This window comes from Natronomonas sp. (assembly GCF_047616845.1).
GTDB lineage: Archaea > Halobacteriota > Halobacteria > Halobacteriales > Haloarculaceae > Natronomonas.
The window spans coordinates 1-55463 of the sequence record NZ_JBLGBY010000007.1 but is presented as its reverse complement, the minus strand read 5'-3'; the positions used below and the strand labels follow the sequence as shown (position 1 = coordinate 55463).

The window sequence follows — 55463 nt, the reverse complement described above, 5'->3', positions numbered from 1 at the left end:
TGCCGTTGATGGTGCCGTGGACGAGGTCGGCGCCCGCGGCGACGCCGACGAGGGCGTTCGTGACCGCAAGCCCGAGGTCGTCGTGGGTGTGCGTCGACGTCGGCCCGATATCCGAGAGCCGTGAGTAGATGTCGAGCATCCGGTCGGGCGTCGCGTGGCCGACGGTGTCCGGACAGCAGATGCGGTCGGCGCCCGCGTCCATCGCCGCGCCCATCAGCTCCTCCAAGAAATCGAGGTCGGCACGGGAGCCGTCCTCGCCGAGCACCTCGACCCACAGCCCGTGGTCGGTGGCGTACTCGACGAGGTCGACGGTCTTCGCCACGACCTCCTCGTGGGTGCTATCGACCTTCCCTTCGACGTGGCGGTCGCTTGCGGGCACGACGAGGTTGACACCATCGACATCACAGTCGAGGGCGAGGTCGATGTCGTTTCGGACGCCGCGGGCGAAACTCGTGATGCGGGCGTCGAGGCCGAGGTCGGTGACGTGCGAGATGGTCTCTCGCTCGCCCGGCCCGGTGCAGGCGCTGCCGGCCTCGATGACCGAGACGTTCGCCTCGTCGAGCGCCATCGCGATGTCGGCTTTCTCCTCGGGCGACAGTGAGATGCCCGGCGCCTGCTCGCCGTCGCGCAGCGTCGTATCTAAGAACTGTACGTCACACTCTTCGAGCGGAGCAGTCGCTGGGTGCTCCCCGAATAAACTGGTCACGGTAGAATCCTCTGTGTTAGATGAGCGGTCGAATTTCTCGACCAGCCGCCTTGCGGCGACTTACTCTATCCTCTGCCGTATCGGAGTTCGGCATGGGTACACTGAAGGTATTGGTGTGGCCCCTGATTAACTTGCGGGTTGGCACACGTTTCGCCAGAGCCACCGGAGAACCGCTATATCCCTTCGATTCGGAGGCTATCGCCGTCCTCGACCTCCGCGGCGGCTCCGGCGGGCAGTTCGAGGACGGTGTCCGCCTTCGCTCGCCCGTGGCCCGTCCACGCCGAGAGTCGCTCGACCTGCTGTACCTCCTCGTCGACGAGCCAGACGGCGTCGATGTCGAACGGAACACCCACCATGTGCAGTCCGCGCGTCCGCACGCGGGAGAAGTGGAACACCAGCGCGTAGTCGTCGGGTACCGACCGCCGGAACATCAGCCCGAGCGCCTTCGAGAGGATACCATCGGCTACCTCGACGTTCGTGGCGAGGGGGCGCTCTTTCCCGACGGGGTCGTGGACGACGCGCACAATTCCCGTTGGTTCGGGTTCGGGCAAAAAGGCTCGCGTGGGTGACCCGAGAATTGAAACCCGACGACGCCACAACTCGGCTATGGAGAAGACGCCGCAGGGCACCTCGGTCGGCGTCGACGACCCCTACGAACCCGTCGAGCGCTGCGATTATCTGACGGACGACGGGCGGTGCCGCTACGCCGTCGAACACGGCCACAACGACCCCGAATTCGCCCGAGAACGGCAGGCCGACGACCTTCGATGCCCCGCAGCCGACCCCGAAGGCGAGTGGGAGTGGAGCGACTGCCCGCAGTTCCGTGCCCGCCAGCGCTCGCGGGAGTGCATCCGGTGTGGCCTCGAAGAACGCCGGCTCGCCCACGAGGACGAACGGCCGCTGTTGGAGGAACACCATCTCAAATACGCCGCCGACGCGAACGACTCGGAATCGGACGACGAGGAACTCTCACATGAGATAACGGTGTTTCTCTGCCGGTGGTGTCACGCAAAGATTCACGATTCGTGGGCGCGCATCGACGACGACGTCTCGCCCGACCCCGAGGCCATCGCGGAAGCGGAGGGTCGACGCTCGAAAGAACACGGCGAGTTCGGCTTCGAGTCGGCCGCCGAGCGGTACGCGGAGGACGAATAAGTGGCTCCGTCGCATAGCCCCGGTATGGCACCCCATCTCGGTCACGTCCATCTCAAGGTTCGCGACGTGGAGCGCGCGCTCGAATTTTACACTGGGCTCTTCGGGCTCGACGTCACGGAACGCGTCGGGAGCTACGCCTTCTTGACGTTCGGCGACCACCACCACGACATCGCGCTGCAGGGACTCGGCGGGGACGCACCGGCCGCCGGGCCGGGCGTCGGCCTGTATCACGCCGCTTTCGAACTCGATGATACGGATGCGCTGAAAGAACTGTACCACGACCTCGAAGAGCGCGGTGTGGCGGCTTCACCGGTCGACCACGGCATCAGCAAGGCGCTGTACTTCGATGACCCCGCAGGCAACGGCCTGGAGGCGTACGTCGACACCCGCGATACGATGGACGAGGACTGGGAGGCGATGAACCGTCCGTTCGACCCAGAGGCGCTGTAATCACTCGATTTCGAACGCTTCGGGCGGCTGGCCGGCTTCATCGAGAACCGCGTCGCTGATGAGAACGGGGCAGTCGACGCGGAGCGCGATGGCGATGGCGTCGCTCGGCCGCGCGTCGATGACGACCGATTCGCGCTCGCCGCCAGCGTAGCGTTCGGCGTCGATTTTCGCGAGGAAGGTGTGCTCCGAGAGGTCGTCAATACGCACCCGGTCGATTGCGCCGCCGAACTCCGTGAGCATCTCGACGAACAGATCGTGGGTCAGCGGCCGCTTGAACGGCCGGTCTTCCAGGGCGTGTGAGATGGACTTCGCCTGGTCGGCGCTGATGAATATCGGCAGTGCCTCCCCCCGTGCATGAAGGACGACCACGGGTGCACCCTCCTCACCACCGTCGTCGACGCTGATTCCGAGGCCGTGGACGGTCGCCTCGTGTGCCATCATCTATCAATCGGGAGAGCGTCACCAAAGCTTTTCGCCTCCAGCCACGACCACGGGGGTATGGGCGACCCCTACGTCGTGGCCGTCAAACCTTCTGCGCGCAGGGTGAGCCGCGACGCCGGCGAGTGGGTCGCCGAGGAGGGCCGGCTCAGACGCTTCGACTCGAAGCCCCTCGCCCGCGAGTGGGCGCGCGAGGTGAGTCCACAGGGACGAACGCTGTGGGTACAGGATGCCCACCCGCTTGACGAGGGGCCGGCTGACGGGTATCTGTTGGCCCGCCGAAGCCGGCTTCGCGGCAACGAAGCCGAGTTACCGGGCGAACAGGCCGCGTTCTCGGAGCTCTGAGCCGTGTTCAATATCGTTCGAACTGTTTATTCCCGCGAAAATCGGCCCGTAGCGGCCTGAACGGGGTGAACGGCCAGGGACGGTTCGGAACTGTCTCGACGGTACATATGCCTCCGAGCGGTACGAGTGGCTACGATGCAACTGAAAGCAATCGTACTCGCAGTGCTTGCGGCGAGCGTCCTGCTCGTCGGCGCTGCGGGCGCCGTGACCGCACAGCCGAACGACAGCGAAAGCGGCGATGCGGGCCCGCCGAGCGACCTCCCCGACCCGGTGCCGAACTTCGTCGAGGATATCCTCGGCTCGATTAGCGATTTCCTGAGCGGCTCTATCTCGAATCTCGGTGAGGCCGTCTCGGGCGTCGCCTCCGGACGGTAACATTTCGTAACCATCTGCAGCCCCTGATTTTTAAGCCCGTTGCCGCGCAGTCGCGGGTATGGAATCGATTGGCAGCGGTCTTGCGGCCGTCGAGACACACGAGCACAGAGCGGACGTCTACCTTTCGCGCCCGGAGAAGCGCAACGCGATGAACGAGGCGCTCATGCGCGACCTGACGAGTGCCTTCGAGCAGGTGAGCGAAAACGAGGACGTGCGAGCCATCACGCTGCTCGGCGAGGGCCCCGTCTTCTGTGCCGGGATGGACTTACACATGATGCGCCAGCGCGTCGAAGCGGACTCGGACATCAACCGCGATGTCTTCCCCGCGTTGCTCGACGCCATCGAAACCGCCCGCCAGCCCGTCGTTGCGGGCATCAAGGCGGCGGCGCCAGCCGGCGCGTTCGAACTGACGCTGCCCTGCGATTTCCGCGTCATCGGTAACGAGGCCACCTACGGCGTCATCGAGGTGAAACTCGGCACGTTCCCCCACGGCGGCGCGACACAGCGACTCCCGCGACTCGTCGGCCTCTCGAAGGCCAAAGAGCTCGTCCTCACGGGCGAGTTCATCGACCCCGAGGAGGCGCGGGACTGTGGCCTGGTACACGAGGTCTGCGCCCCGGAGGATGTCGACGAGCGCGCGAAGGCCTTCGCCGACAGGCTCTGTGAGAACGCGCCACTGGGCCTGCGGAACGCAAAGCAGGCGCTCAATTCGGCCCTCGAAACGCCGCTGGAACACGGCCTCGAATACGAGCGGGCACTCGGCCGTGAACTCGACGATACCGAAGACTACCGCGAAGGGTTCGAAGCCCGTATCGAAGACCGCGAACCGACGTTCCGCGGCGAGTAGCTCTTTCGATTCGTCAACTGTTAACACAGAAAATAACCGTTTAGAGTTTGTGGCCGTCGATGCTGGTGTAACAGCCAGAAAGAACATAACCACTGAACGGTTGTACTCGTGTATGCGAACATCGGTATCAATCATACTCGCCGTCCTCATGACGGTCGGCCTCGCGGCCGCGGCGGTGCCCGCGACGGCCCAGACAGCCGACCAGGACGCCGAAACAGTCGCGGAAACGTACAACGACAACATTGACCAGGTGCCCGACGTCATCAAGAACCGCTTCGCCGACGAGCGGGTCGAAATCTCCGTCGAGGCAAGCGACGGTACCGCCCAGACGTACACGGCGGTCACCGACGAGCAGGCACGGATACAGGAGCTCAAAGAGGGCTCGGATGACCCGACCATCCACGTCTCGACCGACGAGGAGACCATCAACGAGGTCGCGAACGCTGACGACCCGAAGGCGGCCGGTCTCGAAGCCTACAACTCCGATGAGGTCACCGTTGAGGGCGTTGGCTTCACGAACAAGGTGAAAGTCGGTGCCGCGAAGGTCAGCTATCGCGTCGGCAGCGCGCTCGGCATCCTGTAATCGGTTCCGGCGTCGCCGAACAGGGCGTTTTTCTCATTCGAGACCGAACAGGGGGTATGAGCAACGAGGCCGAGGACGCGGAAACGGCCGGGTTCGAGAAAGGCCGGAAAGCTGCAACGGCCATCATCCTCCCGTTCGTCGCCCTCGGCGTCGGGAACGTCCTTCTCATCATGCAGTGGGGGCTCGACCCGCTGTGGGGGTTCCTGTTGATGCCGCCGATCCTTTTCATCTCCGTCATCGGCTGGATCGCCATCCGCGGCGGGTTCGCTGAAGACCGAACCGGTGGCGGCGACTACGACGGCGGCGTCTGATTACCGCCTGACCGGCGCCGGCGCGTACGACTGGTCGCGCGCGACGACAGTATCGGGTTCCAACCGCACCAAGAGCGCCGTCTCTGTCGGGTTCGAGACGTATCCCGAGAAGCGGTCGTCCCAGTCCCCGACGTCGGGTCCGAGATAGCGCGCCAGCAGCCGTTCAGCGATGTCGCGGTCGAACGGTTCGACGGTACCTGCACCGCGAATACCGACGTGCTGGACGAGCCCCCGCTGGGCATCGAAATCGACGACGCCCAGCGAACACGCCGGCTCCCGGTCGATGCGTGCGGGGAACGTGTCCGTGGCGCTGTCCCCGAGTATCCAGGCGATATCGTCCTCCCAGAGATACCAGACGGGCGAATCGCGGGGGCCGGCAGGGTCGTGTGTCGCGAGGTGGCCGAAAAGTGGCCGCGAGAGGAAGGCGCCGATGTCGATGCCCAGCGTGTTATCGACGACGTTCATGTCCGAACCCGGGCGGCACCCGCGCAAGAAGGTGGCGATATTTGCCGGCCGAGTTCGGCGGGCGAATCGCCGGTCGGGTCGTTCCGCGACAGAAAGCGCCGAGGGTGAGATTTGAACTCACGAGTCCTGACGGACAGTTGCTCTCGAAGCAACCGCCTTGGCCGGGCTAGGCTACCTCGGCTCGTCTACATCTGGGCGAGTCCGAACTTTATGGGTTTCGGTACGCCGGCAGGAAGGCGATGCGGGCGCGTCAGCGCCCCAACAGAAGCTCCTCGCGTACCGCTCAGATGTTGCCCTCGACGCGGTCGTTCTTCGGCGTCCCTCGCTCCTCTGTACTGCCGCCGAGCGTCTCGAAATCGAAGTCAGTGAACTCCTCGGGCACCGTTCCCTCGCGGGCGTAAAGATACAGCGCCGTCTTCGCGATACCCTGGATGGTCTGGCCGATGAGGAACGCCGAAAGGAGGCCGACGAGAACGACGAACAGGCCACTCACGAGTCCGGCACCGGTCGAGACGGAGCCGACAACGATGAACACCACGATGGCGAGCAGGATGGCGCCGAGGGCGAGCAGCACCTGGATGATGCCGAGGCCGAGGCCGGCCCCGAGCGTCTCACCCCACGTCTCCTTGAACGTCTCAGCGCTCCGGGTGAACATCGACTTGACATCGACGTCCTCGAAGACGATGACAGGGATGATGAAGAACGTCGTGACGGCCCACCCGAGCGAGAAGATGGCTGCGACGATGCCGGAGAGTGGGCTGTTCGACTGTTCGAGCCGCCGGATGATGAGGCTCACCGTCGCTGCGATGAGCGACCAGATGGCGATGGGGCCTTTCATCCGCCAGGCGGCCCGGAGCGACCGCTCGATGGAGGGTTCCGTCCCGTGGAAGGCGTCGTTTGTCGCATACACCAGCGCGGCGGTGAAGAACGACGCCACGAACGTCGTCACGAAGTAGAGCACGAACAGCGCGACGAGCTCGGCGCCGCTACCGATGAAGCCGGCGACGAAGACGCCCAGATACAGGAACACGAAGAAGAACGCCGCTGATTGCCGGAAACGCCAGCAGCTTCGGATAATCGCGGAGGACGTGGATGCTATCGACCGATAGCGTCCAGCCGTTTTTGAGGCTGGTGAGAAATCCCATATGCGGACTGAGCCACGATGGTATATAAACTCAGCCCCGCGCCCACGTCTTTCACTCCCGATGCCGGACGACCGTCACCGGAACGGGAGAGCGCCGGATGACGGTTTCGGCGACGCTGCCGAGCAGGACGCGCGTGATGCCATCTCGGCCGTGGCTGCCGATGACGATGTGGTCGAACTCGTGCTCCTCGGCGTACTCGACGATGGCCCGTGCCGGCCGGCCGACGACCGAATCAGTGTCAAGACTGTGGCCGGTAGTGGCGGCCCGGTCGTCGGCTGCTTCGAGCACCGACTCGGCGCGATCTTCGGCGGCGGAGAGCCAGTTTTCGGCGCTCCCCGGCCCCCACGTCGTCGCGCCGTCGACCGGATCCATCACGTAGAGCGCGGTGAGCGCGTCATCACCGAACTGCTCGAAGGCGTGGTCGAGCGCTACGTTTGCCGGTGCCGATCCGTCGATGGGCACGAGTACGTTCATGTTGAGTGATATGATGCCGTGGTACATAAAGCCGGCAGGCCTTTCACCGGCGGGCCTGTCGCGTCTCGTATGTACGGTGCCGTGCCGTCGCTGGTCGAGACTGACGTCCGGTTCGCGGCGTTTCCGGACGGCAGCGTCGACACCTACTATCGAATCACCGACGCCGACCGCCGGTGGCTCACGAAAGCGGAGTTCCGCGAGCGCATCACCGGCGCCCGTTCCCGTGAGTTTCGCGCGCCACAGCGCATCGTCGACACCGGCGGCCAGGCGGTCAACGCCGCCGAACAGGCCCACGCGCTCGGCGATTCCGTCCGCCTCGACGGCTGCCTCGACGATCCCCGACTCACGTTTCCCTTCGAGACCCACTCGTTCGGCGAACCCACCCGCGTCGATATCCACGAGTTCGAGGACGGCGACCTCACGTACGCAACGATCAGCGACGCCGTCGCCAACTGGACGCACGAGGCGTTCGACACCGTCCCGTCGGCTGAGGCCTACTTCTGCGGTAACTGGGCGTCCGTCGACGGCATGACCGAATCGCTGGCCGCGCTGGCCGACCGACTCGACGAGGGTATCTTCGTTGTCGACCCCGGTGACGTGACGACCGCGGCACGCGACGCCCTCCGGGACTGCTGTGCGGCGCTTTCGGCGCTCGACGACACTCTCCCGGTGTACGTCAGCCTCAACGGCCGGGAGTTGACCGCCGTCGCCGACGCGTTCGGCGTTGCCGACGAGCCGGGGGCGGTTCGACCCGAAATCGGGGTGTCCGGCGTCGTCCGACACGAGGAACACGCCGCGACAGCGGCGACGCGGGACACCACCCTTGCGGTGCCCAACATCGGTCCGAAAGACCCGGTTCGACAGACCGGCGGCGGTGACCGCTTCAGCGCCGGCCTCGCCCACGCCCTCGCGGCCGGCGAGGAGCTCGACCTCGGCGACGCCCTCGCGCTCGGCAACTGCTGTGCGAGCTACTACGCCCTGCAGGGCGAGACTGGCACGAGCGAGGAACTCATCGAGTTCGCGGAAACGTACGCCGACATCTGATTATAGCAGGTGGCGCTCGAAGAAGGCCCCTTGTGCGTCCGAGATGTGCTCGAACTCGCTGCCATCGTAGGGGTCGAAATGGCCACAGTCGAGCCGGAACACCTCGACGTGGTCGAGTCGCTGGCCCAGCCGTTCGGCCGCCGACGGCGGCACGATGTTGTCACCCTCCGCGATGCCGAGGAAGACGGGCGCGTCCACGTCGTCGGCTCGCCCGATCGGGCGGTACAGCGGCACCTTCAGCGCGATGCGGGCCGGGCAGGCGTTCTCCCAGTCGCTGTCTCCGGGGACGATGGAGTAATACCCCTCCTCGGCGCCGGGCGAGTTCAGCATCCCGAACTCCTCGGTCGACGCGACGATGGGGACGGTGTGTGGCTCCCGGCGCAACAGGCCGCGTGCGGCGTCTTTGAGGCCGTGTTTGGTGGCTGCAAGCGGGTAGTCGAGTCCCGAGGTGCGAGCGAGATGGAGCAGCGTTGCCGGCCCGGAGACGAACGGCACCTGCGAGGAGACGGCGTCCACGTCGCGTCGGGCGGCTGTCTCGATGACGTGGCCGCCGCTAAAAGAGGTGCCCCACAGGCCGATTAGGTCGCCGTCCACGGCATCGAGGTCGGCGGCCTCGTCAACGGCCGCGAGCCAGTCGGTGCGGTGCTCGAAGGGGTCGACGAGCTGGTCGTCGCCCTCGGAGTCGCCGAATCCACGGTAATCGAACAGGAGGACGGCGAGCCCGCGGTCGACGAACCGTTCGGCGAAGGCCGGCAGCCGGAACGACCGCTCGGCGCCGAACCCGTGAGCCATCACGACCACGGGCGGCTCCTCGACGTCCGGGAGATACAGGTCAGCAGCACACTTAGCGCCGGCGCTCTCGAAAGTGAGCGAACGGGTTTCTGACATATATGACGAGTCGGCTGCGAGCGAGATAAAGGTTCTCGCGTTACGTCTCGGGACCGGGACGGGAACCGATGGGCACCTGGATCTCCCGGCGCTCGCCGTCGCGGATGACCGTCGCACCGACTCGGTCGCCCGGCGACAACTCTAGTGCGAGCGTCGTCCCGAGTTCGGTGTTGGAGTTGATTGTGGTGCCCGCGAGTTCGATGAGGACGTCGCCGCCGGTCGGCACGCGGCGGCCGTCGACGACCGTCTCGCCGTCGGAGCCACGGAGCGTCTGGTTCTCCGGCCCTTCGTCGAGCACGTCGACGACGAGGACGCCGCGCACCTCCGAGAGGCCGTTCGCCTCGGCGATGGTCGGCGTCACCGAAAGCAGCGAGATGCCGAGATACGGATGGTCGTAGCTGCCGGTCTCGATGAGCTCCGGGAGGACGCGGCGGGCCAGCAGCGGCGAGACGGCGAACCCGATGCTCGTGCCCGCGCTGGCGACGGCGACGCCGGTCACCTCTCCATCGAGTGTGACGAGCGGGCCGCCGCTGTTGCCGGGGTCGAGTCCGGCGTCGGTCTGGACGGTGTTCGGAATCGAGAAGCCGGTCGGGCTCGGCAGCGCACGGTTCTTGCCGCTGATGATGCCGGTCGAAACGGACGACTCGAGGCCGAAGGGACTGCCGAGCGCGAGCACTTCGCTGCCGACCGGCGGAATCCGGTCGACGAACTGCAGGGGCCGTGCGTAGTCGGGTGGGTTCGTCGAGAGGACGGCGAGGTCGGCGTAGACATCCGTCGCGGTGACGCCCGCCGTGCGCCACTCGCCCTGCCGAAACCGAACCTCGACCTGGTCGGCGCCGGCAACGACGTGTTGGTTCGTGACGATGTAGTCGCCGAAGGCGAAGCCGGAGCCGCTGCCGTCGGCACTTCTGACGAACGCGACGGAGTCGATAGTCGCGTCGTAGGCGGCCGTGTATCGGGAGTCACGGTCGCCGTCGGACGCCGCTGGCGTGACGGGATTGGCCGGCTCTCGACGGCCGGTCGAACATCCGGCCAGGCCGGCTGCAAGCCCTGTTGTCGCCGCGAGGAACCGACGGCGTGTTGGCTGTCTCATGTGGGCGTCGCCGTCTCGTTGCTGTTGGAGGTGTGTTCGAGCCCGCTGAACAGCTGCTTGACCGCGGCCCGCTCGCTGTCGTCGGTCGCGACCGGATAGGTGGCGTACGCCAAGACCACGTCGTCGGTACCCGGCGGGGAGCGCTGGGCGATGTGGACGTACGCGTCGGGTTTCTCACCCTCGCTTTTCGCGCGGTAGACGGTCACGTTCGTCGTCTCGCCGAACGGCGAGACCGCGTATTCGCCCTGTCGTTCGAAACTGACGTTCTCCCGGCCGGCGACCCGCTTGAGGAGCTGCGTTTCGTTCAGCCGGAGGAGCGGATTCAGGTTCTGGCCCGCGACCGACGCGCTCGGCGTCGTGATGACGCCGAAGGCAGCCGGGTTCGTCCCCTCGCCGGCTTTCTGATAGCGCGCCATGTGGCTCTCGGCGACGACCTGTACTTCCTGGCCGCCGGCCGAGGCCGTCTCGTTGAACACCTGGGTTTCGGCCGATTCGAGTTCGTAGCCGGCGTCGGCAGCCGTCTGATTATCGACGAGCGTCTCGCCGGCCTCGAATGTCAGACTGTCGCTGACGATGCCGGCACAGCCGGCCGTCGAGACGAGCAATACACAGAGCAGCCCCGCTACGATTCGTCGCATACAGGTGTCAACAGCGTTCGCGTCCTATAACTCTCTTGCAATCCTCGCCGTTCGAGACGCTCAGAACGGAACCGCACGCCCGATGTCGGCGGCGATACCCCTCGTAGCGATGTGTTATGACTGTGGCATCGACCATCGCCGACCCGATGCTATCGACGAGAAACACGCTGATTGGCGGAGCGAACGAGCGTGGTCGCCGCCGGACGGCCGGCGGCAGAGCCGCGGCCCATCGCAAGGCACTTCGCGGCTCGCGGCCGATTCGGGGGTATGTCACCGACGCGTCGCCGCGTGCTCGCGGCCGCGTTCGCGACCGCCGCCGGCACCCCGGTTTCGGGCTGTCTCACAACGTCGGGGCCGAGCTGTCCGGGGGCGACGTATCGGCTGTCGCTTTCAGCGGTCGAGTCGGTCGATGACTCCCTCCCGCTGTCGCCCGACGAACTCTCCACGTCGGCGAACGCCGTCGTCGAGACGGCCATCGATGACGAGCACGTCGAGACCTGCGTCGACTGGGCCGAAGACAGCGGCAATCCGGGGCCATCTGCGGGCCTTCGCGAGGTCGGTGACCGAATCGAGAGCCACATCGGCGTCGAGTTGGCCGGTCGAACCGAAGACGTCGTGACCGAGGCACGCCGTGAGGGGACGCCGTACCGTCTCGTCCTCCGTATCGAGTCATCGTAGCCGATAGCTTCTTTCCGCCGCACGGGGTCGGAGAGCCAATGGGCCGCCCGAGAGCATCACCGTCGTCGCCTACTTCGGCGCTTACCGGCTCACAGTCGAATACCGCCGCCAAACCGGCGAGGTCAGGCCCGTCGAGACAGCCTACGTGCGCGTCTCCGAGCGGCTGTCGGAGCGATAACCTACACACCGTCGAACCGACCGGAACGATAAGACATTTGCCTGACTGACCAGTCAGTTAATCCAGTAGCCGTGTCTCGCGTCCCGAACCTCTTTCGACTGGCGATACTCGCCATCGGGCTTGCCCTCTCGCGTGTCGGCCTCATCACCGAGGAGCGGGCACGCCGAACGACCGACCTCGCGTGGCCGCGCATCGTCACCGGCATCGCCCGGATGTCGAAGAACGCGGTCGACGTGGCGATGGTCGGCGTCGGCGTCGGGTCGGCCGCCATCGCCGGCGTCGGTATCGCTGGGCCCTTCTGGGGGTTGGCCTTCTCCATCGGCGGCGGCGTCGCCGGCGGCACCATCGCCCTCGTCAGCCAGCGGTTCGGCGCCGACGCCTACGAGGAACTCGGCTTGGCCGTCCGCTCCAGTGTCTTCCTCGTTGTCGTCGCGTCGCTGCCCATCGTCGTCGCGTTCCGGGCGTTCGCTCCGGAGCTTATCGGTCTGTTGAGCAGCGACGCGACCGTCGTCCGCCTCGGCGGTGAGTATCTCCGCGTCGTCGCGTTCGGCATCCCCTTTGCCGGCCTGAACCTCGTCGGCAGCCGCACGCTCGTCGGCACCGACGACGCCTACACCGCGATGGTGTTGCGGGCCGGCGGTGCCGTCGCCAATATCGCCATCAACGCCGTCCTCATCTTCGGGCTCGGCATGGGTGTCGTCGGCGCGGCGCTCGGGACGGTGCTTTCGAACGTCGGCGTCACCACCGCCTTCGCCATCGGCCTCACAGTCGGGCGGTTTCCCGGTGCCGGCGAGTTTCCCGTCACAATCGACCCCGTCGGCAACTACGTCGATGCGGGCACCGTCTCCGACCTCGTCGCCATCGGCCTGCCGGTGATGGGCCGGAACCTCGTGTGGACGGTCGCGGAGTTCCCGATGTTCGCCATCCTCGACATCTTCGGGCAGGACGTGGTTTCGGCGTTCGTCATCGCCCGGCGCGTCTGGGGGCTGATGAACACGCCCGGCTGGGGCTTCGGGCTGGCCTCCTCCAGTCTCGTCGGCCAGGAACTCGGCACCGGCGACGAGGCAACCGCCGAAGCCTACGGCCGCGAAATCATCCGTTTCTCGGTCGCCGTCTACCTCGTCGCTGCGGCGCTCGTCTTCGCCTTCGCCGACCCCATCGTGACGCTGTTCGTCGATGACCCGGCCTCTCCGTCCGTCCCCATCGCCGCCGACCTCGTTCGGGTGGCCAGCTTTGCGGTCATCCTGCAGGGTGTTTCCGGTGGTGCTGCCGGCCCGCTCGATGCCTCCGGCGACACGCGCTGGCCGTTCCTGAGCCAGGCGGTCGGGATGTTCGGCTGTTCCATTCCGCTGACCTATCTCGGCGCGACGACGCCGCTGGGTATCTACAGGCGGGGCAGGCCGAGTGCCTCGGGGCTTGACCCCGAGGGTGAAGGCCGTACACTTATTACCAATCCCACCATATCGGCACACACAGTTGCGACGTGGGTTAAAGACCTTAATCCGAAGCAACTGCCGGCAGTTGCGGGGAAATGCGACACCTCTCAAAACCCGCGTCTTCGGCGTGGTGCGACGGGTGTCGTCGGGCGGGGTGGAGCCGCCGACCCTCACGGACGCATCGAGCGTTCGGGTGTTAATTCCAGCCGACCCATCTCGGGGAGGTCGAGAGGAATTACATTCGCCTGCGACGGCATGGCCCGTTTTTGGGCGTGCGGTCAAAACGGCGAAGCCTCGGGGCTTGTCCCCGAGGTTCTTCACGGTCTGTATCTCGCCTTTATCGCCGAAACGGCGGTGCCGGCGGCGCTCAACTACTATCGCTTCACGACGGGCAAATGGAAGGCCATCAGCCGCGAGTACCGGCCGGAAGCCGGGCCCGCCGACTGATACTGAAAGGCAGTGATTGTTGCCGGTATATCTACCCAATTCGTATCGCAGATTCGATAGATTGCAGCCGAATTACGCGACTCTTCGTGCTATGCGGACACACGACGCACGATTGTCACTACAGATGGCCGTAGAGCGGCAGTAGCGGCTCTCTATAGCTCAGAGTAGCTCGTCAATCCTCCAATATTCGTCACCGAAACAAGCAAGAATATCTTCTTTCGGGAGGCTGTGTCACCACTGGCCGTGAGCCGCGATTACATGTGGTTCGAGAAACCCTGGATATAGTGTAACACGGGTGAGTTTCACATGAACACAGTCGAGCAGTGGAAACAGGAGAAACACCCCCTCGACGTCATCGAGGACGTAAAGCGGTACGCAGAGGCCGGGATGACGTTCGACGAGATCGAGGCGGAGGCCGGCGACGGCGAGTGGGAGCGGCTCAAATGGGCTGGCATGTACGCCCACGGCCGCCAGCGCGGTTACTTCATGATGCGGACGAAGGTGCCAGGCGGTTATCTCACGACCGAGCAGGCCGAGGTCATCGGCGAGGTGGCCGAGGAGTACGCCACCGCGCCCGAGGAGTACGGCGGCGTCGAGCAGAACGACATCTGGGGTGACGCCTTCCTCGATATCACGACCCGACAGGACATCCAGAAACACTGGATCGAGGTCGAGGATGTCCCGGAAATCTGGTCGCGCTACGACGAGGTGGGGCTGACGACAATCCAGGGCTGTGGCGACTCCGCGCGGAACGTCCTCGGCTGTCCGACGGCCGGCATCGACGACCACGAGTGCTTCGACGCCCAGCCCGTCATCGACGCCGTCTCCGACTTCTTCACCGAGAACCGCGAGTATGCGAACCTCCCGCGGAAGTTCAAGATGACCATCACGGGCTGTCGGGAGGACTGCGCTCAATCACAGATCAACGACGTTGGCCTCGTCCCTGCCCGCAAGCGAATCGATGTCTCCGGCGAAGCCGGAGGCTCGTCGGACTCGTCCGACGGTGGCGAGGATTACTACGGCTTCCACGCCCGCGTCGGCGGCGGCCTCTCCGACGGCCCGCGCATGGCCTCGAATCTCGACGTATTCATCCAGCCCGAAGACGCCGTGGAGTTCTGTCGCGCCGTCGCACAGACGTTCAAGGAACTGGGCGACCGCAACAACCGCGGCGTCTGCCGGATGCGCTATCTCGTCGAGCAGATGGGCGCCGACAACTTCGAGGCGGCCGTTCGCGACCGCTGTACGGTCGACCTCCGGGAGCGCGGTGTCGACCTGACGGAGGGGTACACCGGCGACCACGTCGGCGTCCATGACCAGAAGCAGGACGGCCTGAAGTACATCGGGTTCAACGTCATCGCGGGCCGGATGGGTGGCGACGAGTTCGCCGCGGCCGCCCGCGCCGCCAACCGATACGGCACCGACGAGGCCTCGATTCGCCTCGCGACCGACCAGAACTTCCTCATCACGCACGTTCCCGAGGAGAACATCGCCGACCTGCTCGCGGAACCGTTCGCCGAACAGTACCAGCCCGACCCCGGCCCCTTCTCTCGGGGCGCCGTCGGCTGTACCGGCTCGGAGTTCTGCAACTACGGCATCATCGAGACGAAGAACCGCGTCCGCCGGTGGGCGACGGCGCTCGACGACCGCATCGACACGCCCGACGATCTCGACGTCGTCCGGATGCACATGTCCGGCTGCTCGGCGTCGTGCGCCCAACCGCAAATCGCGGATATCGGCTTCCGCGGCGAGACGGTCGCCGTGGAGGATCGCGAGGCGCGGAGCGTCTCGGAACGGTCGAGCGGTGAGGGAACCGAGCCGCGAGACCCCGAGCACGCCCAGAACGAGGAGGGAACCGCGCTGGTCGAGGGGATGGATTTCGGCCTCGGTGGCTCGCTCGGCGCCGACAACGAGTTCCTGGATTGGGTCGAACACGCGGTGCCCGCAGACGCCGTGATTCCGGCGCTCGAACAACTCTTTGCGGCCTACTCCGACGAACGCGAGGACGACGAGCGCTTCTACGAGTGGTGCCGTCGCGTCGACAACGACCGGCTCCGAACCGTGATGCAGGAAGCCGACGCGAACGTTTCCGGCGGCGTCCCGGAAGAGGAGGTGGCCAGTGATGACTAGCGAGGGTGAGCGAAGCGAACCCTCGGACGAATCGCGAACGGGGAACGAAGTGACCCGTGAGCAAAGTGAGAACCACCGCAGCGAACCCTCGCAAGCCCCCGCCGACGCCGCACCGGAGCTACTTGACGATACGGACGACCCCCTACCGGGCGTTCCAGCAGTCGACGAAAACGACGGAACGACCGTGCCCTCGGTCAGCAGCGATAGCTCCGAACCGAGCCGCTCTGACGGCAAGCCGATTCGGTACTATCGGGCCGATGAGCGCGACAGCGAGGGCTGTGGATGCGGAAGCGCCTGTGGCTGTGGAATCGGAGCGGCCGCCGACGGCGTCCACGCGAGCGAAGCGAGCGTGGGCCCGTCGGAGCTCTGCTCCGACGGTGGCGCGACGCCGAAGAACGTCGACAGCGAGGGGAACCTCGGCGGCCTCGAGTTCACCGCACCCGCGGAGGGCGTCAGCCAGGACGTCGAGAACGGCGCTCCGGACGAACGCGTCGGCGTTCCCGAGAGCGTCGACCTCGACACGCCGGGCTACTCGATTCGCGAGGAGATGAACGATATCGACACGCCGGACGACAAGACGTGGTTCATGGAACTGGACGAGGCGGTCATCGACGACGGCCGCTGTATCCAGTGTGGCACCTGCGTCGCCGCCTGCCCCTCGGACTCCATCGGCATCGGCGACGACGATTTGCCCGAACTGGTGAAGATGTGTACCGGCTGCTCGCTGTGCTGGGATTTCTGCCCGCGTGGCGGCCTGCGCTACGAGCGACAGTGGAAGATTACGGGCGGCGAGGACAACGTCACGGGCGCCGGCGACCCAATCACGGAGTTCTCCGCGAAGGTCGGCGAGGCCTGGCAGCGCAACGCCCAGGACGGCGGCGTCGTCACGGCTGTCCTCGCGAAACTCCTCGAAACGGGCGAGATCGACGGCGCGCTCATCGCCACCGAGAGCGACGAGGAAGCCTGGAAAGCCGAGTCGTTCCTCGCGACCACAGAGGAGGAACTCGTCGCCAACGCGGGCAGTTTCTACAATCAGACGCTCGCCCTCGGCAACCTCGATATCGACCAGTGGGAGGCGAAACTCCCGGACAAAGACCCGACCGACCTCTCGCTTGCGCTCGTCGGCACGCCGTGTGAAATCGAGGGCATCCGCGCCCTCCAGGATTTCGAGTGGGAGTACGGCGCCCAGGAAGCCGGCGTTCGCGCCATCGATTACACGATTGCACTGATGTGCACGAAGAACTTCAACTACCGGCGGTTGATGGGCGAGCAACTGGAGGAAAAGCGCGGCATTCCGCCGGAGGACATCGGGAAGATGGATGTCCTCCACGGACAGATGCTGGTGTACGACCACGACGGCGACCTCATCATCGAGGAGGACATCGAGAACTTCCACGACGCCGCACTGAAAGGCTGCGACGAGTGTGCTGACTTCACGGGCTACGCCGCCGACCTGACGGTGGGTTCCGTCGGCTCGAGCGACGAGTTCTCGAGCGTCATTGTCCGCACCGAACAGGGCCTGAACGCCTGGGAGCTGGTCGAACCGGAACTGGAGTATCACGACCTCGAAGACCGAAGCGCCATCGGCGGCCTCCAGAGTTGGGACAAGAAGAAGGCCTTCGAATCGCTCGAACGGCCGTTCGACCCCGACGCGCCCCGGTTCATCGACTACACCGACCACGCCGAACAGTACGGCACGACGATGAACCCCCACGACGACGACCACTGATACTGCCGGACGTAAGTTCGTAAAGTCATGTTTGAGTAAATGTCCTCTCTGCCCCAGTACAGGTCGGTTGAGCAGCTCTACAGTTCAATTAGTTACGTCCGGCAGTATGAGTCGTTGAACTCGCCCGAACGGTGATACCATCGGAACCCGAACTGAGGGCTGATGACGACCGACGAGGAACTCCGACTCGCCGCCGAGTCGCTCGGCGAGTCGGTGCTGGTCGTCGGCGCCGGCCCGACGGGCGCTGTGGCCGTCGACCGCGTGTCCGACCGGCCGGTGCCGGCCACCGACGAGGCGGCCGACCCCGACGCCGTCGTCCTCGCGGTCGATGGGTCGGCACCAGATTCTTCGCTCCCCGATTCCGAGGAGGTTCCTGCCGTCCCGCTCAGTATCGCGGTCGTTTCGCTGCCGGCCCGGCCAACGCCCGATGAGCGGGAACTGCTCGAAACACTCGGTGGGCTGGTGGATGCGGTCGTCCTCACGCCGAGTACCGATACCGAGTCGCTGACCGACGCCGTTGCTACGTTCGTCTCCGTCGTTCGTGACCCCGGCTTCGTCAATCTCGACCTCGCAGACGCCCGAACCGTCCTCGCTGATGTCGACCTCGCGGCCCTCGGCGTCGGCACGAGCGACCGCGGCTCGCCGGCCGATGCGGTCGCGGAAGCGTTCACCTCGCTCCCGGCGGGCGTCGAAACTGACCCCGCAAGCGGCGTCCTCGTCGACCTCGTCGGCGGCCCGGCGATGAGCGTCGAGGACGTCAGCGACGCGGTCACGGCCGTCCGGGGTCGCGTCGGCCCCGATGCCCACGTCATCTGGGGCGGCGCGGTCGCCCCAGAGCTCGGCGATGGCGTCCGCGTCCGGCTCGTCGTCGCCGGCGTCACGAACGCCCGCGCGGCGCCGGGCGACCCCTGTCCTCGGTGTGGCGCGACGCTGTCGGCGTACTCGCTCGGCGGGCGAACGACGCTGTCGTGTGAAAACTGCGGCTATGCGGGCGTATCCGTCCGGTTGCGGGAATGAAGGGTGACCGGGATGTCCTTACTCGAAATCCTCGAGTTCGAACTTCTGGACTTTGCCGGTCGTCGTCCGCGGCAGTTCGTCGACGAAGTTGACCTCGCGGGGGTGTTTGTACTCGGCGAGGTTGTCGAGACAGTACTGCTTGAGTCCCTCGGCGGTCACGTCCGAGTCGGGCTGTTTGACGACGAACGCGGTAACGGTCTCGCCGCGGCGCTCGTCGGGGACGCCGACGACAGCGGCGTCGGCCACGTCGGGGTGTTCGAAGAGCAACTCCTCGACCTCGCGGGGATAGATGTTGTACCCGCCGCTGACGATCATGTGCTTCTCGCGGTCGACGATGTAGAAGAAGCCGTCCTCGTCGTAGTAGCCGAGGTCGCCGGTGTGGAACCACCGGGTGCCGTCTTGCGCCTCGCCGTCCTCCTCGTCGGTGAACGCCTCCTGGTTGGCTTCGGGACGGTTGTAGTACTGCTTCATCACGTTCGGCCCGGAGATGACGATTTCGCCGACGACTTCGTCGAGTTCGGTTTCGTCGTCGACCGGCCCCTCTGGGACGGGGGCGACCTCCTCGAAGTTGTGGTCGACGACCTTCGATTCGACGCCGGGGAGCGGCTTCCCGATGGAGCCGGGGCGGCGGTCGTCGGGGCGGTTGGCGTGGGTGACCGGCGCCGTCTCGGTGAGGCCGTACCCTTCCAGCAGTCGCGGCTCGAACAGCTCCTCGAAACGCCGCATGACCTCAAGCGGGAGACTGGAGCCGCCGGCGTTGGCGAACCGGACGGTGCCGAGGTCGTAGTCGTCGGCGTCGGGGTGGTTCACCACGTCGTTGTACATCGCGGGGACGCCGTGGACGATGGTGAGCTCCTCGCTTTCGATAAGTTCGAGGGCTGCCGACGCGTCCCACTCGGCCATCGGCCAGAAGCTGCCGCCCTCGTAGAGGGTCGCCAGCATCGTGACCGTCATGCCGTAGATGTGGAACAGCGGCAGGACGCCGAGCATCTTGTCGTCGGCGCGGATGCCGTCGTGAACCGCGGGGGAGGCCCGCGCCTCGAAGGCGAGATTCCGGTGCGTCAGGAGCACGCCCTTCGGCGTGCCCGTCGTCCCCGAGGTGTAGGGCTGACAGGCCACGTCATCGTCGTCGCGGTCGACCGGTTCGAGCGTGTCGTCGGCGAGGAAGGCGCCGAACTCGGTTGCGCCCTCGGCGTCGCCGCCGACGCTGATGATCGTGTGGACATCGGTGTCGTCCTGCACCTCCTGCACCTGCGGGACGAGATCGGCGAGCGTGACGACGGCGACGGCGCTGCTGTCGCCGAGCAGATGCTTGATCTCACGGGATTTGTACTGGGGATTCATCGGGACGACGATACCGCCGGCCCGCAGGATGCCGTGGAAGGCAATCACGTACTGCGGGAGGTTCGGCAGATAGACGCCCACGCGGTCGCCGGGCTCGACGCCGGCGTCGGCAAGCGCCTGCGCGAACTGCCCGGTCTGGATCCAGAACTCCTCGTAGGTGATCTTCTGTCCGTCGTATCCGATGGCCGTGGCGTCCGGCGACGCCGCGACTGTCTCTTCGATATCAGTAACGAGATTCGCCATCAACGGCATCAGTTGTTCACCGGCGGTAAATCTTCCTTCTCGGAACGAGCGTTCAACTGTCGGCCGGTTCAGACTCCTCGGTCGAGAGTTCGAGCGTCACCGTCGACCCGCCCTCCGGTCGGTTCTCGATGGCGACGCGCCGTCGCCGTTCGTGACGGCCAGCGCCGGAGTGGCCTGCCGGAACGGGAGCGGTTAATACGCCCACCCACTGCCTGCTCACGCGGGCGGAGTTGCGCGAGGCCGTCGACGGCGTGACGATACCCGAGGACTGCGAAGCCATCGAACTCTGAGCCGCCGGCTCGAAGCCGTCGGATTCTTCCGGCCGCGCGCCGCTACGTCGAACCATGAGCGATGAGGTGCCGTCATCCGTCGAGACGGCGGCGTTGTTGGTGCTGGGCGGGCTCGGCTACGGTGCGTTGCTGTTCGTCTGGTTCGCACTGCCTGCGTACCTCCAGCCGATCATCGAGGAGTTAGGCCTGACGGGCACGCAGGCGGGAATTTTGGCGGGTGCGGTGCCGCTCACCTACATTCCAATTGGACTGGTGAGCGGCCTCATCGTCGACCGCCTCGGCGCCCGGACGGGCATCGGTGCCGGCATCGCCTTCGCCGGCCTCGGGCAGGTGGGTCGGTCGGTCACCGCCACCTTCCCCTCGATGCTGGCGCTGACGCTCGTGATGGGCATCGGCGCGACGGGCATCACCTTCGGCATGCCGAAACTCGCCTCGGAACTGTACCCCGCCGAACGTGCGGGGCGGGCGGCGTCCGTGTATCTGGTCTGTTCGTACGCCGGCAGCGCCGCGGCGTTCGCGCTCGGCCGACCCATCATCGGCCCGGCACTCGGTGGGTGGCGCCCCCTCTTTCTCGCGAGCGGACTCGGAACGCTCGTCGTCGCGGCCGTCTGGGCAGCCGCCGCGTGGTACGTTCCCCCCGGCAGCCACGAAACCGACACCGACGAGGCGCTCACGCTCGCGTCGCTGACTGATGACCTCCGCGCCGTCCTCGGCCACCGTGACCTCCGATTGCTCGTCGTCCTCGGGACGATGTACCTGCTCGTTCTCCACGGCGTGCAGGGGTGGCTCGTCACCATCCTCGAAACGCGCGGCGTCTCACCGGAGCTCGCGGGCAGCGTCACCAGCCTCCTCGTCGTCGGGCAGGTCATCGGCGTCCTTTCAGTTCCCGCCCTCGCAGAACGACTCGACCGCACCCGCGAGGCGCTAATCGTCTGCGGCGGCCTCGCCTGCGCGGGCGTCCTCGGCCTGCTGACCGAACCCGGTCTCGTCCTCCTGCTCGTCGCGCCCGTCATGCTCGTCGGCTTCGGAATGGGCGGGCTCTCACCCCTTATCAGGGCCATCCCGGTCGAACTGGAAGGCATCGGGCCCGAACTGACCGGCACTGCGGTCGGCATCGTCTTCGCAGTTGGCGAAATCGGCGGCTTCCTGGGTCCGGTCATCATCGGCTCGCTTCGGGAGCTTACGGGTTCGTTCACACCCGGTTTGCTCATGTGTGCCGTCGGGACGCTCGTCGCCGCCGGTGCTGGCGCGGCGATGTCGTCACTCGACACCGAAGCCTAACCGTCCAGCGGCGTCTCGGAGGCCGCCCGCCCGCCCGGCAATTCGTCGATTTCGCCGAGGTGGCTAAGCGCCTGATACCGCGTCACGGCGAGCGTGATGCGGTTTGCGAGCAGTTTGTAGTGGTGGGTGCCCGTCTCCTTGGGGATGTAGTCGGTCGCACCCGCGGACATCGCCCGCTCGACGATTTCCTCGCCCGTTCGGTTGGTAAACAGGACGAACGGGAATTCGGGGTAGTCGCGACGTATCCCCTCGCAGAGTTCCAGCCCGTCACATTCGGGCATATCGAAGTCGCTGACGATACAATCGACGTGTTCGGCCTCGATGTACGCCGGAACCGCCGTTGGATCCGACTCGCTGAGAACGGTTATCGACTCGTCGGCCCGCTCCAGAAATTCCGCCGCCAAGTCTCGGAAGGCGTCGTCGTCGTCGACGTGTAATACCTGAATCGAATCGTCCATGGTTAGGTCATCCGGCCGACACGGCGCGGCGGCCGCGCGTTACGGCCGACACGGCGCGGCGGCCGCGCGTTACGGCCGACACGGCGCGGCGGCCGCGCGTTACGGCCGCTCGCCGGCGGCCAGTTCCTGCTGAATCGCCTCGTAGCAGCCATCACACAGCGGTACCTCGTCGTGATTCGTGTTTCGAACCAGCAACTCGTAGGTATCGGCGTCGTCGGCCCCACAGTTGATACAGCACTCCTCATCCATGTTGGTTGTCTCCGCGTTCAGGGATAATAAAACACGCCACTGTTTTGTACTCCTAAACGTCACGTCGCCGAAACGCTCGCAATCTTTTTAATGAGATAGCACGGAACTGTCAATCCATGACTGGTTCGTCGGTCGTCGCGACACGCTCGTCCTTTCGTCCGAAGTCGTTTGCCAGGGGCGAGCACTCGCTGACTGTCGGCCCCCTCGACCGGCCAACGGATGCCGAATCACGCCGCGTTCGAATCGGAGGGGGCCGATGAGCGACACGGTCGTTCCCCGATTCGAATCGCTCATCGGCCAGAGGGGCGTTCACATCCGCGACCCCGTCGAAGACGTCCAGGCGATTCTCTACACCGACCAGTCGGTCGACCCCACGCCCGCACCGACCCAGGGGTTCGTCTACCCCGTCGATAGCGCGACCGAAATGACGGTCTCGCGGATTCGGACGCCGTTTCTGCTGGCGGTCTGGATTCGTGATCTCGATGGGAATACTATCGACAAATTCGACCCGAACGACGCCCCGACCACAGTCCCGTGTGACGACTACCTGCTCGAACTCGCGGGAATGGGAATGAAGGTTTACGCACGCGCTGAGAATACCAGCATCCGATTCACTCCAAAGGACGACACAGTCGACCTCCTGTTCGACGCCGACACCATGATCCGGCTGGGAGCCCGATCGCTACACTCCCAGCCCGCACGGACACTCACGACTACGAGCGACCCCACCGACCTCATGCGTGCCGTCTCGCTCTTCGGCAACGCCATGAAGACGTGGTCACCCGAGCGCACGTGGCCGTCCCTCCGCGGGCACCCACCGCTCCTCGAACTCGGCGACGAGCCCGCGATACCCGACGGGCTCACACCACCACCGGATAACGGAATCGGCCTCACTATCCCCGCCGAACAGGGGTGGCTCTACCCGGCCGTCCCGCTCGCCTACTGGCTCGGCGCGACCGTAGAGCCCGGAGCACCCACACTCCACGTCGGCAACCGACGCTATCCGCTCGGGATGGCAGGCGGCTACGAGGCCGACAGCAAACGCGAGGCGTTCGAACAGCACGTCCGCGACATCCTCCAGTTTACCTTCCTCTTCGACTGTGCGGTGCGGACTGAAGGGTTCTACGACGTGGAACTGGATGCCCGTCGACGCGTCGAAGCCGCCGGAATCCCGCTCGACATTGAAGGGCTGTACGACGCGCCGCTGACCGAACGCGTTCAAACGTATCTCGACCTCGACAAATCTTTCGAAACCCTCGCCGGGCGTATCGGGCGACCGGGTTGGCGCCTCACCGCGGATGTCGAAGACGACTCCGACAGGGCGACGATTATGCCGTTCCTCGCACGCGACCTTGCCGTCGTCCGGTGCCCCTCTGATGAGGTCATCGCCGCGTCGACCAAGGAAGCAGCATCGGAGAACGTCTTCAACGCGGGAACTCCTGGCGGCACGTCGAACGTCGGGAGTGACGTCCTCACCCGGTCGTCGTCTACTCCTGACTCGACCTCGGAGAACGCGAGCAGAGAACGAGTCATCCACCTCCCGGATGCCGACAGTATGGCACAGGCGTGGGTCGGCGACGGCTTCGCCGTCGGAGCCGCGAAGGCGAGCACGACATCGTATCTACAGCGGCTGGAGAAACACGCCGAAGGCAACTCCCGCATCAGCATCGACGTCGTCGTCAACGACGAGGAGATGTTCGACGAGGCCAGCGTCTCGGATATCTACGGAAAGCGAGAACACCTCGATTTCGACATCGATGTCCACCAGGGCCTTTCCCAGTCCGAACTCGCCAACGTGTTCGAACGCGAGACCGACTTTATCCACTACATCGGTCACGTCGAACCGGAGGGGTTCAACTGCTCGGACGGATATCTGGACGCAAACCAACTCGGCAGCGTCGGCGCCGATACCTTCGTGTTGAACGCTTGTGCGTCCTACGAGCAAGGCCAGCGGCTGGTCGACCAAGGAGCCATCGCGGGCGTGGTGACCCTCGAAAACGTCATCAGTTCGGTTGCGACAAAAATCGGAAAGAACGTCGCCCGCCTGCTAAACTACGGATTCCCCATCGGGAGCGCCACCGGATTGATTCGAGAGACGATGTTTACTGGTTCCAGCTATGCTGTCGTCGGCGACTCGAACGCAACATTAGCGCAGTCGAATATACCCGTCCCAAACATTGCCAGAGTGAGAATTCGCGGAGACGGTCGGTTCGATATAAACGTAGAGATGTTCTCAAGCTGGAACTACGACGTTGGAGCGATGTATCACCCACTACTCGAAGGGTGTGACTGCCACTACGTGGTACCCGGTGAGGTTGACACGTTTATTGTAGATGAGCCCGGACTTAAGGACTTCTTTGAACTTTCGACCTTCCCTATCGTCGGGGCAGGAAACCTCTACTGGTCGGATGAAATAACCGTTCAAGAGCTTCGAGAACAGCTACGACCCTACGCCTGAAGTCGGTTTATTCCTCTCCAGTGGAGCTACTCGATTGAATCACTCCAGTAAAGCCGACTAGCCGAAGATTCCTGTCTTTGGATGACGGCTGTAAATATTACGAGCCGATTTAATCCCAGTCGAATCAACCGTTGTTTCTGATTACGGCCCCGCAGTAGCGGTGCCGTTCGCCGCCACCGAACCTGCCTGCGTCAGCAGCAGCATCATCGTAAACAGGACGCCGGTCATTTTCGGGTGCTCTGCGAGGAAGTTCGAGACTGCGTTGTTGTCTCCGGACATGACAGTCTTGCGTAAGACGGCTCGGTAAATAAAAATACCTTAATATTTAAGACAAGTCATTAGAATTGATTTTAAATTGTATGCACTGACACAGACTCTGAAATGAGAGGTTATGGCCAAATCCGAGGATTTAGGCGATGCATCAGCCGTTTTATATCCACCACGTTGCACTGGGCCGGGCCAGCTATCGGAACGTATCACATTCCGGTAAGTTCCGGAGATCCCCGTCGTCCGTGATAGACGGCCCAAAGTTGACGGGAGTTCCGCCGGAGGCAGTCGTATGGCAATCTCACGCATGGAAGAGGTGACTCGCCAGTGAGCCACACGCACGGCACGTTCGCCGCACTGGTCGACGCCATCGTTCCGGAGACGCCGGCGTTGGCCGACCGCGGCGAGGAACACGTCCCCGGCGCCCTCGACGTCGACCTGGAGGAGGCGGTCATCGAGCGCGTGAACAACTTCCTCGAAACGCACGGCGCGGCGTCGCTGGCCGGCGATGCGGTGCCGCTTGCCCCCGCCGTCGCGACGCTTCTGGACATCGCCGCCACGGAGCTGCTCGTCCGACGGCGCGCCGCTGACGGCCTCAACACGCCCGACGAGGAGTTCTCCCGCGGCGTCTTCTCGCGACTGTCGCAGGAAGACCGGCTGCGCGCACTCCGCCTGCTCGAAGACGAGGGCGTCTTCGCACGGGCAGCCGACCGCTTCGACGCCACCAGCCTCGCCGCAATCCAGTTCCTCGCGAGCTCGATGCCGATTCTCATCGAGTTCACCTACTACTCCGAGGTGACCGCCGAGGAGGACGAAGAACGGTCGCTCGGCTGGAAGCAGGCTGAGTATCCGGGCCCGGCGGACGGCTACGCGGTCGGGATAGGCTACGAAGTAGACGAATTCGAGGAGAACGACTACTGATGCGCGAACGCGAAACTGACGTCGTCGTGGTTGGTGCGGGTGGTGACGGCCCGGCGCTGGCCTGGCGACTCGGCCAACTCGGCATCGATGTGACGATTCTGGAGGCCGGCCCCTTCTACGGCAACGAGGAGTGGCCGGCGCCGAACGAGGCACCGGGCGGCGATATTTCGGCTGCTCCCGCCGACCTCTCCGGCGACCTGTACGACGAGCAGTTCACCTCGAAGGAGGGCGACATGAACGATCCCGTCACCGGCAAACTCCGGTGGGGGCCGGCCGATTCCGAGCGGCCGCCGTGGCAGCGCACGGTTCCCCAGCAGGCGCTCGTTGCCCAGCTCTCCGGCGTCGGCGGGACGACCCAGCATTACTACGCGAACCACCCACGGGCGTTCGTGACGGCCGTCAACGACCAGCCCCACTGGCCCATCGACTACGAGGCGCTGGTGCCGTATTACCAGCATCTGGAGGCGGCCCACCCCATCAGGCCGGCGCCGACGACGCCGAAAGGCGAGGCGTTCTTCGAGGGCGCCCGCCGCGCCGGCTACGGCCTCAACGACGGCTACAACGTCGTCGAAGAGGGGTACCGGCCGTTCCCGAACGCCATCACCCAGCCCGACGAGCGGCTGATGCGCGACGGCGGCGAGGAAGCCGACGACGACGAGTATCGCTATCCGGACTACGAGGGCGACACGCTCGCGATGCACGAACACCAGGGCGGGCCACAGCCCCGCGAGGCGCCGTTCCGGGAGCGTGCCAAACGCTCCTCGAACGTCTCGCTCGTCCCACGGGCGTTCGACACCGGCCACGTCGAAATCCGGCCGAACGCCTTCGCGACGGAGATTCTGACCGAAGGCGGCCCCGGCTCCATCGAGGCTACCGGGATCGAGTTCCGCGATACGTGGGCCGGAACGTCCGAACGGATTCACGCCGATACGGTCGTCCTCGCCGCCGGCTGTATCGAGACGCCGCGGCTGTGGCTCAACAGCGACCTCCCGGATAACGGCTGGGTCGGCAAGGGACTGACCACCCACTGGTTTGACTTCCTCGCGGGCACGTTCGACCCCGACACGCTCGAAGCCCTCATCGGCCAGCGCGCTATCGAACCGCACCAGGGGCAGGCCGCGGGCGCCCGCCTCGACGTCCCCGGAAAGGGCGGCATCGCCGTCAACACCTTCGCGCCCGGCGTCACCGCGATGGCCCACTACGCGGCCGGGCAGGGCGACTGGCATTTCGACCGCGACACCGCTGGCGAGCCGTGGGACACCAAGGGACGGCTCGCGGGCCAGAAGCTCAAAGAGCAGATGGCCGATTACCGCCGGACGCTGACGCTCATCTGTCACACCGACGACCGGCCGCGGCAGGCAAACGGCGTCTCCGTGGACGAAGCGACCGAGGACGAACACGGCCCGGTGCCGCTCGTCGAGTGGGAAGCCCATCCCGACGACGACGCGCGGCGCGACGCCCTCGCGCGACGGGCCGCCGAGGTGCTCGATGAAGCCGGCGCAGAGCACATCCACCGCACCGACGCCGCGCCCATCCTCCTGCATATGCAGTCCTCGATGGCGATGGGCAAGGTGCTCGATACGGGCGGTGAGGCCTACGATGTCGACCGGCTGTTCGTCGCCGACCACTCGGCGCTGCCGAACGGCGTCGGCGGCGCGAACCCGACGCATTCCGGACAGGCGCTTGCCCTCCGCACCGCAGAGCACGTCGCGGAGCGGTACTTCGACGGCGCCGCCGACCCAATCGGTGAACTCTGAGCCACGAGCACCGACCGACCCGTCTGAACCGAGCGCAGTCGGCTGAATCCGGCTGCGTTTTGAGCCACGAACCCCTCGATTTTGCCAGCGTTCGACCCGCGCACGCGTAATTATCTTTCGGTCGTTTCGGGGCCCGAAATATGGTACAGCTACTATATGATGGACTGACAACTCTCGGGTAATTAGGGGGCGTGCTGGCCAACAGCCAGCCGGTTCCACGGGTGAATACGTATGGACAAACCAACACCAGGGCCGGAGAACGTGCTCTTCCAGACCGGCGAGCACGCCGACTGCGATGAAGCGGCCTGTATGAACCGCCTCGGCGTCGACGACCCCGAGGCGGTGGACGTCCTCTTCGTTACGTTCACCAAATCCGCCCGCGAGCGGCTCGACGCCTGGAAGCGCCATGCCGAGGCGCCGCCGGCGAACATCGGCATCGTGAGCGTCGAGATGGGTGGCTCCGGTGGCGGCGAGCGAGTCGGCTCCAACGGCGGGCCGGCGGTGCGCCGCATCTCCGACCCCAGCGACCTCACCGGCGTCGGCATCGCCATCTCGGAGCTCCTCTCCAACTGGAGCGGCGACGGCAAGCGAACCGTCGTTTGCTTCGAATCGGTCACCGCGCTCCTCCAGTACGTCGACTCCAACCGCGTCTTCCAGTTCCTCAACGAGATCACCTCGAAGTTCGAGCACGCCGGCGCTCGCGGTCACTTCCACATCACACCTGCGGCCCACGAAGAGCAGGTGCTGAGCGTGTTGACGTCGCTTTTCGACGACCGCGTGACCGCAGCCGACCTCGGGCATGCTCCGGACGCGGCTGCCGAAGCCGATGGAGCGGCCAGCGAGGAGGCCAGCGAGGGGGCTAGCAAGGATACCGAGGAGACCGCAGCAGCCTCCACGACGGCCACAGCAAGCGATCCGGACGACCCATTCGAGTACGTCAGTGACCGCGACGACGGGGAGTCGGCGGAACCCGATGCTCAGGAAGAGAGCGAGCCGTCGGAGTTCGAGCCGGCAACCGAAGCCAGCGATACCGACGTTGCGGAAGCGGTCAGTGCCACCAACGACTCGGCTGCCGAAGCCAGTGACAGCGAGGTTGCGGAGGCGGTCAAAGACACCGACCTCACCGCTCCGAGCGAGGATGCCGAGACGGACGACGACCCCGCATCGCTCGTCTCGTCGGTCATCAACGGCGAGGTCGATGCGGACGCCGACACTGAGGCACCGGTGGACGGCGCCGATACCGAGGCCACCGCCGACGAGCCGACAGACGCGCCCGACGACGAACCGGACGCGGCCGACGAAGCCGACGAGAAGGCCGACACCAAGCGCCGGACGGACGAGCGGATGCAACACATGGGCGCGAGCGCCGACGACTCGACGTTCGGTCGCGGCTCCTCACAGCCCACCGAATCGACGCTCACGGCCGGGGCGACAGTCGACGACGAGGACGACGAACCGACCAGCGGCTCGCCGAGCCGGTACGCGCTGTACCAGCGAACGACGGCAACAGTCGTCGGCGTCGTCGTGATGCTCGTCCTGATCAGCTTCTTCGCGGCGGCGATGCCCATCCCTATGGGCGTCGACTCCGTCGGCGACGCTACGAGCACGGCGACCCCCGAATCGGCCGCTGCCGCCGGGAACGACACCGCGACACAGACGCCGACGCAGGCATCGACCGCGACAGCAACCGCGACGGCAACGGCCACACCGACAGCAACCGCGACCCCGACCGCGACAGCAACGCCCGAACCGACGTCGGATTCCACGAGCGGGTCATCATCGGACAGGTCGACGGCGACCTCGACGCCGGCGCCGACAGCGACCTCGACACCGGAGCCGACACCGGCGCCGACAGCGACCCCGACCCCGACACCAGTGTTCCCCTCGGATGACGACGGTGGCATCATCGATACCCCGAATGACGACGGTGGCATCATCGATACCGTGACGAACGGGACGCTGTAACCGCCGTTTACCTTTGTTTTGGTCGTCTTCCGATGACGTTCTCGCTGACCGACGGGTCGGCGTGACCGGTATGTCGCTGTCGCCTCCCCTCGGGCGATGACGACGCGCCGGATTCGACGTCACATCTGCGATTCTGACCCTATCGCCACGTCCACCGGGAATCGAGGACGTAGCGATAAACGCCGCTGATGACGATGCCAGCGGCGTTCGCGATGATATAGTGGAGTGTAGTGCCGCTGACGAGCCCGTACAGCACCACCAGCTGAATCGGGATGGCGGTGCCGCGAACGAGGTTCGTCTTGAACAGGCCGTACAGATACGCTCTCTGCCCCGTCTTGCGGCTCGCGTGGAACGTCCAGGCGTTGTTCAGGATGTACTGGAAGATGATGGTCGTCTCGATGGCGAAGACGGCAGCGATGAGATAATCGAGCCCGCCCTGTTCGACCAGCAGCCACAGGAGCACGATCTGGATGCCGGCGGCGACGGCGCCGACCACGATGAATCGCCGAAGCCGAATCGCGGCGGGCCCTTCGACGAGCAGGCGGAGCTGCCGTCGTACCATCTATTTGTAGCCGAGTGCGGAGAGGCGTCGTTCGATGTCCGAATCGACCTCGCGGTCGTCGGGTTGTCCCTCGCTTGACAGCGATTCACCGTGGGCGATGGCCAACGGGCGGAGCCGTTCGCGTGCCAGTGCCACCGCACCGTCGTGCTCGTCGTCGGAGCGGTCGTCCTGCTGGTCGGGGTCGCTCGGTCGGTGGTAGAGTTCATCCTCGCCCGTTTCGATGTTTCGGATGTACGTCCACTCGGTCGAGCGCGCGCTGACGAGCAGGTCGCCGTCGTCAAGCTCTCTGGGGATAGGCTGGCTCGTGACGCGGTCGCCGCGGACGGCCACGGAGATGACCGGGTCATCGGGCGGTGCCTCCCCATCCATGACCGCAGAGGCGAGGCTGTCGCCCGCCCACGTCTCGTCGCCATCGATGCCGAAGAGGTCACACACCGTCGGCGGGAGGGCATCGAGCCCGACGGCGGACTCGATACGCTGAGAGTCGGCGCCCGGCACGTCCACGATGAGCGGGACGTGGATGAGTTCGTCGTAGAGTTTCGGATAGTGGGCGAGGTGGCCATGGTCTTGGAACTCCTCGCCGTGGTCGCCAGCGACGATGACGGCGGTTTCGTCGTCGACGCCGGCTGTTTCGATGGTTTCGAGCAGCCGACCGATGCTGGCGTCGATCTGCCGAACCGCGCCCTGATACAGCGTTCGCAAGTCCTCGAGCGTCCGGTCGTTGACCTCCAGACCGAGGCCGGTACGGGTGTGGGCCAAAAGCATCCGGTGGGTGCCGAGTCGTGACTCCGAGACTTCGCGGACGTATCGTGGCGCGGGGACGTACGGCGTGTGGGCGTCCATGAAATGCACCCACAGGAAGAACGGCTCGTCGGTGTCTTCGATGAACGACTGGGCGTTCCGTTCGACGTCGAGCATCCGCGAGGTGTCGAGGAAGGGGAGTTCGTCGGTGTTGCCGCGGAGTTTCGCCGAAAGCCGCCTGAACGGGGAGGTGGCGAGTTGAATCCACCCTTCGACGGTCGGATGGGCTGCGAGATAGCGACTGTAGATGGTCGAACCGACCTCGGCGACGAACGATCCGAAAGCGTTGAACCCGTCGTCGTACCCCCAGTGGGTCGTCAGGAAGCTGTTGGCCGCGTTGAACCCGCCCGTCTCGATGCCGGCCGAGGAAAGCGTCTCGGCGAGCGTCTGCGATTCCTCGACGCCGATGGTGCCGTTGTCGGCGAACGCTGGCCGCGAGGCGAGGATGCCCGGGAACGAGAAGGGCGTCCAGTTGCCCGTCGCGAAGGCGTGTTCGAAGACTGTGCCACTGTCGGCGAGGCCGTCCAGGACGGGCGTGTGGCGTGCGTCGTCGTAGGGGCCGGTCGCGTCCGCTCGAAGCGAATCGACCGTCACGAGGACGACGTTGTCGATGTCAGTTTCGGTCATCTGATATGGGGGTTCCTGGGTCGCGTGTCGTGTCCGAAGCCGCCGCCAGCACCGTTTCGTAAGGCGTGATGCGACCCGTACGCGTCCGTTGTGCCTGAACCTTATGATTTGACGCCCCCCCACGGAAAACAAAGTTTTGGTCGCCTCGGATATCGACTCGGCCTGAGACGAGTATTCGGCGTCGAGGCGTGGCCATCGGCTTTATTTCGGATCAGCCTGATTTTTCTCTATGGACGGCAGGGACAATATATCGGCACGCGAGGAGGCGGTTTCGGAACTCCTCACACAGCTTTCGGATGACGCGTACCTCACCGCTTCGGCGCTCGACGATGTCGCGGCCATCGTTTCGGTGCTGGAGTCGACGGCGCCCGACGCTGATGTCAGATTGCTCGTCGACGAGCGGACGGCTCGAGAGGTTCGGAACGCGTTCGTCGTCGCATCGAAAACCGCTGCCGTGATGGACGAGAGTGTCCTCGAGGTTCGGTCGGTCGATTCGGCGGCACCGTTCACGACGCTTCTGGTCGGCGCCGAATCCATTGTCGGGCTCGCGGCCGTCGCGGGGTCGGTCGTGACGACGCTCGAGGCTGAGGCGGAAGCGGAGCGTGTCGAGGCTGCCCGTGACGCGTTCACAGACCGGTGGGCCGAGGCGGAGGATTTCTCGGTTCGAGCACCTGCCTACTCGAGGATGCTGTCGACGCTCGAAGAGCGTCTCGGCGAGTCGGTGCGGGGCGACACGGAGCGCCTCTTCGAGCAGGCCGTAGAGGAACGGGCCAGCCGAGAGCTCGACCCGGTTCGGCTGACGCTGCTCGTCGGCGCCGCCCACGAGGTGCAGTTCTACGAACTCGGCCTGTGGGGCGAATCCGAGGATGTCGCAAGCAGGGCGAAGTTCTCACGAGAGAAACAGCAGCTCGAGGCCCACGACCTCGTCGACACGGAGAAGATTCCGTCGGACATCGGGCGGCCGCGTCAGCGGCTCGTTCTCGGCGACGCGGTGGCCGGCGCCGACGCCGACGAGGCGTTCGAAGCGGCTCGGGAGACGCTCGGATCGTAGCGCGACCCAGACGGCTGTTGTGATGGCGCGCTGGCGGTCGAAAGAGCTCCGTGAGGGCCGCAATCACGGGCGGCATCTTCACAGCGCGAAGCTGCCTTGCGGTGTTTATCCGACGAGAGCCCATACTATGGAGTATCTTTGAATGATTCGGCCATCTTTCATCGCCGGGGAGCGGGGACAGTCGTCGGTTATCGGGACGGTTCTGCTCATCGGCATGGTTTTCGCTGGCATCTCCGCCATCGCGCTGTTCGGCGGGTCGGCGGTAACCGACCTCGAACAGTCGGCTGACGTGGATCGAGCGACGACGGCGATGACGCAGTTCGATAGTCGGGCGTCGGCAGTCGTGTTGGGCAACGCCGACAGCGCCCGCATCCAGTTCGGGAACACCGGCGGCGGTACACTTGATACGCGGTCGTCGGGGTGGATGCGGGTCACCATGGAGAACACCTCCGGCGAGACGGTACTGGTCAACGAATCGCTCGGGGCGTTCACCTACGACGTCAACGGTGACCGCGTCGCCTACCAGGGCGGCGGCGTCTGGCAGGAGCGAAGCGGCGGCGCGACGATGGTGTCGCCGCCGGAGTTCCACTACCGCGATACGACGCTGACGCTGCCTATCGTCCGGCTCGACGCTAGCGAATCGTTGAGCGGCGGCGCTGAATCAGTCACGGTGCGGCACGCTGGCTACTCCGAGGTGACAGGGTTCGCCCTCCCGCTGCAAGAAGGCGGCGTCAACGTGACCGTCCAGAGCCGGTACTACGAGGCGTGGGGCCGTTTCTTCGAGGACAGAACCGAGGGCACCGTCAGCTATGACCATGATGCCCGGACGGCGACGATTCAGTTGGTGACGCCCGTCGACTCCCCGCAGGTCTCAGGCGGCGTCGTCTCGACCGGTGCGGGAACGGAGATGGACTTGGACAACAACGTTCGCGTGAACTCGTATAACTCCGCGGCGGGCGAGACGCCGGACACCAGCTACACGATGGCCGACAACAACGGTCGTATCGTCTCGACGGGCCAGGTGACGTTCAACAGCGGCAACGTCAAGGTGGCCGGTGATGTCGTGGCCGGCGACAATATCGAGTTCGACAGCGACCAGCCGGAACTCCGCGGCGACGCTTTATGTGCGCAGGGGAATCCGGACTGTGTCGCGCCCGAGAACGAAGACCAGGTGCGTGGCGAGGTGAAAAACACCAGCATGACCGTTCCGCAGCCGTCGCCGGTGGGTGACCTCGTTGCCGACAAACTCCGGGATATCGAGGCCCGCAACGACAACAACGAGACGGCCGCCATCGACAACCGACGACTCGACTGGTCGGGTACGGACACCATCACGCTCGGGACGGGTCGGTATTATCTTGAGTCCATCGAGATGGCCGATTCGGGCAATCAGGAACTCGTCCTCGACACGTCGAACGGCGACATCGAACTGGCTGTCGGCGGCAACGTCCACCTCGATGGAACGACCATCACCGTCAAAGGCGACGGTGTCGTTCGGACGTTCGCTGACGTCGGCGACGACGGTGATGGCGATATCGACCTCGACAACGGCGCCACGGTTCGGGTCGTCGACGGGAGCCGAACGTATAACTCGACGCAGTTTTGGCTCTACGGGCCGCCGACCGTCGACGCCGACATTCAATCGGGCTCGGAGTTCACGGGCGTCCTCTACGCTCCCGGCGGCCGCGACTCGGACGGCGAAGTCGACATCGTCGGGTCGACCATCGCCGGTGCTATCGTGGCACAGGTGTCGAGCATGGACGAGGGGAGCGGGCCGACCCGCATCCACTACGACGAGGCGCTCGAAGACCTGACGGCCGTCGAGGCTGCAAACCCCGACGACCCCCGGGTCACCTTCATGCACATCACGGTCAACGAACTCGAGGTCGAGTCCTGAGCGGGCGGCCGAACATCCAGAAGGGACTGCCGGACGCGAAAGCCCAAAGACGCCGGAACCGTACCGTGGCGTATGTCACAGCGACTTCCCGAACCGCCCGAGGCGGGGCTTCTGAACGCGGCCCGGTTCGGGACGCAGACGTTCCGCTTTCTCGAGGGCGTACAGTCGCGATTCCACGACGGAACGGCGATCCCGATTCCGGGGCGGGCGCCGCTCGTCGTGTTGACGAGCCCGGAACTCATCACGGAAGCGCTCGACCGCAGAGAGGCCTTCACCCGCGTCCCCGCCCAGGATTCGGCGGCGATGATCGCCGAACAGGGCCTCGTCCAGAGCGAGGGTGACCTCTGGGAACAGCAGCGCTCGGTCATGGCGCCGGCGTTCGGCGGCCAGCAGGTGACCGCCTACGCGAACACGACCGGCAACCGCGCCCACCGACTCGCCGACGAGTGGGCCGACACCGGCGAGCAGTCGACGAACCTCCACAAGCAGATGACGTCGATGACGATTCGGGTCGCCTCCGAAATCCTGCTCGGCGAGGATATCGGGCAGGCGCGCGCCGACCAGTTCCACGAGTGGATGCAGATCGCCGGCGAGGAGTTCGAGTTCGGCCTCGACGCCGTCACGCCGGAGTGGGTGCCGGAGCGTGTCTCCCCGGCGTTCCGCGAGGCCGCCGACGGCATTCGCGGTCTCAGCGAGGAACTCATCGAGCGCCGGCGGGCCGCGCTGGCAGACGGCGAGGACGAGGGATCAGCCGATATGCTCACCATGCTGATTCGCGCCGAGGACAATCCCGACGTGGAGTTGCCGACCAACCAGATTCGCGACGAGGTGGCGACCTTCCTCATCGCCGGCCACGAGACGACGGCGCTGAGTCTGACCTACACGCTGAGCCTGCTGTCGTGGAATCCTGAAACGCGCGAGCGCGTCCGCGAGGAAGCCGAGGCCGTGCTCGGCGACGGGCCGCCAACCCACGACGACGTCGCCGACCTCGAATACACGAAACGCGCCTATCGGGAAGCCCTCCGGCTGTACCCGCCCGCCTGGGCCGTGTTCAGGCAGGCCAACGGCGACGTCGACCTCGGCGAGTACACCATCGAGGACGGCTCGGCGGTCATCATGCCGCAGTGGTCGGTACACCGCGACGAGCATCATTTCGAGGCGCCGAACACGTTCGACCCCGACCGCTGGGCGCGCCGCGATCCCAACGGCGTCGAGGCGTACTTCCCGTTCTCGACGGGGCCACACGCCTGTATCGGTCGCGGGTTCGCCCTCTCGGGGGCGACGCTCGTCCTCGCGCGATTGGTGCGGGATTTCGACATCGATGTCCCCGAAGACGAACTCGACGATTTGCGCATCACGCCGACGCTGCGACCGATAGATGGCGTCGAAGCGACGATTACGCCGGTCGAGTAATCACGGCCGGCGGTCGGTCGGCGAGCCATCGTCGCGGTAAACAGTTACAGCAGTCCGTATCAGTGGACGAGAAGCGTTGAGAGCCGGGCGTTTTCCTTCAGGCGGATGCCCTCCCCGCCGACCGAAAGCGGCACGACGTCGAGGGCATCGACGTACAGTGTCGGGTGGAAGGCCCCGCGGGCCCGAACCGAATCCCGGGTCTGCAATGCGAGCGTGAGGTCGTCGGGCGCCGACAGCGACTCGTTGTACTCGACGAGATACTGGCCGGCGTCGAGGTACCACCATTCGTAGTCGTCGTCGGGGTTGCGTTTCTCCGTCTCGATGGGCTCCAGCGTGGCGGCGTTGAGCTCGCCGCCGCCGAAGTCGACGCGGCCGGGTTCGGCGACGCGGTGGATTTCGGCGACCGTCACGTCGAGGCCGCGGCCCTCCGTCTGGGTCGGGTCGTGGACGATACCGTCGACGAACGGGGCGATGTTCATGCCCGAACGTCGGCGTCCGGGATTGAAAAACCGACGGCGCTCAGAGCCCGAGCGCCGACAGGAGCGTCTCGGCGACGACCCATCGGGGTTGCAACCGTCACGTCAACGCCCGCCGCCTCAAGCGTGGTGAGCGGCTCGATACATTCCTCGCCCCAGTAGCCCTCCTCGCTCACGACGAACAGTGCAGTTGGCATACGCTCGGGGTTCGTCGCTGTGGTGGAAAAGCCGTTCGCGGCCGGCAGGCGTCACCGCTATCGGGTGGCTTATCGGTCGCCGCGTATCGCCGGGATTAGGCCCGCGGCGCCTTCGTCGACCGGACGTTCGAGACGTAGGCTGTGAGGTCGGTCGTCGTGACGATACCGATGACGCCCTCGGTGTCGTCGACGACGGGAAGATGATGAACGCCGTGTTCGAGCATGACGCTCGCGGCGTCTTCAACGGAGTCCTGTGCCGACACCGTGACCATCTCGGTCGACATGTACGCCGATACCGGCGTCTGGTCTTTCGGTTTCTGCTCTCTGACGATCTCGACGAAGTCGGTCGACGTCAGGATGCCCTCGAGCCCGTTCTGCTCGTTGACGACGATGACGGAGCCGATATCGTTCGATAATATCACGTCCGCAGCGCCCTCGACGAGCGTTCCGGGACGAACCGTATGCAGGTCAGTCGTCATAATCCGCGCGACGAAAATGTCGTCCATGTACGTCCGTATTCCCGAGTGCTATGTTAAACATTATCGTTAGAAACCGTCATGTTCGGTGCGGTCTGTGCCGTCGGCACCCGAATCCGAACGGTACCGAACGATTTGGCCACCACAGTTTTCAACAGTTGTGAAATATCAATCGAATGCAACAATGTCCGAGCAATGTTCCCGTCGACGGTTCCTGCGGTTGAGCGGCGCAACTACGGTGGGGTTGGTGGGCGTCGGTGCCGGCGTGGCCGGCGCCGCGGAGAACGGTTGGGAGGCCGTCGAGACGCCGGTGACGAAGACGTTGACCGGCGTCACCATCGCGGGCAACGGCCCGTGGGCCGCTGGCGGGGGTGGGAAGGTGCTCGAACGCACGACCGACGGCTGGGTCGTCCGGCTGCGGAACGGCCCGGCCGCGGAGGGCAACGGCCTCACCGATATCGATGTCACCGACGACGGTCGCCGGGTGTGGTTCGCCGGCGGCAGCGGTGTCATCGGTGAGATGGACATCGTCGACAAGACGCTCACCGACTACTCGGCACCGAAAGAGAAGACGAGCACCTGGGAGACACTCTCCGTCACCGGCAGCGCCGATACCGACGAAACTATCTCGCTGCTCAACGGGTCGGGCGAGGAACTCACCGGCTACCGGCAGTCCGACGGCTCCATGGAGTGGGGCGAGGTCACGAAACCCGGCGGTGGCGCATCGATAAAGGGGTCGGACGCCTACGGCACCGACTCGTTCATGGTCTGTGATACCACCTCGAAGGTGTACGAAGCCCGTGACGATGCCGAGACGTGGTCGGAAATCGGCGTTCGCGGTGGCGAGGTCGGCTTCTACGGCGTCGCCGCCGTCGCCGAGGACGACGCCAACGTCTCCGGAGGCGGGGGGATGATGTATCACTGGGACGGCAACCGTTGGACGGGTCGGAAAATCGGCAGCAACACGATTCCGGCGGTCGACCGCCTCGACGAACTCGGCCTCGCGGCCGCCGGCAGCGGTTACGTGTTCCGCCGACAGACCATCGGCTCGTGGGAGCGCATCGCCACGCCGACCGGCAACGACTTGCTTGGCGTCGCACTCGGCGGTGAAGCGTACCCCGACGTCGCCGTCGGCTCATCGGGGACGATCGTCGAAAAGAATACCGTGTAGCGGTCGCCATTATCGACGCCCGCGACGAGGTTCGCGGGGCGACCGTCACCGCCATCATCAAACCCCGAACCGGCGAGTCGCTGACCGCCGAGGATGTCCGGCGTGCCTGCGAGGCCGAACTGGAGAGCCACGAGGTGCCCGAACGCGTCGAGTTCGTCGAGTCATTCCCGCGCACCGCCACGGGCAAACTCGACCGGCGTCAGCCGTGAGCGAGTAGGGTAGTTCACTGCTCGAAGAACGCCTCGATGAGCTTTCGCTCGGCAGCGCGGAGGTGCTGGTGGTACGTCGAGCGCCCGATGCCCATCGATTCGGCGAGCGCGTCGCCGGTAATCGGCCGGTTCCATTCGTAGAAGCCGCTGACGTGGGCCTTTCGCAGCGCCGTCAGTTGCCGCTCGGTGAGCCGGTCTTCGATATCGGCGACGAACTCCTGGCGGGTCGAGGGCGGCCGCTCACGCTCCCGCTGGGCGACGATTCTCGCCTCTGGATACCGTTCCTCGATGAAGTCGGCGATGGCACGCACGCCGGTCGCGCTCGGGAACTCGATTTGGATCATCGCGATACCGTCGACGACGGAGATGGTGCATATCTTCGCACCCCGCTCTGCGAGCGTGGCGGCGATCGACGACTCCGTCAGGCGGAACTCGAACAGCGTCTCGTCGTCGTACTTGCCGATGGGTTCCGCTGATTCGATGTTGGGGTAGGAGTCGACCGCCTCCAGCACCGACCCGACGTCGAGGTCGGTTCTGAAGAACGTCAATACGGTGCCGTCTTCCTTGTACACGGAGCCGTCGTACTCCAGCGAACAGCCCGTCCGCTTCGAGATATCGACGAAAAAGAGACTGTCGTCCTCCGTCTCGATTTCGAGTTCGGTCACGCTGTCGGTGGCGAGAAGGCGGCCACGCTCCAAGGCGTTGATAGCCGTCGCCGTCGACCGCCCGAGCGCCTCCAACACGACCGCCTCATGGTCGGTCAGGGTCTCCTCGTCGGTCGTATACAGCGTGAGGACGCCGTACGTCGTCTCACCGTATACGAGCGGTATCGCCGCGATGCCGCCGAGGGTGTCCGCCGCTATCCACGGTGATTCGGCGAGGGCGTCGGACAGCACCGCCGGATCGTCGACGACCTGTACCGAGCCGGTTTCGTACGCCTCGACGGTCGCCGCGTGAACGCCGGGCTCGGAGCAGTCGGCTTCGAGTGCGTCCTCGGTCGGCGTCCAGACGCCCGCCTGGGCGGTCGCCGTGAGCGTGTCGCTGCGTCGGTCGGGCGTCCCGACCCACGCGAACTCGTAGGCGTCGACGGCTGCGATGCAGTCACAGACGGCCGTCTCGACATCAGCGCGGCGTTCGGCCTGCATCAGTTCGCCGGTCACCTCTTTGAGAAGGCCGTCGATGCGGACGAGCAGGTGCTGGAGGTTCTCCCGTTCGCGTTTCACTTCCAGTTCCGCCTCCTTGCGCTCGGTGACGTCCATCTGGAAGCCGACGAAGTGTGTCGTCTCGCCGTCGGCGTTGCGAACCGGCGCGATGGTGACTTGGTTCCAGAACTGCTCGCCGTTCTCCCGGTAGTTGACGAGCTCGACTGAGGTCGGCTCGCCCGTGTTGACGGCTTCACGCATCGTGTCGGTTGCCTCGGGGTCGGTCTCCTCACCCTGGAGGAACCGACAGTTGCGTCCGACGGTTCGCTCCTTCGGATAGCCGGTGAGCCGCTCGAAGGCGTCGTTGACGTATATCATCGGGTTGTCCGGCCGGTTCGGGTCGGTGATGGTGATGCCGACCGGCGCCTCGTCCATCGCCCGCTCCTTCAGCCGGAGCTCCTCTTGGACGCCCATCGTCTCGATGGGCATCCGTGCGGCGCCGTCGGCCCGAATCGGGGGTGTCGTTCCCACTGCGGCGCGCACACGGTCGAGCAGGCGCTCGTCATCCCCGGTCGGGACGAACTCAGAAACGTCGGCCGCGACGGCGCGGCTCACAACCGAGCCGTCGTCGGCATCGGCGACGAGTACGACCGGGAGTTCGGGCCGGTGGGCACGGACGCGTTCGAGTACGTCGACGCCGTCGACGCCATCGCCGTGTACGGCCACAACGCAGTCGACGGCGTCGAGTCGAGAGGGTACTTCGGCTGGCGACACGGCGCTGACAGCGAACTCCGGCTGGGCGTCGAGGGTGGCACGGGTCGCGTTAGTCCCACCGCCCGACACGAGAAGGAGCCCGACAGGCGGGCGTTGTGTTCCGCTCATGGAACGTTCCCATGCTGCTATGCACCCTGCTACTATAAACGTAGGCGCCGGCGATGCCTGTCGCCGCTTCTGTCCGTGCTTCTCGGTACGTGAAACGGCTGTTTGAGCTTAGGAAACGGCTTCCTTTTAGGGTGTAGTAGGGTCGTACATGGTTCGCTCCGTTCCGCTATCGACGGCGCAAGTAGCCCTCGTCGCGGCGCTCGTCCTCGCTGCGGGCGGCGTCGGCGCCATGATGATGATGGATGGGTCACCGCTCGATGACTCGGAAAAGAAGCCGGACGCTGCGGTATCGACGTTCGATTCCGAGTCGGAGTTCCGCTCGTATCTCCGCGATGCCGACCGGACGCACGGATACGCGAGGTTCGACGCACGGACGGGCGGCGCCCGCGCCGAGCGACCCCGCGAGGTGACAGCCGACGCCGAAGCGCCGCGAAGCACGCCGGCACCCGTGGCGACCGAGACGAGCGACGGCGGAGGATCGGCCGGCGGAACCGACCGCCGGGCCTCCGATACGAACGTCCAGGTACAGGGCATCGACGAGCCCGACGTTCTGAAGACGACGAGCGACACGCTGTACTACTCCACGCGCGCCCCACGCGTCCGACATCACCGTCGCTCGGAGGAGCGTGACCGTTCCGGCGTACGACTCATCAACGCCTCCGATCCGGCCGCACCCGAGGTCGCAAATCGGCTGAACGTCTCCGGCCGCCTGCTGCTCGTGAATGACACGCTCGTCGTCTTCGACGGCAACAAACTCATCGGCTACGATGTCTCCGACCGTGCCGATCCCGAGCGGACGTGGTCACAGCATCTGACGAGTCGCGTCGTCGCCGCTCGGCTCTACGCCGGCCACGTCTATCTCGTCACGGCCAACGACATCGACCGGCGTGACCCCTGTCCGGTTCGGCCGATGGCGGGCGTCTCGGTTCCGTGTGACGAGGTCTACCACCCCGACGAGCCGTCGCCGGCCGACACCACCTACACCGTCTCGGTGATGTCACCTGACGACGGCGAACTCGTCAACACCACGTCGTTCGTCGGCGCCGGCGGCGACTCGACCGTCTACGTCTCCAGCGGCTCGATCTACGTCACCTACCCGAAGCCGGCCGACCGAACCGAGATGCTGCTCGAGTTCCTCCTGACGAACCAGACCGACCGGCTCGACGACCAGGCAATCGACCGGCTCGAGGAAATCCGAAGCTACGACCTCAGTTCCCGCGCGAAGCGCATCGAAACCAGGCGGGCCATCGAAGCGTGGCTGACCAGGCTCCCCGAAGATGAACGCCGCGAGGCTGAACGCGGGCTTCGCGAGGACAGGCGAGCGTGGGCGGCCGCGAACAAACGCAACTTCGAGCGGACGGGCATCGCGAAGTTCGCGATTCGGAACCCGACCACCGATTCACCGTCCGTGGCGCCGAACGCGACCGGGTCGGTGCCCGGCCGCCCGCTCAATCAGTTCTCGATGGACGAACACGAGGGGCAGTTCCGCATCGCGACGACCGTCGGCGGCGCGTTCGGCACCGACAGCGAGAACGACGTGTACGTCCTCGATGCCTCGCTCGAACGAACCGGCTCGGTGCAGGGGATGGGCGTCACCGAGCGTATCTACTCGGTTCGGTTCGTCGGCGACGAGGCGTACGTCGTCACCTTCCGACGCATCGACCCGTTCCACGTCCTCGATCTCTCCGACCCCGACAACCCGACGCTTGAAGGCGAGCTGAAACTGCCGGGCTACTCGTCGTATCTCCACCCGCTTCCGGGCGACCGCGTCCTCGGAATCGGCGAGGAGGACGGCAAGGTGAAACTCGTCGTCTTCAACGTCTCCGACCCGACCGACCCGACAATCGCGGACGACCGCATCCTCGACACACGGTGGTCGGCCGTCGCACGAAGCCACCGCGCCTTCCTGCTCGACCAACGCCACGGCGTGTTCTTCCTGCCGACCACCGTGGCGCCCGACCGCGAACCAGGCATTCCCGAACGGGATGGCCCCCGAGGCGAGGGACTCGTCTTCAGCTACGAGGGCGGCCTCACGCTCGAAACGACGGTTCAGACGGACAGCCCCGCGAAGCGGGCCGCCTACATCGGCGATTACCTCTACGTCTTCAGCGACTCCTCGATGACTGTCGTCGACGAGCGGACGTGGAACCAGACCGCAGCGGTGTCGTTCCGCGAGTGAGCGACCCCTTGTGAAACATACTCAACGGAACGGTTCCTGAGATATCTTCAAACGTCAATATCGTGGGGTAGAGGGCCCGAGATGCAAATATTTGGACGGTTCTGCTAGTGTTTTTATCTATCCTCTCGCCGTAGCTATCGGTGATGGCAAACATCACTGGCGAGCGAGGGACGGAACCGACGACCACGCGACGTGCGGTGCTGGAGGCGGCCGGCGCCGGGTCGGCGATGGGCGCGCTGGCGACACTGTTCTCGACTGGTGTTGCTGCCGACACCACTCCACAAGAAGCGAACGGCTCCGACGACCTCTTCGATGTCAACCGGACGAGCGAGTCGGTGTATCCCCAATCGGTCGCGAGCGGCGGCCCGACGCCGGACGGCGCTATCGTCTGGACGCGGGTCGACGAGGCCGCCTACGAGGGGGATACGCCGGTCGGGCTGCAGGTGACGCCCGCACCGGAGCGGACGACGCCGAACGACGCGGCCGATTTCACGACGCGCGACACGCGACACTTCCGTATTCCCGGCACCGACCTGACGCCCGACTCCGATTACGCCCTGAGCGTCGATCTGGCGGGCGAACTCGATGCCGATCGATTCTACTTCTATCGGTTCGTCTACGACGGTGACGCATCGCCGGCCGGCCGGCTCCGTACGCTTCCCGCCCCGGACGCAGACCCCGACCGATTGCGCCTCGCGTGTGCGTCGTGTAACAATTATCTCGACGGCTACTACGGTGCATTCGGCCACATCGCCAGCGAGGACGTGGATTATCTCGTCCATCTCGGCGATTTCATCTACGAGTACGCCGGTGAGGGAGCCCAGCCCGGGCGCGATATTCAGCTCCCGTCCGGGAAGGATGTCGCACACACGCTTGCGGATTTCCGGAGCCTGCATCGAACGTATCGTGCCGACGAGCACATGCAGTCGGCGCTGGAACGGCACACGCTCGTCATGACGTGGGACGACCACGAGATCGTCAACAACCGTTGGTGGAACTACGAGGAGAGCTATCCGAACACGGCCTCTCACCCCTTTGGTGACGACCCAGAGAAGATGCGGAAACTGTACGCAGAGGGCATCAAGGCGCTGACCGAATACCTCCCCTTCCGCGTCGAGTACGACTCCGACGCAGACCGGCTCCACGACAGCTTCACACTCTACCGGTCGTTCCAGTTCGGCCAGCTCGCGGAGCTTTTCATGACCGACGAGCGGTTCTATCGCTCGCCGCCGCCGGAAGACGAACTCGGCCAGCGCGACGTTGCGGCTCCACCCTCACGGGCGGCCGACGACCCCGACCGGACGATGCTCGGAACCGAACAGCGACAGTGGTTGGTCGACGGCGTGACCGAGTCTCCGGCGACGTGGAAGCTGTGGGGGAATTCCGTGTTGAACGCGGCGCTGAAGACGACGAATCTCGGTGAGTCGGGGAGTTTCTACGTCAACTACGACGCCTGGGACGGCTACGAACACGAGCGGAAACTCATTATGGGCGAGCTGAAACGCGAGGCCCGCGCCCGCGGCAGTGCCCTCGATCTTATCACGCTGACCGGGGACATGCATGCCTACGTGGCCGCCTACACGAAAACCGATTACAGAGCACCGGACGAACAGCCGCCGTTCCCGGACGCCGAATCGTCCCGCGTCGGCGTCGAGTTCATGAGCCCCGGCGTTTCCAGCAACAGTCTGGGGTCATCTACGCCGACGCCGCCAACGCTTGAGGAAGACGCCGTCGAAGCGGCCGTCGAATCGCAGAACCCCCACGTCGAGTGGTTCAACTGGTCGCGGAACGGCTACACGACCATCGAGTTCACCGACGACGAATCGGTGTATACGGCCTACGAGGTCGACCGGACGGTCGACGCTGCCGACGCGCCGAAACGGCTGCTGCGGAGCTACCGCGTTCCGAGCGGCGAGGTTCGGATCCAGGAACTCAACGGCAGTCAGACGGACGTCTCGTCGGTCGTCTCCGAGGCGACCGGCGACGATGCCGAATCGGCGCTTCCGGAGGCGGTGCGGGATGACTGACCTCGACCGACGGGACGTGCTCCGTGGCGTGGCCGGGCTCTCGACGGCGCCGTTCCTGCTCGCGTCGGTCTCGGGTGCCGCCGAAGTCCCGGACGGCCCCGCGGGCGTTCACGCCGCGTACGGACGCGATCCGGCGACCGTGCTTCGGCTCGGGTGGACGGGCGCGCCGGCGATGGACGCCCACCTCGAGATCGGGACGCCGGATGGGTCACGCACCGTCGTCGAGGCGGCGGCCAATCCGGTGCCAGGCAGGGAAACCGTCGCGTACTCGGCGACCGTCACCGGGCTGGCGCCCGACACGGAGTACGAGTACGCCGCCGTGCTCGACGACCGGCGTTCCGGGCCGTTCACCGTCTCGACGGCGCCCGACACGACGGATGGCTTCAGTGTGACGGCGGTCGGCGACCACGGCATCGCCGACCCGGAGAACCCCTTCCAGCGGGCGAACACCGACGACCCCGAGGGTGTGATGTCGACCGCGGCGAGGCTGAACCCGGACGTGCAGTTGTTGCCCGGTGACGTCGCCTACGCGAACGGCAACCCGACCACGTGGGAACTGTATTTCGACGTGTTCGAATCGTTCTACGCCGAAACGCCGTTCATGACGGTGCCCGGAAACCACGAGGCGGAACCGGGAACCGGACTCACGCAGTACGACCGACGGCTCAACGACCTGATGCCGGTCGACGATCCGCTCGGCATCGACGACCTCCAGCACGAACAGCGATGGCACCACTTCGATTACGACAACACGCGATTCATCGGGCTGTCGACGACGACCGACGCCTGCGGCGACGTGGGTCGCGGCGAGGAGTACATCCCGATCTACGACCCCCGCTGCGAGGCCGGCGGCATCACCTACGGTGAAGTCCAAGAGCGCTTCCTGCGAGCTGCCCTCGAGGACGCGGCCGACGACGATGACCTGACGTGGACGGTCGTCTACTTCCACGGCCCGATGTGGACGGACTCGCCCGACCACGCCCCGCGTAAAGACCTCCGGGCGCGCTGGGGCAAACTGTTCGACGAGTACGGCGTCGACCTCGTGCTGTGCGGTGACAATCACGTATACGAGCGGACGAAGCCCATCACCGCCCGCCCCGACCGGGAGGAGTACGGCTCCCGCGAGGCCTGGGAGTGGGACTCACCACGCGGGACGACGTTCGTGACGAACGGCACCGGCGGCACCTCACGCTACGGCTTCGGCAACAAGACCCCCGGCGCGTATCTCGCCCGCCGGACGAACCAACACTTCGGTGTCACGCAACTGGACATCGACGACCAGCGCATTCGCGTCGAATACGTCACCCACGAAACCGGCGAGGACGGCGACCCCATCGTCGCCGACCGCTTCGAGATTCGGAAATCGGATACACGGACAGAGAAGGGCGTCAAACGACCGATGCAGGTCGACCGATACACCGGGTCGGTGACTGACTCGCTCGTCGTCGAGGGCACCCGCACGGACGACGGGTCGGTGTTCACCGGCGGCCAGACGAACCGCATCGAGCTCTCCTTCGAGGCGACCCATCGCGTCAGCATTCGTGACCGAATCCCTGCCAACTGGACGGTCGTTGGTGGGGAAGCGACACGCACCGAGGACGCCCCGGGCGACACCCAGTGGGTGTACTTCGACGACGGGCTCGATACGGAGGGGTCGGTGACGTATCTCGTCGAGGCCCCTGAGGGAGCGGCCGCGACCGGCCAAGACACCTTCGGGCCGTTCCAGGCCCGCAGTCCCGACTTCGACGAGTGGATGAGCGTTCCCGGCACCGAAAGCGAGGAAACGGTCGTCGGCGCGAGCACGTCGCTATAATCCCCGGTGCCGAACAGCCCGTTCCGGTCGGCTCCGGAGCGGTATATACCCGAATTATAAACGCTCTATCCGTCGTTTGCCGAGCGTCGACATGCCTGCTCGGGCACTGCGACCGCCATCGGAGGGCCCTCACAGGGCGACATTCCAAACCCATGTCGAGAACTGAACCTGACGAGGCCACCTATCGAGATGACGAATCGATACACAGAGCGTACGTCCTCGACGTTCGAATCGTCGAAACCAAACCCCCGGATGCAGACGGCGTCCGATATCGGTTCGAAGCGCCGAACCACACCGGCGTCTCGTTCGGAGACGCCGAGTATGCAGAGCTGTACGCCGACGTCTACTTCGATGTCAACGGCTTTCAGGAGGCCGGCACCGGCAACCGCGGCGTTCCACCCGAAGTTATCCAGGCCGGCCGGGACACGCTGGCGGCTTACTTCCTCGCGCAACCGTACGCCGACCGTAGCTGGGTCGCGTCGTTCTACGGCAAGAAACCGCACAGAATCGAGCGGTACGTTTCGGCCGTCCGAGAGCGCGCCGCCGAGATTCGCGACGGCGTCGATACGGAGACGGCAACACGGGACGGGAGCGATATATAGCTGTCGGGGCTGCTCTGTCGACGCTGTACGCCTATTATAAGCCTCCTTGTACCGACGGTAACAGTTTCACCTGCATGGTCGATTTCACTCGACGCAAACTGCTGTCGACCTCGGCAGCAGCCGCCCTCGGAGCCAGTGTCTCCGGTGTCAGCGCCGCCGCGGCACAGACGAACGACGACCCGGCGACGACCGGCGCGCCGAGCGTGAACGGCAGCCTCAAGCGGTTCTCGACGACCGCCCTCGGGGCCGAAGTGACCGGGCCGTTCGTGTTCGACGACGGACTCCTGTTGTACAGCCTGCAGCACCCGAGCCGTGACAACGCCGAACCGTTCGATACGGCCGGTATCGGCTACTTCAGCGGCTTCCAGTTCGAGTTCGACGGCACGAACGAGGACTTCGAGGAGCTCTCGACGCCGACGACGAACGACGAACAGGCAAGGATACGAGGGAGTGACGGCCAGTTCGAGTTCATCGCCCAGGAACGCGACCAGATAAACGGCGGCGACGAGCAACTCGGCGTCGTTCAGACGCCCGACGGGCGAAACATAGACCGCGAGGAGTTCAACGGCACGCAGTACGCCGCCCCCGGCTTCAATCCCGACTGCAATCAGTTCGTTCCGACGGAGGGCGACGGCGAAGGGTATCTGTTCACGAACTGGGAGAACAGCCCCGGGAACGTCACGCGAATCCCGATCAGTCGAGACGATGACGGCGAGGTGGTCGCCGACCTCGAGAACGCGCAGAACCTCGCGAACACCGACCCGATGCGCGAACTCGGGGGGACGCGCATCAACTGTTACGGCGACCGAAGCCCGTGGGGGACGATGCTCTCCTCGGAGGAACACTACGGCCACACCCGCGTGTCGCTGACGGCGACGGTCAGCGATATCGAAGCGAAAGGCACGGGAAAGGGTATCCGCGCCGCCAACGACTTCTGGAATCGGCCGAACCCGAACGGGATTCAGGCGGCGGTTAACGACTACTACGAGAACGGCTGGTACATCCAGGGGTACTGGAACATCGTCGGCGTCGAGTTCCTCGCGTACTATCTCGGTGCCGATCCGGTCGATCAGGGCGACGACGGCAACACCATCGAGCCGATCGGCGACGTCTATCCGAACCCGTACCGTTACGGATACCACATCGATTTCCGAGAGCCGACCGCGGACACCCCACAGCCGGTCAAATATTACGTGATGGGTCGGGCCGCCTGGGAGTCGCCCGATGTCCAGCACGACCGCAAAACCGTTTATAGCTGCTCGGACGGCGACAGCAAGGGCATCTACAAGTTCGTCGCTGACCGCCCAATCGACAGCTACGACGACCCGATGGACGTCGCCGGCACCCTCTATGCGCCGCTTCTGACGAACTCCGAAGCCGCCGCCAAGAACTCCCCAGCTGAGGTCGCCCTCGAAATCGAATGGCTGGAACTCGGCACCGCCAGCAACCGCGAAGTCGAGTCATGGATCACCGACTACGACGGCATCACCCAGACCGACTATCTCGAAACCCACACCGACGAGTGGACGGCCGGCGACGAGGTGACTGACGCGGTGCTTGAGGCGGCCGACCGCACGGTCGTCGAGAGCGGCAACCGTGATTACATCACCGACGAGGAGATCCTCGAGTGGGCCGACCAGTACGAGGCCAACGGCCCGGATAGCGTCGACGAGGCTCTCCGTAGAGTGCCGTTCCTCGAAACCCGCGCGGCCGCGAAGGAGATCGGTGCCTCGATCGAGTTCAACAAGGCCGAGGGTGTCGACAGCGAGGACGGCGCGACGCCGGGCGAATACGTCTACTTCGGCATCTCGGAGTTCAACGGCGACCTCTCGAACGACGCGGGCGACGCGCGGATGGAGCGCGTCGACGGGGGCGTCGTCTACCGGGCCGAACTGGAGCCCGATTACAACGTCTCGACGCTCGACCCCGTCATCGTCGGCCCGGACGGCTCCGACCCCGCCGACGTGGCTGATGACGCACTCGTCAACGTCGACAACGTCTACGTGATGCAGGACGGCCGCGTGCTCTGCTGTGAGGACGCCGACCAGTTCGGTCGGTCGTACAGCAACGACTGTCTCTACGTGTACGACCCTGAAGACGAGCGCGGGCGGGGCGACGGCCAGTCCAAACAGTCCGACCGGTCGACCGCCGAATCCGACCAACGCGCAGGGGAGCCGCCGTACGATAACCTCAACGACCGTGTTGCCGAATCATCGCTCTCCGCCGAGGAGAAATCGATGTTCGACGAACTCGCTGCGATGAATCGCGACGAACTCTAACCCGAACGGCAGCAAGACCGACTCGGATGAGTGGTGATTTAAACCAAGCTAGGATAGCCGGGGCAACGACTATTGTCCATTATTCCTTATGATAGTCTATGGCACTAGATTACGCAGACCCTGAATCACCGTTCGAGTGGTACCGAGCAGCGAAGGAGCACGGAATCTGGGACCCGGAATCCTTTGACCTCGAGCAGGACAAACGCGACTGGGAAGAGAAGTTCGACGAGGCTGAGAAGAAACAGTTCATGAAGATCTGTTCGCTCTTCTACGAGGGCGAGGAGTCGGTCACGAAGACGCTCGCACCGTATCCGATAGCCGTCGAGGCGCTCGAGGACCCGAACTTCGACCCGCTCCAAGAGGAGATGTACCTCACGACGCAGCTCTGGGAGGAAACGAAACACACCGACTTCTTCAGCCGCTACTTCGACGAGGTGTTCGACACCCAGGACACCGACTACGGCGACTTCGGTGGCGATAACTTCTGGAATCCCGAACTCCAAGCGTACCTCATCGATGACCTCGAACACGTCTCGGGCGAACTACGGGACGCCGCAGGCCGCGCGGAGACCGCGGCTCGCGAGGGCGGCGATATCGAGGCAGCCCAGCGAGACCTTCGCTACAAACTCGGTGACGCCGTCATGCATTACATGGGCATGGTCGAGGCACAGCTCGCCGAAACCGGCTACTCGGCGCTCAACCAGATGCTCGGCAACAAGGACGGAATGCCCGCCTTTCAGGCGGCGATGACGAAGATCCAGAAGGACGAGGCCCGACACATCAACAACGGCCGGTGGCTCATGAAGAAGCTCGCCCAGGAGGATCCCGATATCGTCCCCGAGGTCTACGAGCCTCACGTCAGGCATTTCGAGGAGGAACTCAGCGGCCCGACGATACAGAACCTCTACGTCCCGAACCCACTCGACATCGACATGCAGCTCCTCGTTGACGAGTCGTTGAACTACATGCAGTCGCACTTCGAGATCATCGGCGAGGAGAAATTCAGTGAGGAGTTCAGGGCTGACTACATCGACATCGGCGACGCCGAACTCCAGGCGCGAATACTGGAGCAGATTCAGGCGGCGGCATAGCCCACTCGCCCCCCCCCCGCCGGCAGTTCAGCACGTCCTCGCTTGATCGGGTACGCTGACGATTCTGACGCATCAGCGGACAGCGATCGTGAGTGGCCTCTCCCGAGAACGTCGAGGTGAGGATGCTGACGCTTTTGGAGGCCAATATCGAGCGCACCGACGACATCGGCCGCGAGGAGCGGTATGTCGATTTCGATGAGGCGCCCTGGAACTGATCGAGCGTGACTACTCCGGCCCGACGCCCTTGCGGACGAACGCGACCGGACACGGCGCATTCATCATTACGCTGTGGGCGGTGCTGCCGAACACCGCTTTGCCCGTCGGCGAGCGCTTCCGACCACCGACGAACAGCATGTCCGTGTCCGTCTCCTCGGCGGCACGGGTGATGCTGTCGGCCTCGCTGCCGATTTCGGCGCGGATGCGATACTCGATGTCAGTCTCGTGCAGCCGCGCCGAAATCTCGTCGATGGTTTCGAGTCGTGAGGCGAGCGTGTGCGCAGGTGGTGGGTTCTCCGGGTCGTAGCCGGCCTCTCGGACGCCCTCGTCGTAGGCGCTCTCGGAGAAGACGTGCAGCAGAATCACCGTCGTCCCCGTCGGCCCGGCGATATCGCACAGCAGCTTCGACATCTCGTCGACCCGGCTCTCGTCGTTCGGCCCGACAGCCAGGGTAAGCACCTCGAGCGTCATGTCTATGGGTTCGGTAGCCACGATTAAAATTCGGCGGGGTTCCGGCCGAAGTACGGAACCGGGGGTGTTTTTGTTTCCGGGGGCGAACCGCCGTCGAGCAATGGCTGACGACCAACCTGAAACCGCAGAGGAGTCGGTACGAGAGGCCGTCGAGCGCTCGCGGCGAGGTGCACCGGCGGTCGGTGAGGTCGTCCGCGACCGATTCGACACCGGCGAGGTGTTCCAGCGTATCGTCGCCGCGGCTGACGAAGAGATCGACACCGGCACCCGCGAACTCTTCTTCAGCGGGCTCGCGGCCGGGTTCGCCATCACCCTCACGTTCCTCGCGCTGGCGTCGATGACGGCGAAAAGCGACGGCTCGGCGCTCGTCGGCGCGTTGTTGTACCCCATCGGCTTCGTCTACATCATCCTCGGGGGCTATCAGCTCTACACCGAGAACACGCTGCCGCCGGTTGCGCTCGTGCTCGAACGGCTAGCAAGCGTCCCGACGCTGTTACGGACGTGGGTCATCGTTCTCGTCGGCAACTTCGCGGGCGGTGCGCTCGGCGCGCTCGTCCTCGCCTACACCGGCGTCTTCTCACCGGAGACGGCCGCTGTCGCGGTAGAGCTCTCCGCGAAGGGCCTGAAGACCCCGTGGTGGGATCTGTTCTTCAAGGCCGGCTTCGCGGGCCTCGTCGTCGCCGGCATCGTCTGGCTGGATTTCGCCGCCCGGGACACCATCTCCCGACTCCTGCTGGTCTACATCGCCTTCCTCGTCATCCCGCTTGCCGATCTCTTCCACGTCGTCGTCTCCTTCACCGAACTCATGTATCTCGTCTATCTCGGCGAGGCGGCGCTGCTGCCCGGACTGACGGGCTTTATCCTCCCCGTGCTTCTCGGCAACACCATCGGTGGCGTGCTGCTCGTCACCGTCGTCAACTACTTCCAGACGACCGAGCACCGACTCCAGACCGTCCGTGAGGACGGCCCGGAGCGTCAACTCTCGGTTCCGGAATGGATCGGCGGCAGCAGCGTCGGGCGAACGTACGTTCCAGCCGACCGCGATAACAGTCGCCGCCGCGGCGATGACGACGACTGACGGCAGTCAGTCCTCGAAGATCCCGACCAGTTCTCGCTGTCGCGGCAGCGCCTCGTCAGCCAATTCGACGACCAGGTCTCGCTCTGCGGTGTTGAGTTCCGCCCGAATCCCGCCGTCGGGGCGCACCACGAGCGACCGGCCGGTGTAATCGACGACGCGTGCGTCCTCGACGTCACGTCGGCCGGTTCGGCCGGTGCCGACGGCCCACCGGACGCCGTCGAGCGCCCGCGCCCGGACGAGTAATCGCCAGTTGTCGCTGTGGGTAGCCGGCCACGCGCCGACCACGAGCAGGGCGTCGAGCCGTTTCTCAGTGAGCGTAGCGCTCTCCTCGACGAAGTTGAGGTCGTAGCAGGTCAACACCCCGGTCTTTCCGAGCGGCGTCTCCAGGGTGAGCAAGGCGTTGCCCGGTTCCAGAAGTGCCGCCTCGCCGGCCCAGAGATGCCGCTTCCGGTAGATGTCGACGGTGCCGTCAGCACGGACGTATGCTGCGGCGTTGTACAACTCGTCGTCATCCTCGATGAAGCCGACGAGCAAGTCGCAGTCGGCGTCGGCGGCGCTGCCGCGCAGACGGTCGATTTCGACGCTGTCGCGGGGGATTGCCGCCTCAGCGATGCGTTCATCCGGGACGAACCCGGTCAGTGCCTGCTCGGGAAAGCAGGCGATGTCGACTTCGTCGGAGAGGTCAGCCACGCGGGCTTCGACGGTTTCAAGGTTCGCTTCGACGTCGAGGTCGTCGACGGCCATCTGGCAGGCAGCGACGGTCGGTGACATGGCACATCGTATGCCCCCCGTCACAAAAGGTGCAGTGGCAGTTGGAGGGGTATCGGGACGGTGTTTGGGTACGGAAAACAGCGGCGTGGAACGTCAGCGGAACCGGGCTAAAAGGGGTTATGCGCTCTCGTCTGCGGTTTCGTCGTCTTCATCAGCGTCGGTGTCTTCGGTTTCGGTTGCTTCCTGTTCGTCTTCGGTTTCGGTTGCTTCCTGCTCGTCGTCACTATCGTCCGCACGCTTGTCGTCCGCGTTGTCGTCGCGTTTGTCGGCAGCTTCGTTCGCGTTGCCGTCGCGCTCCTCGGCGTTGTCGTTAGCCGCTTGGTCGCTTTCGTTGGCCGACTCGTCGGCGTTCTCCGCGCCGTCGTCAGCTGCGTCATCCGCGTTCGACGAGGCGATATCGGAGACGGCCGTGCCGAGGTCGTCAACCTCGCCTGACAGGAAGTCATTGATACTACTGTGGATGTCGCTCACGAAGTCAGGCGCCTGTTCGGGCATGTCCTCGGGCGGGCCCGCGTCACCCGGGCGCTCCTCACTCGCGTTTTGGTCGGGCTGTGTGGTCGCGTTCTCGTTCGGCTGTGCAGCGGCGGCACCCGCGGCCCCGACGAGCAGAACGCTCGCAGCGAGGATCGCGAGTACGATGCTTTTCTTGCGCATTGCAACTGGACATACCGGATGGAGGTATAAACACCGCCCAGTCCGTTTGAAGCAGTTCACGCCGTTCACGGCTTAGCGTGGTTGTTTTCGGGGGATTAAACGGTTTGAACGGAACGCCCCATGCGGTCTGAACAGTGCCGATTCATCAGACCACCTAAGCGTGACGGCCAACCGACCGTCGAGCGTCACCGAACGGCCGTGACGAGGAACGTCTCGCGCCGCGACTCCGTGCGGCGAACGGTGAAGCCAGCGGCGTCGATAGCCGCCCCCGCGCTCCAGGCGTCGAACCGCTCGGCAAGCGGTGGGCCTGCACTGCCGGTGCCGGCCGACGTCCAGTCGACGACGACCAGGCGCCCGCCCGGACGGAGCACGCGTGCGAGGTCACCAAGGGCTCCGTCCGGCAGTTCGTGATACGTCATCGTCGAGACGGCGATGTCGACGCTGTCATCGGCCAGCGGCAGCGCCCCGGCGTCGGCCGCGAGCAATCCGACCGATTCGGGAACCCCCTTCCGACGGTAGTACGCGTGCATTGCCGGCTGAACGTCGACGGCGTACACCCGCTCTGCGACCTCGGCCAGCACGTCGGTGTAGAATCCGGTACCGCTCCCGATGTCGAGGACGGTGTCGTCGTCGGCGACCGCCGTTGCGCCGACGAGTTCCTCCGCCGAGAGGTGCTGGAAGCGATCCGTCCGCTCCAGTTTGTCCGCTCGCTCGGCGTCGAACGTGTGAAACCCCATCAGCTGGCTGCCTCCGGCGGTCGTTCGGCCACGCTCGACGCCGCCTCCGTCACGTCGCGATTCATACCGTTCTTTCGAGCGCCATCCGAATCCCGTTTTGGGTGGGCGTACGCTATTTGTATGACCGCACGCAACTGGTGGTATGCTGACCCGTACCACCTGCGAGCGCGAGATCACCGGGCTCCACTCGTTTTTCGCCGACTGGCACCGCGGCGAGGCCGACAGCGACGACCTCGGTCGGATCACACAGGCGCTTGCCCCTGAATTCGAGATGGTGACGCCCGCGGGCAACATCCTCGACCGTGGCATGGTGCTCGACGGCCTTCGGGAAACCCACGGCACCACAGACGAGGAGTTCGACATCGACATCCGGGATGTCGAGGTGCTCGCGCAGTTCGACGACCACGCCCTCGTCCGCTACGAGGAGTGGCAGACCGGCGACGAGGGCGCCGAGGGCCGCATCAGCACCGTGCTGTTCCGCTCCGACGGGCAAGCCCCGGAGGGCGTCGTCTGGGTGGCGCTGCAGGAAACTGCGCTTTCGTAATCGTTCCGCCGTGAATCGAGAGCGGACGACTACTGTGCGTCCACGACGGCCACGCTCGCCAGATTCACGATATCCTTCACCTCCACCTTTTTCCGCCTCGGGGTCGCGAGAGCGACCCGCTCGGCGCAAAAACGTGGGCGAAAAAAGCCGCTCCCGGTGGTCGCGGCTGACTACTGTGCGTCCACGACGGCCACGCTCGCCAGATTCACGATATCCTTCACCTCCACCTTTTTCCGCCTCGGGGTCGCGAGAGCGACCCGCTCGGCGCAAAAACGTGGGCGAAAAAAGCCGCTCC

At 65.2% G+C, this 55463-nt stretch carries 54 protein-coding genes, 1 tRNA gene and 2 pseudogenes (1 of these 57 running past the window's edge); 32 read left to right on the top strand and 25 right to left on the bottom strand.

Features of this window, described 5'->3' with window-relative positions:
* A protein-coding gene (locus ACI8UR_RS02780) for a (R)-citramalate synthase (protein ID WP_411714900.1) crosses the window boundary here: on the bottom strand, positions 1-706 show its 5' portion. Its footprint begins 830 nt before the window's first position; only the first 706 of its 1536 coding nucleotides appear in the window; it begins with the start codon at positions 704-706; its stop codon lies beyond the left edge, outside the window.
* Between the two features lie 173 nt (positions 707-879).
* Positions 880-1230 (bottom strand): DUF192 domain-containing protein, encoded by a 351-nt coding sequence (locus ACI8UR_RS02775; protein ID WP_411714899.1) that lies wholly within the window; start codon positions 1228-1230, stop codon positions 880-882.
* 82 nt (positions 1231-1312) lie between these two features.
* On the opposite strand from ACI8UR_RS02775, the gene ACI8UR_RS02770 reads away from it, so the two are divergent.
* Entirely contained in the window at positions 1313-1861 is a 549-nt protein-coding gene (locus tag ACI8UR_RS02770; RefSeq protein WP_411714898.1) for a hypothetical protein, read from the top strand.
* Between the two features lie 24 nt (positions 1862-1885).
* On the top strand, positions 1886-2311 hold the full coding sequence (locus tag ACI8UR_RS02765) for a VOC family protein (RefSeq protein WP_411714897.1): 426 nt from the start codon (positions 1886-1888) through the stop codon (positions 2309-2311).
* Here ACI8UR_RS02765 and ACI8UR_RS02760 read toward each other — a convergent pair whose 3' ends face one another.
* The gene (locus tag ACI8UR_RS02760; RefSeq protein ID WP_411714896.1) at positions 2312-2749 is read right to left on the bottom strand and encodes a bifunctional nuclease family protein; all 438 of its coding nucleotides are present in this window, start codon (positions 2747-2749) and stop codon (positions 2312-2314) included.
* 60 nt (positions 2750-2809) lie between these two features.
* On the opposite strand from ACI8UR_RS02760, the gene ACI8UR_RS02755 reads away from it, so the two are divergent.
* The 5 genes from ACI8UR_RS02755 (at position 2810) to ACI8UR_RS02735 (ending at position 5210) form a co-directional block, all read left to right on the top strand.
* On the top strand, positions 2810-3094 hold the full coding sequence (locus ACI8UR_RS02755; protein ID WP_411714895.1) for a hypothetical protein: 285 nt from the start codon (positions 2810-2812) through the stop codon (positions 3092-3094).
* Between the two features lie 135 nt (positions 3095-3229).
* Positions 3230-3469 (top strand): hypothetical protein, encoded by a 240-nt coding sequence (locus ACI8UR_RS02750; RefSeq protein ID WP_411714894.1) that lies wholly within the window; start codon positions 3230-3232, stop codon positions 3467-3469.
* Positions 3470-3527: 58 nt separating this feature from the next.
* Complete coding sequence (locus ACI8UR_RS02745; RefSeq protein ID WP_411714893.1) at positions 3528-4316, top strand: enoyl-CoA hydratase/isomerase family protein; 789 nt, start codon at positions 3528-3530, stop codon at positions 4314-4316.
* A 112-nt stretch (positions 4317-4428) separates the two neighbouring features.
* Entirely contained in the window at positions 4429-4899 is a 471-nt protein-coding gene (locus tag ACI8UR_RS02740; RefSeq protein WP_411714892.1) for a hypothetical protein, read from the top strand.
* 56 nt (positions 4900-4955) lie between these two features.
* On the top strand, positions 4956-5210 hold the full coding sequence (locus ACI8UR_RS02735) for a hypothetical protein (RefSeq protein ID WP_411714891.1): 255 nt from the start codon (positions 4956-4958) through the stop codon (positions 5208-5210).
* On the opposite strand, the gene ACI8UR_RS02730 is transcribed toward ACI8UR_RS02735, so the two are convergent.
* The 4 genes from ACI8UR_RS02730 to ACI8UR_RS02715 all read right to left on the bottom strand — a co-directional run bounded on the left by ACI8UR_RS02730 (position 5211) and on the right by ACI8UR_RS02715 (position 7294).
* On the bottom strand, positions 5211-5675 hold the full coding sequence (locus ACI8UR_RS02730) for a pyridoxamine 5'-phosphate oxidase family protein (protein WP_411714890.1): 465 nt from the start codon (positions 5673-5675) through the stop codon (positions 5211-5213).
* A gap of 96 nt (positions 5676-5771) precedes the next feature.
* A tRNA-Ser gene (locus tag ACI8UR_RS02725) sits at positions 5772-5856 on the bottom strand.
* A gap of 102 nt (positions 5857-5958) precedes the next feature.
* The gene (locus ACI8UR_RS02720) at positions 5959-6705 is read right to left on the bottom strand and encodes a DUF6159 family protein (protein ID WP_411714889.1); all 747 of its coding nucleotides are present in this window, start codon (positions 6703-6705) and stop codon (positions 5959-5961) included.
* Positions 6706-6871: 166 nt separating this feature from the next.
* Positions 6872-7294, bottom strand: a complete 423-nt coding sequence (locus tag ACI8UR_RS02715) for a universal stress protein (RefSeq protein WP_411714888.1) — start codon at positions 7292-7294, stop codon at positions 6872-6874.
* A gap of 69 nt (positions 7295-7363) precedes the next feature.
* Here ACI8UR_RS02715 and ACI8UR_RS02710 point away from each other — a divergent pair, with 69 nt between their 5' ends.
* Positions 7364-8338, top strand: a complete 975-nt coding sequence (locus ACI8UR_RS02710) for a PfkB family carbohydrate kinase (protein ID WP_411714887.1) — start codon at positions 7364-7366, stop codon at positions 8336-8338.
* Here the strand turns inward: ACI8UR_RS02710 and ACI8UR_RS02705 are convergent, their stop codons facing one another.
* From ACI8UR_RS02705 to ACI8UR_RS02695, 3 genes are read right to left on the bottom strand one after another with little or no spacing between them, the layout of a single operon-like run.
* A complete protein-coding gene (locus ACI8UR_RS02705) occupies positions 8339-9226 on the bottom strand; it encodes an alpha/beta hydrolase (RefSeq protein WP_411714886.1) in 888 nt (295 codons plus the stop codon).
* Between the two features lie 40 nt (positions 9227-9266).
* Positions 9267-10319, bottom strand: a complete 1053-nt coding sequence (locus tag ACI8UR_RS02700) for a S1C family serine protease (RefSeq protein ID WP_411714885.1) — start codon at positions 10317-10319, stop codon at positions 9267-9269.
* Entirely contained in the window at positions 10316-10957 is a 642-nt protein-coding gene (locus ACI8UR_RS02695) for a DUF6517 family protein (protein WP_411714884.1), read from the bottom strand. The genes ACI8UR_RS02700 and ACI8UR_RS02695 overlap by 4 nt, the downstream gene beginning before the upstream one ends.
* A 267-nt stretch (positions 10958-11224) precedes the next feature.
* On the opposite strand from ACI8UR_RS02695, the gene ACI8UR_RS02690 reads away from it, so the two are divergent.
* The 5 genes from ACI8UR_RS02690 (at position 11225) to ACI8UR_RS02670 (ending at position 18569) form a co-directional block, all read left to right on the top strand.
* Positions 11225-11635, top strand: a complete 411-nt coding sequence (locus ACI8UR_RS02690) for a hypothetical protein (RefSeq protein WP_411714883.1) — start codon at positions 11225-11227, stop codon at positions 11633-11635.
* Positions 11636-11884: 249 nt separating this feature from the next.
* Positions 11885-13696 (top strand): MATE family efflux transporter, encoded by a 1812-nt coding sequence (locus tag ACI8UR_RS02685; RefSeq protein WP_415087523.1) that lies wholly within the window; start codon positions 11885-11887, stop codon positions 13694-13696.
* A gap of 306 nt (positions 13697-14002) precedes the next feature.
* Complete coding sequence (locus tag ACI8UR_RS02680; protein ID WP_411716185.1) at positions 14003-15823, top strand: nitrite/sulfite reductase; 1821 nt, start codon at positions 14003-14005, stop codon at positions 15821-15823.
* Positions 15816-17552: a Coenzyme F420 hydrogenase/dehydrogenase, beta subunit C-terminal domain gene (locus ACI8UR_RS02675; protein WP_411716184.1), complete on the top strand. Its 1737-nt coding sequence runs from the start codon at positions 15816-15818 to the stop codon at positions 17550-17552. Before ACI8UR_RS02680 ends, ACI8UR_RS02675 begins: the two co-directional genes overlap by 8 nt.
* 162 nt (positions 17553-17714) lie before the next feature.
* Positions 17715-18569, top strand: coding sequence for a zinc finger domain-containing protein (locus tag ACI8UR_RS02670; RefSeq protein WP_415087522.1), 855 nt, complete (start codon positions 17715-17717; stop codon positions 18567-18569).
* An 18-nt stretch (positions 18570-18587) separates the two neighbouring features.
* Here ACI8UR_RS02670 and ACI8UR_RS02665 read toward each other — a convergent pair whose 3' ends face one another.
* Together ACI8UR_RS02665 and ACI8UR_RS02660 are read right to left on the bottom strand one after the other, a co-directional pair.
* The gene (locus ACI8UR_RS02665; RefSeq protein ID WP_415087521.1) at positions 18588-20156 is read right to left on the bottom strand and encodes a long-chain-fatty-acid--CoA ligase; all 1569 of its coding nucleotides are present in this window, start codon (positions 20154-20156) and stop codon (positions 18588-18590) included.
* Positions 20157-20208: 52 nt separating this feature from the next.
* Entirely contained in the window at positions 20209-20502 is a 294-nt protein-coding gene (locus tag ACI8UR_RS02660) for a hypothetical protein (RefSeq protein ID WP_411714621.1), read from the bottom strand.
* Here ACI8UR_RS02660 and ACI8UR_RS02655 point away from each other — a divergent pair.
* A complete protein-coding gene (locus tag ACI8UR_RS02655; protein WP_411714620.1) occupies positions 20501-21727 on the top strand; it encodes a CynX/NimT family MFS transporter in 1227 nt (408 codons plus the stop codon). The genes ACI8UR_RS02660 and ACI8UR_RS02655 overlap by 2 nt on opposite strands.
* Here the strand turns inward: ACI8UR_RS02655 and ACI8UR_RS02650 are convergent.
* Both ACI8UR_RS02650 and ACI8UR_RS02645 read right to left on the bottom strand, forming a co-directional pair.
* Positions 21724-22185, bottom strand: coding sequence for a response regulator (locus ACI8UR_RS02650; protein WP_411714619.1), 462 nt, complete (start codon positions 22183-22185; stop codon positions 21724-21726). The two genes, ACI8UR_RS02655 and ACI8UR_RS02650, sit on opposite strands and share 4 nt — an antisense overlap.
* A 99-nt stretch (positions 22186-22284) precedes the next feature.
* Entirely contained in the window at positions 22285-22434 is a 150-nt protein-coding gene (locus tag ACI8UR_RS02645) for a hypothetical protein (protein ID WP_411714618.1), read from the bottom strand.
* A gap of 256 nt (positions 22435-22690) precedes the next feature.
* On the opposite strand from ACI8UR_RS02645, the gene ACI8UR_RS02640 reads away from it, so the two are divergent.
* Positions 22691-24892 carry a hypothetical protein gene (locus ACI8UR_RS02640; protein ID WP_411714617.1) on the top strand — a complete coding sequence of 734 codons (2202 nt, stop codon included), beginning with the start codon at positions 22691-22693 and terminating at the stop codon, positions 24890-24892.
* Between the two features lie 141 nt (positions 24893-25033).
* Here ACI8UR_RS02640 and ACI8UR_RS02635 read toward each other — a convergent pair whose 3' ends face one another.
* Positions 25034-25171: a hypothetical protein gene (locus tag ACI8UR_RS02635; RefSeq protein WP_411714616.1), complete on the bottom strand. Its 138-nt coding sequence runs from the start codon at positions 25169-25171 to the stop codon at positions 25034-25036.
* Positions 25172-25486: 315 nt separating this feature from the next.
* On the opposite strand from ACI8UR_RS02635, the gene ACI8UR_RS02630 reads away from it, so the two are divergent.
* The 3 genes from ACI8UR_RS02630 (at position 25487) to ACI8UR_RS02620 (ending at position 29802) form a co-directional block, all read left to right on the top strand.
* Positions 25487-26080, top strand: a complete 594-nt coding sequence (locus tag ACI8UR_RS02630) for a hypothetical protein (protein ID WP_411714615.1) — start codon at positions 25487-25489, stop codon at positions 26078-26080.
* A complete protein-coding gene (locus tag ACI8UR_RS02625) occupies positions 26080-27837 on the top strand; it encodes a GMC oxidoreductase (protein ID WP_411714614.1) in 1758 nt (585 codons plus the stop codon). Before ACI8UR_RS02630 ends, ACI8UR_RS02625 begins: the two co-directional genes overlap by 1 nt.
* Positions 27838-28068: 231 nt before the next feature.
* Positions 28069-29802, top strand: coding sequence for a hypothetical protein (locus tag ACI8UR_RS02620; protein ID WP_411714613.1), 1734 nt, complete (start codon positions 28069-28071; stop codon positions 29800-29802).
* 139 nt (positions 29803-29941) lie between these two features.
* On the opposite strand, the gene ACI8UR_RS02615 is transcribed toward ACI8UR_RS02620, so the two are convergent.
* The gene (locus ACI8UR_RS02615; RefSeq protein ID WP_411714612.1) at positions 29942-30364 is read right to left on the bottom strand and encodes a GtrA family protein; all 423 of its coding nucleotides are present in this window, start codon (positions 30362-30364) and stop codon (positions 29942-29944) included.
* Positions 30365-31792 (bottom strand): sulfatase, encoded by a 1428-nt coding sequence (locus ACI8UR_RS02610; protein WP_411714611.1) that lies wholly within the window; start codon positions 31790-31792, stop codon positions 30365-30367.
* Between the two features lie 229 nt (positions 31793-32021).
* Here ACI8UR_RS02610 and ACI8UR_RS02605 point away from each other — a divergent pair, with 229 nt between their 5' ends.
* The 3 genes from ACI8UR_RS02605 to ACI8UR_RS02595 all read left to right on the top strand — a co-directional run bounded on the left by ACI8UR_RS02605 (position 32022) and on the right by ACI8UR_RS02595 (position 36153).
* Positions 32022-32843, top strand: coding sequence for a transcriptional regulator TbsP domain-containing protein (locus ACI8UR_RS02605; protein ID WP_411714610.1), 822 nt, complete (start codon positions 32022-32024; stop codon positions 32841-32843).
* Between the two features lie 142 nt (positions 32844-32985).
* Complete coding sequence (locus tag ACI8UR_RS02600; protein ID WP_411714609.1) at positions 32986-34740, top strand: archaellin/type IV pilin N-terminal domain-containing protein; 1755 nt, start codon at positions 32986-32988, stop codon at positions 34738-34740.
* Between the two features lie 72 nt (positions 34741-34812).
* Positions 34813-36153 (top strand): cytochrome P450, encoded by a 1341-nt coding sequence (locus tag ACI8UR_RS02595; RefSeq protein WP_411714608.1) that lies wholly within the window; start codon positions 34813-34815, stop codon positions 36151-36153.
* Positions 36154-36212: 59 nt separating this feature from the next.
* Here the strand turns inward: ACI8UR_RS02595 and ACI8UR_RS02590 are convergent, their stop codons facing one another.
* From ACI8UR_RS02590 to ACI8UR_RS02580, 3 genes and pseudogenes are all read right to left on the bottom strand, one after another.
* Entirely contained in the window at positions 36213-36632 is a 420-nt protein-coding gene (locus tag ACI8UR_RS02590; protein WP_415087520.1) for a dCTP deaminase, read from the bottom strand.
* 77 nt (positions 36633-36709) lie between these two features.
* Positions 36710-36826: pseudogene (locus tag ACI8UR_RS02585) on the bottom strand (type 1 glutamine amidotransferase domain-containing protein); the annotation flags it as partial.
* 95 nt (positions 36827-36921) lie between these two features.
* A complete protein-coding gene (locus tag ACI8UR_RS02580) occupies positions 36922-37332 on the bottom strand; it encodes a CBS domain-containing protein (protein ID WP_415087519.1) in 411 nt (136 codons plus the stop codon).
* A 190-nt stretch (positions 37333-37522) separates the two neighbouring features.
* On the opposite strand from ACI8UR_RS02580, the gene ACI8UR_RS02575 reads away from it, so the two are divergent.
* Entirely contained in the window at positions 37523-38473 is a 951-nt protein-coding gene (locus ACI8UR_RS02575; protein WP_415087518.1) for a hypothetical protein, read from the top strand.
* The gene (locus ACI8UR_RS02570) at positions 38440-38682 is read left to right on the top strand and encodes an AMP-binding enzyme (RefSeq protein ID WP_415087529.1); all 243 of its coding nucleotides are present in this window, start codon (positions 38440-38442) and stop codon (positions 38680-38682) included. The genes ACI8UR_RS02575 and ACI8UR_RS02570 overlap by 34 nt, the downstream gene beginning before the upstream one ends.
* Before the next feature lie 14 nt (positions 38683-38696).
* Here the strand turns inward: ACI8UR_RS02570 and ACI8UR_RS02565 are convergent, their stop codons facing one another.
* Positions 38697-40706 carry a bacterio-opsin activator domain-containing protein gene (locus ACI8UR_RS02565; RefSeq protein WP_415087517.1) on the bottom strand — a complete coding sequence of 670 codons (2010 nt, stop codon included), beginning with the start codon at positions 40704-40706 and terminating at the stop codon, positions 38697-38699.
* 148 nt (positions 40707-40854) lie between these two features.
* Here ACI8UR_RS02565 and ACI8UR_RS02560 point away from each other — a divergent pair, with 148 nt between their 5' ends.
* The 7 genes from ACI8UR_RS02560 to ACI8UR_RS02530 all read left to right on the top strand — a co-directional run bounded on the left by ACI8UR_RS02560 (position 40855) and on the right by ACI8UR_RS02530 (position 50912).
* Positions 40855-42885, top strand: a complete 2031-nt coding sequence (locus ACI8UR_RS02560; protein WP_411714880.1) for a beta-propeller domain-containing protein — start codon at positions 40855-40857, stop codon at positions 42883-42885.
* 143 nt (positions 42886-43028) lie between these two features.
* Positions 43029-44912 (top strand): alkaline phosphatase D family protein, encoded by a 1884-nt coding sequence (locus ACI8UR_RS02555; protein ID WP_411714878.1) that lies wholly within the window; start codon positions 43029-43031, stop codon positions 44910-44912.
* Complete coding sequence (locus ACI8UR_RS02550) at positions 44905-46725, top strand: metallophosphoesterase (protein WP_411714877.1); 1821 nt, start codon at positions 44905-44907, stop codon at positions 46723-46725. Before ACI8UR_RS02555 ends, ACI8UR_RS02550 begins: the two co-directional genes overlap by 8 nt.
* A gap of 152 nt (positions 46726-46877) precedes the next feature.
* Entirely contained in the window at positions 46878-47327 is a 450-nt protein-coding gene (locus ACI8UR_RS02545) for a hypothetical protein (RefSeq protein WP_411714876.1), read from the top strand.
* A gap of 74 nt (positions 47328-47401) precedes the next feature.
* The gene (locus ACI8UR_RS02540; RefSeq protein ID WP_411714875.1) at positions 47402-49606 is read left to right on the top strand and encodes an alkaline phosphatase PhoX; all 2205 of its coding nucleotides are present in this window, start codon (positions 47402-47404) and stop codon (positions 49604-49606) included.
* A 98-nt stretch (positions 49607-49704) separates the two neighbouring features.
* Positions 49705-50697 carry a ribonucleotide-diphosphate reductase subunit beta gene (locus ACI8UR_RS02535; protein WP_411714874.1) on the top strand — a complete coding sequence of 331 codons (993 nt, stop codon included), beginning with the start codon at positions 49705-49707 and terminating at the stop codon, positions 50695-50697.
* Between the two features lie 92 nt (positions 50698-50789).
* The gene (locus ACI8UR_RS02530) at positions 50790-50912 is read left to right on the top strand and encodes a hypothetical protein (protein WP_411714873.1); all 123 of its coding nucleotides are present in this window, start codon (positions 50790-50792) and stop codon (positions 50910-50912) included.
* 10 nt (positions 50913-50922) lie between these two features.
* On the opposite strand, the gene ACI8UR_RS02525 is transcribed toward ACI8UR_RS02530, so the two are convergent.
* Positions 50923-51384, bottom strand: coding sequence for a universal stress protein (locus ACI8UR_RS02525; RefSeq protein WP_411714872.1), 462 nt, complete (start codon positions 51382-51384; stop codon positions 50923-50925).
* Between the two features lie 100 nt (positions 51385-51484).
* On the opposite strand from ACI8UR_RS02525, the pseudogene ACI8UR_RS02520 reads away from it, so the two are divergent.
* Positions 51485-52417, top strand: a pseudogene (locus tag ACI8UR_RS02520) (formate/nitrite transporter family protein); the annotation flags it as partial.
* Between the two features lie 51 nt (positions 52418-52468).
* On the opposite strand, the gene ACI8UR_RS02515 reads toward ACI8UR_RS02520, so the two are convergent.
* The 3 genes from ACI8UR_RS02515 to ACI8UR_RS02505 form a co-directional block, all read right to left on the bottom strand.
* Positions 52469-53233 carry a carbon-nitrogen hydrolase family protein gene (locus tag ACI8UR_RS02515; RefSeq protein ID WP_411714871.1) on the bottom strand — a complete coding sequence of 255 codons (765 nt, stop codon included), beginning with the start codon at positions 53231-53233 and terminating at the stop codon, positions 52469-52471.
* A 117-nt stretch (positions 53234-53350) separates the two neighbouring features.
* Positions 53351-53887 (bottom strand): hypothetical protein, encoded by a 537-nt coding sequence (locus ACI8UR_RS02510; RefSeq protein ID WP_411714870.1) that lies wholly within the window; start codon positions 53885-53887, stop codon positions 53351-53353.
* Between the two features lie 185 nt (positions 53888-54072).
* On the bottom strand, positions 54073-54624 hold the full coding sequence (locus ACI8UR_RS02505; RefSeq protein ID WP_411714869.1) for a class I SAM-dependent methyltransferase: 552 nt from the start codon (positions 54622-54624) through the stop codon (positions 54073-54075).
* A gap of 142 nt (positions 54625-54766) precedes the next feature.
* Between ACI8UR_RS02505 and ACI8UR_RS02500 the strand changes: the two genes are divergently transcribed.
* Positions 54767-55168 carry a DUF4440 domain-containing protein gene (locus tag ACI8UR_RS02500; protein ID WP_411714868.1) on the top strand — a complete coding sequence of 134 codons (402 nt, stop codon included), beginning with the start codon at positions 54767-54769 and terminating at the stop codon, positions 55166-55168.
* Positions 55169-55463: the final 295 nt, after the last annotated feature.

What these genes read in the sequence shown, in the direction of transcription:
- ACI8UR_RS02745 (WP_411714893.1), top strand. Translation starts at nt 3,528, where the DNA reads ATGGAATCGATTGGCAGCGGTCTTGCGGCCGTCGAGACACACGAGCAC.
- ACI8UR_RS02735 (WP_411714891.1), top strand. Translation starts at nt 4,956, where the DNA reads ATGAGCAACGAGGCCGAGGACGCGGAAACGGCCGGGTTCGAGAAAGGC.
- ACI8UR_RS02600 (WP_411714609.1), top strand. Translation starts at nt 32,986, where the DNA reads ATGATTCGGCCATCTTTCATCGCCGGGGAGCGGGGACAGTCGTCGGTT.
- ACI8UR_RS02670 (WP_415087522.1), top strand. Translation starts at nt 17,715, where the DNA reads ATGACGACCGACGAGGAACTCCGACTCGCCGCCGAGTCGCTCGGCGAG.
- ACI8UR_RS02650 (WP_411714619.1), bottom strand. Translation starts at nt 22,185, where the DNA reads ATGGACGATTCGATTCAGGTATTACACGTCGACGACGACGACGCCTTC.
- ACI8UR_RS02645 (WP_411714618.1), bottom strand. Translation starts at nt 22,434, where the DNA reads ATGGATGAGGAGTGCTGTATCAACTGTGGGGCCGACGACGCCGATACC.
- ACI8UR_RS02655 (WP_411714620.1), top strand. Translation starts at nt 20,501, where the DNA reads ATGAGCGATGAGGTGCCGTCATCCGTCGAGACGGCGGCGTTGTTGGTG.
- ACI8UR_RS02705 (WP_411714886.1), bottom strand. Translation starts at nt 9,226, where the DNA reads ATGTCAGAAACCCGTTCGCTCACTTTCGAGAGCGCCGGCGCTAAGTGT.
- ACI8UR_RS02695 (WP_411714884.1), bottom strand. Translation starts at nt 10,957, where the DNA reads ATGCGACGAATCGTAGCGGGGCTGCTCTGTGTATTGCTCGTCTCGACG.
- ACI8UR_RS02535 (WP_411714874.1), top strand. Translation starts at nt 49,705, where the DNA reads ATGGCACTAGATTACGCAGACCCTGAATCACCGTTCGAGTGGTACCGA.
- ACI8UR_RS02690 (WP_411714883.1), top strand. Translation starts at nt 11,225, where the DNA reads ATGTCACCGACGCGTCGCCGCGTGCTCGCGGCCGCGTTCGCGACCGCC.
- ACI8UR_RS02740 (WP_411714892.1), top strand. Translation starts at nt 4,429, where the DNA reads ATGCGAACATCGGTATCAATCATACTCGCCGTCCTCATGACGGTCGGC.
- ACI8UR_RS02515 (WP_411714871.1), bottom strand. Translation starts at nt 53,233, where the DNA reads ATGTCACCGACCGTCGCTGCCTGCCAGATGGCCGTCGACGACCTCGAC.
- ACI8UR_RS02710 (WP_411714887.1), top strand. Translation starts at nt 7,364, where the DNA reads ATGTACGGTGCCGTGCCGTCGCTGGTCGAGACTGACGTCCGGTTCGCG.
- ACI8UR_RS02580 (WP_415087519.1), bottom strand. Translation starts at nt 37,332, where the DNA reads ATGGACGACATTTTCGTCGCGCGGATTATGACGACTGACCTGCATACG.
- ACI8UR_RS02525 (WP_411714872.1), bottom strand. Translation starts at nt 51,384, where the DNA reads ATGACGCTCGAGGTGCTTACCCTGGCTGTCGGGCCGAACGACGAGAGC.
- ACI8UR_RS02625 (WP_411714614.1), top strand. Translation starts at nt 26,080, where the DNA reads ATGCGCGAACGCGAAACTGACGTCGTCGTGGTTGGTGCGGGTGGTGAC.
- ACI8UR_RS02560 (WP_411714880.1), top strand. Translation starts at nt 40,855, where the DNA reads ATGGTTCGCTCCGTTCCGCTATCGACGGCGCAAGTAGCCCTCGTCGCG.
- ACI8UR_RS02620 (WP_411714613.1), top strand. Translation starts at nt 28,069, where the DNA reads ATGGACAAACCAACACCAGGGCCGGAGAACGTGCTCTTCCAGACCGGC.
- ACI8UR_RS02660 (WP_411714621.1), bottom strand. Translation starts at nt 20,502, where the DNA reads ATGGTTCGACGTAGCGGCGCGCGGCCGGAAGAATCCGACGGCTTCGAG.
- ACI8UR_RS02565 (WP_415087517.1), bottom strand. Translation starts at nt 40,706, where the DNA reads ATGAGCGGAACACAACGCCCGCCTGTCGGGCTCCTTCTCGTGTCGGGC.
- ACI8UR_RS02750 (WP_411714894.1), top strand. Translation starts at nt 3,230, where the DNA reads ATGCAACTGAAAGCAATCGTACTCGCAGTGCTTGCGGCGAGCGTCCTG.
- ACI8UR_RS02770 (WP_411714898.1), top strand. Translation starts at nt 1,313, where the DNA reads ATGGAGAAGACGCCGCAGGGCACCTCGGTCGGCGTCGACGACCCCTAC.
- ACI8UR_RS02605 (WP_411714610.1), top strand. Translation starts at nt 32,022, where the DNA reads ATGGACGGCAGGGACAATATATCGGCACGCGAGGAGGCGGTTTCGGAA.
- ACI8UR_RS02590 (WP_415087520.1), bottom strand. Translation starts at nt 36,632, where the DNA reads ATGAACATCGCCCCGTTCGTCGACGGTATCGTCCACGACCCGACCCAG.
- ACI8UR_RS02635 (WP_411714616.1), bottom strand. Translation starts at nt 25,171, where the DNA reads ATGTCCGGAGACAACAACGCAGTCTCGAACTTCCTCGCAGAGCACCCG.
- ACI8UR_RS02665 (WP_415087521.1), bottom strand. Translation starts at nt 20,156, where the DNA reads ATGGCGAATCTCGTTACTGATATCGAAGAGACAGTCGCGGCGTCGCCG.
- ACI8UR_RS02555 (WP_411714878.1), top strand. Translation starts at nt 43,029, where the DNA reads ATGGCAAACATCACTGGCGAGCGAGGGACGGAACCGACGACCACGCGA.
- ACI8UR_RS02550 (WP_411714877.1), top strand. Translation starts at nt 44,905, where the DNA reads ATGACTGACCTCGACCGACGGGACGTGCTCCGTGGCGTGGCCGGGCTC.
- ACI8UR_RS02765 (WP_411714897.1), top strand. Translation starts at nt 1,886, where the DNA reads ATGGCACCCCATCTCGGTCACGTCCATCTCAAGGTTCGCGACGTGGAG.
- ACI8UR_RS02610 (WP_411714611.1), bottom strand. Translation starts at nt 31,792, where the DNA reads ATGACCGAAACTGACATCGACAACGTCGTCCTCGTGACGGTCGATTCG.
- ACI8UR_RS02730 (WP_411714890.1), bottom strand. Translation starts at nt 5,675, where the DNA reads ATGAACGTCGTCGATAACACGCTGGGCATCGACATCGGCGCCTTCCTC.
- ACI8UR_RS02510 (WP_411714870.1), bottom strand. Translation starts at nt 53,887, where the DNA reads ATGCGCAAGAAAAGCATCGTACTCGCGATCCTCGCTGCGAGCGTTCTG.
- ACI8UR_RS02505 (WP_411714869.1), bottom strand. Translation starts at nt 54,624, where the DNA reads ATGGGGTTTCACACGTTCGACGCCGAGCGAGCGGACAAACTGGAGCGG.
- ACI8UR_RS02760 (WP_411714896.1), bottom strand. Translation starts at nt 2,749, where the DNA reads ATGGCACACGAGGCGACCGTCCACGGCCTCGGAATCAGCGTCGACGAC.
- ACI8UR_RS02595 (WP_411714608.1), top strand. Translation starts at nt 34,813, where the DNA reads ATGTCACAGCGACTTCCCGAACCGCCCGAGGCGGGGCTTCTGAACGCG.
- ACI8UR_RS02500 (WP_411714868.1), top strand. Translation starts at nt 54,767, where the DNA reads ATGCTGACCCGTACCACCTGCGAGCGCGAGATCACCGGGCTCCACTCG.
- ACI8UR_RS02700 (WP_411714885.1), bottom strand. Translation starts at nt 10,319, where the DNA reads ATGAGACAGCCAACACGCCGTCGGTTCCTCGCGGCGACAACAGGGCTT.
- ACI8UR_RS02640 (WP_411714617.1), top strand. Translation starts at nt 22,691, where the DNA reads ATGAGCGACACGGTCGTTCCCCGATTCGAATCGCTCATCGGCCAGAGG.
- ACI8UR_RS02545 (WP_411714876.1), top strand. Translation starts at nt 46,878, where the DNA reads ATGTCGAGAACTGAACCTGACGAGGCCACCTATCGAGATGACGAATCG.
- ACI8UR_RS02755 (WP_411714895.1), top strand. Translation starts at nt 2,810, where the DNA reads ATGGGCGACCCCTACGTCGTGGCCGTCAAACCTTCTGCGCGCAGGGTG.
- ACI8UR_RS02540 (WP_411714875.1), top strand. Translation starts at nt 47,402, where the DNA reads ATGGTCGATTTCACTCGACGCAAACTGCTGTCGACCTCGGCAGCAGCC.
- ACI8UR_RS02615 (WP_411714612.1), bottom strand. Translation starts at nt 30,364, where the DNA reads ATGGTACGACGGCAGCTCCGCCTGCTCGTCGAAGGGCCCGCCGCGATT.
- ACI8UR_RS02715 (WP_411714888.1), bottom strand. Translation starts at nt 7,294, where the DNA reads ATGAACGTACTCGTGCCCATCGACGGATCGGCACCGGCAAACGTAGCG.
- ACI8UR_RS02680 (WP_411716185.1), top strand. Translation starts at nt 14,003, where the DNA reads ATGAACACAGTCGAGCAGTGGAAACAGGAGAAACACCCCCTCGACGTC.
- ACI8UR_RS02675 (WP_411716184.1), top strand. Translation starts at nt 15,816, where the DNA reads ATGACTAGCGAGGGTGAGCGAAGCGAACCCTCGGACGAATCGCGAACG.